Source organism: Stenotrophomonas sp. PAMC25021, assembly GCF_004795795.1.
In the GTDB taxonomy this organism is placed as follows: domain Bacteria; phylum Pseudomonadota; class Gammaproteobacteria; order Xanthomonadales; family Xanthomonadaceae; genus Stenotrophomonas; species Stenotrophomonas muris.
In genome coordinates this window covers 4,476,812-4,534,482 of sequence record NZ_CP039255.1, presented here as the reverse complement: position 1 = coordinate 4,534,482, position 57,671 = coordinate 4,476,812, and the positions used below count along the sequence as shown (strand labels likewise).

The 57,671-nt window shown below is 60.8% G+C and carries 48 protein-coding genes and 2 pseudogenes (2 of these 50 running past the window's edge); 7 read left to right on the top strand and 43 right to left on the bottom strand.

The window, feature by feature from the left end; all coding sequences use genetic code 11:
* The 3 genes in view from E5790_RS21050 to E5790_RS21040 are tightly spaced (each overlapping or abutting the next) and all read right to left on the bottom strand, a layout consistent with a single transcriptional unit that may run on beyond the window.
* Window positions 1–1,120, bottom strand: the 5' portion of a protein-coding gene (locus E5790_RS21050; protein ID WP_111206854.1) for a response regulator. 1,280 nt of this gene lie to the left of the window's left edge; 1,120 of the gene's 2,400 nt are visible here — the first part of the coding sequence; it begins with the start codon at window positions 1,118–1,120; its stop codon lies beyond the left edge, outside the window.
* Complete coding sequence (locus E5790_RS21045) at window positions 1,113–1,580, bottom strand: response regulator (RefSeq protein WP_014647135.1); 468 nt, start codon at window positions 1,578–1,580, stop codon at window positions 1,113–1,115. The genes E5790_RS21050 and E5790_RS21045 overlap by 8 nt, the downstream gene beginning before the upstream one ends.
* Entirely contained in the window at window positions 1,577–3,814 is a 2,238-nt protein-coding gene (locus E5790_RS21040; RefSeq protein ID WP_111206853.1) for an ATP-binding protein, read from the bottom strand. The genes E5790_RS21045 and E5790_RS21040 overlap by 4 nt, the downstream gene beginning before the upstream one ends.
* Before the next feature lie 263 nt (window positions 3,815–4,077).
* Here E5790_RS21040 and E5790_RS21035 point away from each other — a divergent pair, with 263 nt between their 5' ends.
* The gene (locus tag E5790_RS21035; RefSeq protein WP_111206852.1) at window positions 4,078–4,371 is read left to right on the top strand and encodes a hypothetical protein; all 294 of its coding nucleotides are present in this window, start codon (window positions 4,078–4,080) and stop codon (window positions 4,369–4,371) included.
* A 16-nt stretch (window positions 4,372–4,387) separates the two neighbouring features.
* On the opposite strand, the gene E5790_RS21030 is transcribed toward E5790_RS21035, so the two are convergent.
* Entirely contained in the window at window positions 4,388–4,873 is a 486-nt protein-coding gene (locus E5790_RS21030; RefSeq protein WP_049439841.1) for a TspO/MBR family protein, read from the bottom strand.
* A 71-nt stretch (window positions 4,874–4,944) separates the two neighbouring features.
* Window positions 4,945–7,140, bottom strand: a complete 2,196-nt coding sequence (locus E5790_RS21025; RefSeq protein WP_111206851.1) for a hypothetical protein — start codon at window positions 7,138–7,140, stop codon at window positions 4,945–4,947.
* A gap of 133 nt (window positions 7,141–7,273) precedes the next feature.
* Here E5790_RS21025 and E5790_RS21020 point away from each other — a divergent pair, with 133 nt between their 5' ends.
* A complete protein-coding gene (locus E5790_RS21020) occupies window positions 7,274–7,753 on the top strand; it encodes a GNAT family N-acetyltransferase (protein ID WP_014647140.1) in 480 nt (159 codons plus the stop codon).
* A gap of 22 nt (window positions 7,754–7,775) precedes the next feature.
* Here E5790_RS21020 and E5790_RS21015 read toward each other — a convergent pair whose 3' ends face one another.
* Window positions 7,776–8,894, bottom strand: a complete 1,119-nt coding sequence (locus E5790_RS21015; protein WP_111206850.1) for a sensor histidine kinase — start codon at window positions 8,892–8,894, stop codon at window positions 7,776–7,778.
* A 787-nt stretch (window positions 8,895–9,681) separates the two neighbouring features.
* Window positions 9,682–9,963, bottom strand: a complete 282-nt coding sequence (locus tag E5790_RS21010) for a hypothetical protein (protein ID WP_032966721.1) — start codon at window positions 9,961–9,963, stop codon at window positions 9,682–9,684.
* Window positions 9,964–10,119: 156 nt separating this feature from the next.
* Here E5790_RS21010 and E5790_RS21005 point away from each other — a divergent pair, with 156 nt between their 5' ends.
* Entirely contained in the window at window positions 10,120–11,214 is a 1,095-nt protein-coding gene (locus E5790_RS21005) for a site-specific integrase (protein WP_050557867.1), read from the top strand.
* 205 nt (window positions 11,215–11,419) lie between these two features.
* On the opposite strand, the gene E5790_RS21000 is transcribed toward E5790_RS21005, so the two are convergent.
* From E5790_RS21000 to E5790_RS20975, 5 genes and pseudogenes are all read right to left on the bottom strand, one after another.
* Window positions 11,420–12,550, bottom strand: coding sequence for a hypothetical protein (locus E5790_RS21000; RefSeq protein ID WP_032966722.1), 1,131 nt, complete (start codon window positions 12,548–12,550; stop codon window positions 11,420–11,422).
* Window positions 12,547–13,179, bottom strand: a complete 633-nt coding sequence (locus E5790_RS20995; protein WP_032966723.1) for a hypothetical protein — start codon at window positions 13,177–13,179, stop codon at window positions 12,547–12,549. Before E5790_RS20995 ends, E5790_RS21000 begins: the two co-directional genes overlap by 4 nt.
* A 245-nt stretch (window positions 13,180–13,424) precedes the next feature.
* Window positions 13,425–14,141, bottom strand: coding sequence for a hypothetical protein (locus E5790_RS20990; RefSeq protein WP_032966726.1), 717 nt, complete (start codon window positions 14,139–14,141; stop codon window positions 13,425–13,427).
* Window positions 14,142–14,424: 283 nt separating this feature from the next.
* The gene (locus E5790_RS20985) at window positions 14,425–15,039 is read right to left on the bottom strand and encodes a hypothetical protein (protein ID WP_032966728.1); all 615 of its coding nucleotides are present in this window, start codon (window positions 15,037–15,039) and stop codon (window positions 14,425–14,427) included.
* 438 nt (window positions 15,040–15,477) lie between these two features.
* Window positions 15,478–16,005, bottom strand: a pseudogene (locus E5790_RS20975) (cation transporter).
* A 100-nt stretch (window positions 16,006–16,105) separates the two neighbouring features.
* Here E5790_RS20975 and E5790_RS20970 point away from each other — a divergent pair.
* Window positions 16,106–16,597 carry a helix-turn-helix domain-containing protein gene (locus E5790_RS20970; protein ID WP_232418982.1) on the top strand — a complete coding sequence of 164 codons (492 nt, stop codon included), beginning with the start codon at window positions 16,106–16,108 and terminating at the stop codon, window positions 16,595–16,597.
* 19 nt (window positions 16,598–16,616) lie between these two features.
* Here the strand turns inward: E5790_RS20970 and E5790_RS20965 are convergent, their stop codons facing one another.
* Both E5790_RS20965 and E5790_RS20960 read right to left on the bottom strand, forming a co-directional pair.
* On the bottom strand, window positions 16,617–18,098 hold the full coding sequence (locus tag E5790_RS20965; protein WP_005413324.1) for a porin: 1,482 nt from the start codon (window positions 18,096–18,098) through the stop codon (window positions 16,617–16,619).
* A 32-nt stretch (window positions 18,099–18,130) separates the two neighbouring features.
* Window positions 18,131–19,159: an alpha/beta hydrolase gene (locus E5790_RS20960; RefSeq protein ID WP_005413325.1), complete on the bottom strand. Its 1,029-nt coding sequence runs from the start codon at window positions 19,157–19,159 to the stop codon at window positions 18,131–18,133.
* A gap of 506 nt (window positions 19,160–19,665) precedes the next feature.
* Between E5790_RS20960 and E5790_RS20955 the strand changes: the two genes are divergently transcribed.
* Window positions 19,666–21,153 carry an EAL domain-containing protein gene (locus tag E5790_RS20955; RefSeq protein ID WP_232418984.1) on the top strand — a complete coding sequence of 496 codons (1,488 nt, stop codon included), beginning with the start codon at window positions 19,666–19,668 and terminating at the stop codon, window positions 21,151–21,153.
* A gap of 172 nt (window positions 21,154–21,325) precedes the next feature.
* On the opposite strand, the gene E5790_RS20950 is transcribed toward E5790_RS20955, so the two are convergent.
* From E5790_RS20950 to E5790_RS20920, 5 genes are all read right to left on the bottom strand, one after another.
* The gene (locus E5790_RS20950; RefSeq protein ID WP_032966734.1) at window positions 21,326–21,757 is read right to left on the bottom strand and encodes a BLUF domain-containing protein; all 432 of its coding nucleotides are present in this window, start codon (window positions 21,755–21,757) and stop codon (window positions 21,326–21,328) included.
* Between the two features lie 1,205 nt (window positions 21,758–22,962).
* Window positions 22,963–24,540 (bottom strand): PepSY-associated TM helix domain-containing protein, encoded by a 1,578-nt coding sequence (locus E5790_RS20935; RefSeq protein WP_005413328.1) that lies wholly within the window; start codon window positions 24,538–24,540, stop codon window positions 22,963–22,965.
* 8 nt (window positions 24,541–24,548) lie between these two features.
* Window positions 24,549–24,848 carry a hypothetical protein gene (locus E5790_RS20930; RefSeq protein ID WP_005413329.1) on the bottom strand — a complete coding sequence of 100 codons (300 nt, stop codon included), beginning with the start codon at window positions 24,846–24,848 and terminating at the stop codon, window positions 24,549–24,551.
* Entirely contained in the window at window positions 24,835–24,990 is a 156-nt protein-coding gene (locus tag E5790_RS22010; protein WP_005413330.1) for a hypothetical protein, read from the bottom strand. Before E5790_RS22010 ends, E5790_RS20930 begins: the two co-directional genes overlap by 14 nt.
* Window positions 24,991–25,186: 196 nt before the next feature.
* On the bottom strand, window positions 25,187–27,382 hold the full coding sequence (locus E5790_RS20920) for a TonB-dependent siderophore receptor (RefSeq protein WP_005413331.1): 2,196 nt from the start codon (window positions 27,380–27,382) through the stop codon (window positions 25,187–25,189).
* 1,013 nt (window positions 27,383–28,395) lie between these two features.
* On the opposite strand from E5790_RS20920, the gene E5790_RS20915 reads away from it, so the two are divergent.
* Complete coding sequence (locus E5790_RS20915) at window positions 28,396–28,698, top strand: helix-turn-helix transcriptional regulator (RefSeq protein ID WP_080101810.1); 303 nt, start codon at window positions 28,396–28,398, stop codon at window positions 28,696–28,698.
* Window positions 28,699–29,654: 956 nt separating this feature from the next.
* On the opposite strand, the gene E5790_RS20905 is transcribed toward E5790_RS20915, so the two are convergent.
* The 8 genes from E5790_RS20905 to E5790_RS20870 form a co-directional block, all read right to left on the bottom strand.
* On the bottom strand, window positions 29,655–30,695 hold the full coding sequence (locus E5790_RS20905; RefSeq protein ID WP_162292552.1) for a lipid A deacylase LpxR family protein: 1,041 nt from the start codon (window positions 30,693–30,695) through the stop codon (window positions 29,655–29,657).
* 543 nt (window positions 30,696–31,238) lie between these two features.
* Window positions 31,239–31,982 (bottom strand): cation diffusion facilitator family transporter, encoded by a 744-nt coding sequence (locus E5790_RS20900; protein ID WP_050557869.1) that lies wholly within the window; start codon window positions 31,980–31,982, stop codon window positions 31,239–31,241.
* 97 nt (window positions 31,983–32,079) lie between these two features.
* Complete coding sequence (gene gfa, locus E5790_RS20895) at window positions 32,080–32,655, bottom strand: S-(hydroxymethyl)glutathione synthase (protein ID WP_005413334.1); 576 nt, start codon at window positions 32,653–32,655, stop codon at window positions 32,080–32,082.
* 56 nt (window positions 32,656–32,711) lie between these two features.
* Window positions 32,712–33,821: an S-(hydroxymethyl)glutathione dehydrogenase/class III alcohol dehydrogenase gene (locus E5790_RS20890; RefSeq protein ID WP_005413335.1), complete on the bottom strand. Its 1,110-nt coding sequence runs from the start codon at window positions 33,819–33,821 to the stop codon at window positions 32,712–32,714.
* A gap of 265 nt (window positions 33,822–34,086) precedes the next feature.
* Complete coding sequence (locus E5790_RS20885; RefSeq protein ID WP_032966740.1) at window positions 34,087–35,376, bottom strand: NAD(P)/FAD-dependent oxidoreductase; 1,290 nt, start codon at window positions 35,374–35,376, stop codon at window positions 34,087–34,089.
* Between the two features lie 72 nt (window positions 35,377–35,448).
* Entirely contained in the window at window positions 35,449–36,321 is an 873-nt protein-coding gene (locus tag E5790_RS20880; RefSeq protein ID WP_005413337.1) for a carbon-nitrogen hydrolase family protein, read from the bottom strand.
* Complete coding sequence (locus E5790_RS20875; protein WP_017354477.1) at window positions 36,318–36,923, bottom strand: GNAT family N-acetyltransferase; 606 nt, start codon at window positions 36,921–36,923, stop codon at window positions 36,318–36,320. Before E5790_RS20875 ends, E5790_RS20880 begins: the two co-directional genes overlap by 4 nt.
* Before the next feature lies 1 nt (window position 36,924).
* A complete protein-coding gene (locus E5790_RS20870) occupies window positions 36,925–37,332 on the bottom strand; it encodes a ketosteroid isomerase-related protein (RefSeq protein WP_005413338.1) in 408 nt (135 codons plus the stop codon).
* A gap of 131 nt (window positions 37,333–37,463) precedes the next feature.
* On the opposite strand from E5790_RS20870, the gene E5790_RS20865 reads away from it, so the two are divergent.
* On the top strand, window positions 37,464–38,423 hold the full coding sequence (locus E5790_RS20865; RefSeq protein WP_032966742.1) for a LysR family transcriptional regulator: 960 nt from the start codon (window positions 37,464–37,466) through the stop codon (window positions 38,421–38,423).
* Between the two features lie 85 nt (window positions 38,424–38,508).
* Here the strand turns inward: E5790_RS20865 and E5790_RS20860 are convergent, their stop codons facing one another.
* The 16 genes and pseudogenes from E5790_RS20860 to E5790_RS20785 form a co-directional block, all read right to left on the bottom strand.
* Complete coding sequence (locus E5790_RS20860) at window positions 38,509–41,160, bottom strand: excinuclease ABC subunit UvrA (RefSeq protein ID WP_032967168.1); 2,652 nt, start codon at window positions 41,158–41,160, stop codon at window positions 38,509–38,511.
* A gap of 41 nt (window positions 41,161–41,201) precedes the next feature.
* Window positions 41,202–42,530, bottom strand: coding sequence for a replication-associated recombination protein A (locus tag E5790_RS20855; RefSeq protein WP_005413341.1), 1,329 nt, complete (start codon window positions 42,528–42,530; stop codon window positions 41,202–41,204).
* A 54-nt stretch (window positions 42,531–42,584) separates the two neighbouring features.
* Window positions 42,585–43,889, bottom strand: coding sequence for an NAD(P)/FAD-dependent oxidoreductase (locus tag E5790_RS20850; protein WP_032966743.1), 1,305 nt, complete (start codon window positions 43,887–43,889; stop codon window positions 42,585–42,587).
* A gap of 15 nt (window positions 43,890–43,904) precedes the next feature.
* A complete protein-coding gene (gene fghA, locus E5790_RS20845; RefSeq protein ID WP_005413342.1) occupies window positions 43,905–44,735 on the bottom strand; it encodes an S-formylglutathione hydrolase in 831 nt (276 codons plus the stop codon).
* A gap of 68 nt (window positions 44,736–44,803) precedes the next feature.
* A complete protein-coding gene (locus tag E5790_RS20840) occupies window positions 44,804–46,132 on the bottom strand; it encodes a DUF3422 family protein (RefSeq protein WP_005413343.1) in 1,329 nt (442 codons plus the stop codon).
* 504 nt (window positions 46,133–46,636) lie between these two features.
* Complete coding sequence (gene frmR, locus E5790_RS20835) at window positions 46,637–46,912, bottom strand: formaldehyde-responsive transcriptional repressor FrmR (RefSeq protein ID WP_017354484.1); 276 nt, start codon at window positions 46,910–46,912, stop codon at window positions 46,637–46,639.
* Between the two features lie 212 nt (window positions 46,913–47,124).
* A complete protein-coding gene (gene uvrB / locus E5790_RS20830; RefSeq protein WP_005413344.1) occupies window positions 47,125–49,104 on the bottom strand; it encodes an excinuclease ABC subunit UvrB in 1,980 nt (659 codons plus the stop codon).
* A gap of 234 nt (window positions 49,105–49,338) precedes the next feature.
* The gene (locus E5790_RS20825) at window positions 49,339–50,274 is read right to left on the bottom strand and encodes a bestrophin family protein (RefSeq protein ID WP_238380115.1); all 936 of its coding nucleotides are present in this window, start codon (window positions 50,272–50,274) and stop codon (window positions 49,339–49,341) included.
* 120 nt (window positions 50,275–50,394) lie between these two features.
* Entirely contained in the window at window positions 50,395–52,416 is a 2,022-nt protein-coding gene (locus E5790_RS20820; RefSeq protein ID WP_005413345.1) for a cache domain-containing protein, read from the bottom strand.
* A 9-nt stretch (window positions 52,417–52,425) separates the two neighbouring features.
* Window positions 52,426–53,823 (bottom strand): sigma-54 dependent transcriptional regulator, encoded by a 1,398-nt coding sequence (locus tag E5790_RS20815; protein ID WP_100468442.1) that lies wholly within the window; start codon window positions 53,821–53,823, stop codon window positions 52,426–52,428.
* Window positions 53,824–54,511: 688 nt separating this feature from the next.
* Window positions 54,512–55,168 (bottom strand): annotated as a pseudogene (locus E5790_RS20810) (ATP-binding cassette domain-containing protein); the annotation flags it as partial.
* Window positions 55,158–55,841: a molybdate ABC transporter permease subunit gene (gene modB, locus E5790_RS20805; RefSeq protein ID WP_005413347.1), complete on the bottom strand. Its 684-nt coding sequence runs from the start codon at window positions 55,839–55,841 to the stop codon at window positions 55,158–55,160. The gene modB and the pseudogene E5790_RS20810, both read right to left, overlap by 11 nt.
* A gap of 3 nt (window positions 55,842–55,844) precedes the next feature.
* A complete protein-coding gene (modA, locus tag E5790_RS20800) occupies window positions 55,845–56,588 on the bottom strand; it encodes a molybdate ABC transporter substrate-binding protein (RefSeq protein WP_032966745.1) in 744 nt (247 codons plus the stop codon).
* Window positions 56,589–56,675: 87 nt separating this feature from the next.
* On the bottom strand, window positions 56,676–57,035 hold the full coding sequence (locus tag E5790_RS20795) for a hypothetical protein (protein WP_032966746.1): 360 nt from the start codon (window positions 57,033–57,035) through the stop codon (window positions 56,676–56,678).
* On the bottom strand, window positions 57,032–57,598 hold the full coding sequence (locus tag E5790_RS20790) for a molybdenum cofactor guanylyltransferase (RefSeq protein WP_005413350.1): 567 nt from the start codon (window positions 57,596–57,598) through the stop codon (window positions 57,032–57,034). Before E5790_RS20790 ends, E5790_RS20795 begins: the two co-directional genes overlap by 4 nt.
* Window positions 57,564–57,671, bottom strand: partial view of a molybdenum cofactor biosynthesis protein MoaE gene (locus tag E5790_RS20785; RefSeq protein ID WP_005413351.1) — the end only. Its footprint extends 411 nt past the window's final position; only the last 108 of its 519 coding nucleotides appear in the window; its start codon lies beyond the right edge, outside the window; its stop codon occupies window positions 57,564–57,566. The genes E5790_RS20790 and E5790_RS20785 overlap by 35 nt, the downstream gene beginning before the upstream one ends.

The following is a 57,671-nucleotide window of genomic DNA, read 5'->3' as shown; positions in this document are numbered from 1 at the left end:
GCAGTTCCAGCTCGAGGGAATGCAGCGAGTTGCGACCCTGCGCCGCCGCGGCGACGGCCTGGTCAACCACCGCGCCGACGCCGTCGGTGTTGGCGAACCACAGGGATTCGCCGAAGCGCTGGCCGACAATGTCCTTCTTGTCCGCCAGCACGGCGGCCAATGAAGCGTCATTGGCATCGACCACGCGCCCGGACAGATCCAGCAGCACCTGATGCTGGAAGCTGGATTCAAAGATTGCCTGCAGCCGCCGTTTGCTGGCCCGCAGTTCGGCGGTGCGCGCCTGCACCTGCTGCTCCAGGGCCTGGTTGTCCTCACGCAGGGCCAGTTCGGCCTGCTTCAACACCGATACGTCGCTGCCCATGCAGATGTAGCCGGCCACGCTGCCATCGGCGGCATGCTCCGGCACGCAGTCCATCTGCACGAATCGTGACTGGCCGCTGCGATGCACGAGCTCGACCTGGAAGCTGGTGCGCTCGCCCTGCAGCACGCGTTCCAGGCTGGGGAGGGCACGTTCGAAGGCGCTGATGCCGCTGACATCGCGGGCAAGGCGTCCCAGCAATTCGGCCTGGCTCACGCCATGCCAATCCAGGAACGCCTTGTTCGCGAAGCGGTAGCGGTGGTCCTTGTCGAGCCGGGCGATCAGCGCCGGAACGGCGTCGGTCACCTGCTGCAGCTGCGCCTGGCTCTCATTGAGCGCAGCCTGCGCCTGCACCAGCTGGTTGCGCTCGTGGGCTTCCTGCCGCGCGCGACGGATGGCATCCGGCAAGCGCTGCAGGCGCTGCTTCACCACATAGTCGCGTGCGCCGCGGGTCAAGGCCTGCACGGCCAGCTCTTCGGTCAGGGTGCCGGAGACGAAGATGAAAGGCGTGTGCGGGATGCGCTCGCGCGCCAGCGCAAGGGCGGCATCGCCATCGAATCCGGGCAGTACGTGGTCGGCCAGGATGATGTCGAAGGGGCGATTGTCGATCGCCTCGATGAACGCATTGCGGGTCCACAGCCGCTCGGCCTCGAAGTCGAGGCCTGCGCGCTGCAGCTGTGCGCTGATCAGCTCCGCGTCAAGCGCGCTGTCCTCCAGCATGAGGATGCGCAGGCGCTCACTGCGGCGCGATCCATCACGCATGGTGCTGCCCCGAACCGTTGGGCCGGTGCGGCGGTGGCTGGTTGGTGATGCCCCAGAACATGCCCAGCCCCTGGATGGCATCGAAGAATTCCTTGAAATCGACCGGCTTGACCACGAATGCATTGACGCCCAGTTCGTAGCTCCGCACCAGGTCCTGTTCCTCGCGCGAGGAGGTCAGCATCACGATCGGGGTGCTGCTCAGCTGCGCGTCGCCACGGACCTGTTCGAGCACTTCCAGGCCATTGACCTTGGGCAGCTTCAGGTCCAGCAGCACCACGACCGGGCCGCCGTGCATGGCGCCGGCGAACTTGCCTTCGCAGCGCAGGTAGTCCAGCGCCTCGGCGCCATCGCGCACGTGGATGACGTCGTTCAGCAGCTGGCAGCGTGACAACGCGGCCATCGTCAGCTCGGCGTCTTTGGGGCTGTCCTCGACCAGGAGGATCGGCCGCAGGTCCCTCATGGGTGATCTCCTGTGGAACGGGGTAGGGTGAAATGGATCGTGGCGCCCTTGCCGGGTTCGCCCTCGGCCCAGGTGCGGCCGCCGTGGCGGCCGATGATGCGGCGCACATTGGCCAGGCCGATGCCGGTGCCTTCGAATTCCTCGACGTGATGCAGGCGCTGGAACACGCCGAACAGCTTGTCCACGTAGCGCATGTCGAAGCCGCAGCCGTTGTCGCGCACGAAGAAATGGTCTTCGTCGTCGTTGCGTTCGTGGCCGACCTCGATAACCGCCTGCTCGCGCTCGCGGGTGAACTTGATCGCGTTGCCCAGCAGGTTCTGCCAGACCAGGCGCAGCATGGTCGGATCGGCCTCGACTTCCGGCAGCGGCGCCAGCGTCCACTGCACCTCGCGGCCGGCATAGTCCAGGGCCAACGTCCTGCGTACGTCCTCGGCCAGCGCAGCCATGTCCAGCCGCACCCTGCCCACCGTCGAGCGGCCCATCTGCGAGAAGCTGAGCAGGTCATCCACCAACGTGCCGGCAGATTTCGCCGATTCCACGATGGTGTCGAGGAAGCGGCGTTCGGTGTCGTTGAGGCGCTCGCCCGCAGAGCTGCCCAGCAGCTCCGAGTAGCCGACGATGTGGCGGAAGGGAGCGCGCAGGTCGTGGCTGACCGAATAGGAGAACGCTTCCAGTTCCTTGTTGCTGCGCACCAGCTGTTCGTTCAGCTCCGCCATTTCCTCGGCCTTGCGCAGCACGATGTCGACAATGGCGGTGCGCATTTCGTGCGCGGCATCGCAGTCGGCATCACTCCAGGGCAGGCTGCGCTGCTGCACGGTCTCCTTCCACGCCTCGAACGAGTTCCGCGGCGACAGGGCCACGCCGGGTGCCTCGGTCTTGCGCGGGTCGCCCCCCCAGCGCACGGTGCGCACGACCTCCGGCCGGAACCACATCAGGTAGCTGTGATGGAGCTGCGAGATCGACACCGCCAGCAGGCCACTGGCCACGTCGGTCAGGTGCGCGGCAGGCGACCAGTCGCCGGCGAGATGATCGGTGCAGTACATTTCCTGCCCGGCGTGCTGGTTGGCCAGCCAGTCGGCCAGGGCCAGCACCTCGCTGGGGGGCGGGCACTGCCCCACGCGCATGCAGTCCCCCTTGTGCACGATGGCCGCGCCGGCCGCGCCGGTCAGGGACAGCAGGCTGGCCTCATCGTGGCGCAGCGCCGCCATGAACTCTTCGTCCCCGGCCATGCGTGCCAGCAGCTTGACCAGCACCGAGCGACGGGCCACGCGTTCCTCGATCGCGCGCGCGCGCTCCTTCAGCGCGATCTGCAGCGACAGGATCTGGCCCATGAACTCACAGGCCGTACGCACGTGGTACGGCAGGCGGCGCGGCTGCACCGCGTGGCAGGACACCAGGCCCCACAGCTGCCCTTCGTGCACCAGCGACACCGACATTGATGCCCCGGTGCCCATGTTGCGCATGTACTGCAGGTGCACCGGCGAGACGCTGCGCAGCACGGCCAGGCTCAGGTCGGTGGGAGGCGCGTCGCGATGCGCTTCCGCGCGCAACAGCGGCGCAGGGGTGTAATCGCTGTCCGCAATCAGGCGCACCCGGTTGCGGCGGTACAGCTCACGCGCCTGGGCGGGGATGTCCGATTCGGGGAAGCGCAGGTCCAGATAGGATGGCAGCAGGCCGTTGCCGTCCTCGGCCACCACCGTGCCATTCCAGCCTGCATCGAACTGGTAGACCAGGGTGCGGTCGAAGCCGGTGAGGCGTCGCACATGCGCGGCGGCCAGCCTGCACAGGTCTTCCACCGTCGTGGCGGTCTCGATGCCGGACATCAGCTCGCGGATCGCCGGGTACAGCTCTTCCAGCGAACCGGGCTGGCCCGGAACCGGCGCCTCCAGTTCAACCAGAAGGTCGGTTGCAGACCGGTGCACGAGCAGCTGGTGGCGGCCATGGCCATCCAGATGCACCGCGCCCACGTGTGCGCTGCTGCCGACCGTGGCCTGCTGCAACACCGCCTGGAACGGCGCCAGCACGCCACCCAGCACCTCGGCGACGTGTTGCATCAATGGCTCGCCGAACTGCTGCAGCAGGGCGGGGTGGCTGATGGCGCGCTCACGCACCTGCAGCGAGTGCGGTTCCACCACCAGAAGCACACCGTACGGCTGGATCGCGCCGGGGGTATGGATCGGTTCGCGCGCGCAACGCGACAGGGCAGCGTCGTGCGTGGGCTCAGCAGAAGGCATCAAGGGCGGGACTCATGATTCGTGAAGGGCAGGAACGACCCAGCGGTGTATCCGGTAACCATGGATGGTGAAGCAAAAGAGCGTATCCGCCTACCTCCCTGTGCATGTGGCGTGTCCTCCATCTGAAACTGAATTCTTCATACAAGCAGCGATGCGCATTCGGCAGGCGTCTCTGCCGGCTTCGCGGCCAGTGCATCTGCGCTGCACGCCGGCTCGACAGCGGCTGCCCTAGGGTGGCTCGACTTCCGTCGGATACCACGCCCGTGAACCTGCAGACCCTGCCTTCTACGCCGTACCGCATGCTGGCTGACAGTTGCCAGTTCGAACTGCTGGATGTGGATGCACTGCAGGACCCCGCCAGTGGCCGGTTGCTGCACCTGTATTCGCTGGTGGCCCGTTGCCTGTCCTGCGAGACGGTGTTCAAGGCCGAAGAAGGACAAGGCCTGGTCAGCCATTCGTCGGCGCGTGTGGTGCGTTGCCCCGCCGGCTGCGGGCAGCAGGCGTTCAAGCCGGCACTGTTGAGGAACTGGCGCCCACAGGTCGTGGCCCAGGCGTAAGCGATGCGGCGCGCTATCACAGCAGCCCGGGGTTGGCACGCCAGACTGCGAAGTTGAGCGCCGAGGCGAAGCAAATCCAGGCCAGATAGGGCAGCAGCAGTACGGCTGCCATCGTGCGGACGCGCACGAACGCGAGCATCGTCGCGCACACCAGCGCCACCAGCACCAGGATGTCGGCGAAGGCGAGGGCGCCCAGCTTCCAGCCGAAGAACAGCCAGCTCCACAGTGCATTGATGGCCAGCTGCACCAGATAGAGCCACAGCGCAGGCCGCGCGCCGCGCCAGCCGCGCTCCCGCCAGACCAGCCACGCCGCAATCGCCATCATGGCGTACAGCAGGGTCCATGCCGGGCCAAACACACCGGCAGGCGGCGCCCATGCAGGCAGGACGAGGGTGGCATAGAAGCTGGCGGCGGACGTCGAGGCCCACGCGCCCAGTGCGGCGGCAGCGAAGGTGATCGCCACCCATCCCAGAAGGCCATAGGCCTGTGTGCGCTTGTTCATTGCGTGCAACTCGTCAATTGGGGCGTCGGTGTATACGCACCGGGGCCGGCAATGGATGCAGACGGTTGCCTTCAGTGCGACGAGCCTGCAGCACCCGTGCCCTGGCCCGCTGGCAGCAGCGAAGGCTGCTGGTCAAACCACTCGCGTGCCTTGGCCAGATGCCATTGGCGCTGGTCGCCGTCCAGCTCGATGCCCGCACCCAGCAGCCCCCACCGTAGATAGAGATCACCGCGCTTGCGCTGTTCCAGCAGATCCAGCCGCGCGCGTACCGACAGGCGGTCGTTCTCGGCCTGCAGGCCATCGATGACCAGATGGCCAGGGCGCCAGCGCAGCGTCGCCTGCGCCTGTACCTGTCCGGAATCCAGCAGGGACAAGGTCCAGCGCGGGTAGTCGGTGCGCTCTGCGAACAGCGCCAGCAACGGTCGCGCATCGCTGAGATCGAGGTCCGTGGTGGCATCCACCTGGAACGGCGACTGCGCATCGATGCGCCCACGCCTGAAGTCCACGCGGCCTTTCCATGCCGTCGAGCCCTGCGTGCCCGCCACCTGCACGTTGCGTAGCTCGACCGTGGTGCCGGACAGATCGAAATGACGCTGGTTGAAGTCTCCCCGGCGCAGTGTTGCGTTCACGTCGATATCGCCGCCCATGTCCAGCCCTGCCACCTTTGCACTGGCGTTGCGCCCCAACAGCCGGGCCGTGCCATGGCCGACGCGCCCGTCGGTATCGAGGGTCGCATCACCACTCACGGTGCCGGTGCCACGGAGCAGTCGCACCTGGGGCGAACCCAGGTAGCGGTTGTAGGCGGTCAGATCAGGGATGGTGGCTTCACTGAAGCGCAGCTGCGCGCGGACGCCTTTGCGCAGTTCCTGCAGGCGGCCATCGCCGGTCAGGTCCAGGGCCAGATCCCGGCCGTCGAACAGGCGTACGTCCTTGGCATCGCCTGGCCGCGCGGTGAAGCGGGGCAACCGGACGGCCAGCCGCGCCTGGCTGGGCGTGCCGGCCTTCAGTTCGCCGTGGGCACTGGCCGTGCCCGCCAAGCGCACACCCGCCACCTCGGCCACGGCTTCGGCTGCAGGAATGTCCACGGTGCTGCCTTCGGTCAGCTCGCCGTTGCGAAGGCGCAGGTCCGCCTTCAGCGTGCCGCCGCCATCCAGCTGCAGCCACGGCTTGCGCACGAACAGGGCAGGGATCCAGTTGAGCGAGGTGAACGTCCATTCGCCGCGCACTGTGCCAGAACTGCGTTCCAGCAGCTGTGCGGGCTGTTGGAAGGGAATGTCCCGGCCACTGATATGCAGATCGGCATCCACCTCGCTGCCTGAACCGGACTTTGGCGGCAAGCGGGCCTGCAGGCGCAGGTCCTTGGCCACATTGAGTTGCAGCGCCAGCATGCCGCGATCGGGGGCGCCGTCGCCCAGGTAGAGCGGCACCTGCCACAGCGCTTGGTCGCCGGGCTGCAGTTGGCCATCGATCAGGTGGAGTGCGGCCTGCAGCCGTCCGGGCACTGGTGCGCTGGAGATCTTCGGCGTTGTGGCATTGGTGTCCATGCGCAGGCCCTGGCTGCGGGCATCGACCTCGAGCTGGGCATGCAGCAGCTTCAACTTGGCCAGGCCGGGCGCCTGGTCCCGATAATGGCGCGGATAGCTGAAGCGCGCGGTGAGATCCATGTCGCCCAACAGCTGCACGCCGTCAAAACTGGTGTCCGCATCGCTGAATGCAACCTCGGATTCGAACAGTTCCGACGGCCCGCCGCGCAGCTGCTTGAGGAAGCCCACCGTGCCCTGGCCCTGGCCGATGATCAGCAGCCTGCCGAAACGTGCGCTGCGGATACTATCGCTGTGGATGGCGTCGAAGCGCAGGGTCCAGCCGCGGTCGCTGCGCGGCGGTGGCGGGATGGCCTCTTCCACGCGGCTGATCTCGGCCGAAACCCCGGTGGCCTGCAGCCGGGGCACCCGCACCTCGCGCTGGAACAGGGGCAGCACCGCCAGACGAGCGCTGGCGCGGTCGGCGTGCAGCACGTAGACCGTGTGGTTCACATGGCCGCGCATGTGCACGTTCCAGGCGATGACATGGCCTGGCAGCACGGTAATGGCCGGCCCAGTGGTCATCACGAACTTGTGCGGCTTGCGGTTGGTGACCTGGTCAAACAGCGGTGTGTTGAGGAAGATGTTGCCGGCCAGCAGGTACAGCAGGTAGATGCCCAGCAGGACGCAGGCAGGAACACGCCACCGTCGAAGCCGGTGCGGGATATGCGCGGAAACAGGGGACATCTACTGCTCTGAAGGCCGGAATATCTGCAACTATTGCCGAGCCGATGGCGGTGGCGCGTGAAGCAGCTACGGAGCAGGCGTTGGATTCTGGTAGTGTCCGGCCTAGTCACCACCACAGATCTGCAGGAGTCGCATGGATATCCGGCCCGCCCGTGCAGGCGATTTCGACGTGATGTGGGGCATGTTCGAGCAAGCCATTGCGACGCAGGATGCGCTGCCCTTTGCTGGCTCTTTCGCCGTCGAGACGTTTCGCGCGCATTGGTTCCAGGCCCAGGCACCTCATGTAGCTGTGCTGGAGGGCCGGGTTGTGGGCATGTACAAGATGGGCCCGAATTTCCCTGACCTTGGGGCGCATGTGGCCAGCGCCACGTATGTGGTCGACGCCGCGACACAGGGGCGGGGCGTGGGCCGAGCCCTGGTGGAACACAGCCTGGAGCGGGCGAGGGCGGAAGGGTTCCTGGCCATGCAGTTCAATTACGTGGTCAGCACCAACGGCCCGGCGGTGGCGCTGTACCGGAAGCTGGGGTTTGCGGTGGTTGGAACGCTGCCAGAGGCCTTCCGGCATGGCAGGCGCGGGTTGGTCGATGTCTTCGTAATGCACAGGTTCCTGTAGTGCCGTCGCCAGGTCGGCCGCATCAATCAGCATTCTTCGGGAGCGTGATGACGAATGAGGTGCGGCCATCACGCCATCGTCCACGAACAGTGCCGCGGTGCGCGTGGCAGATTTCCCGCACCAGGAACAGGCCGAGGCCAAGGCTCGCGTGTTCTCCCTGTGACGCGTTGTGCGAGCCTCGGCGCAAGGGATCGAACAGGCTGTTGAACGCTTCGTCCGACAGTTCGGCCCCCGCGTTGCTCACCGTGATCAGGGTCTGGTCGGCGAGGCTCTCAAGGCTGATCCGCACATCGGTGCCGTGTTCGCCGTACTTTGCGGCGTTGGTCGTGAGGTTGTGAACCGCCTCGCGCAACGAAGAGGCATCGAAGCAACCGCGGGCATCGCCTTCAACCTCATACGTGATAGGGACGTGGGGCAGGGCAGCGCGAAGCAATTCGACTTCCTCGCCAAGCGATTGGGCAAGATCGCAGTCCACCGGATGAATGGCCATCCCATCGCCCAGCTTGCTGCGGCTGTAAGCCAGCAGGTCGTCCAGCAGCTTTTTCATGCGCATGCTGCCGTTGATGATCCGCTCGGCCTGCTTGGCCAAAGCTGGGTCCTGCAGCCCACTGTCCAGGGTGTCTGCCGAGAAGATGATCGCTGCCAAGGGGCCTCGGAGATCATGCCCGAGCGCCGCGAGGAAGATCTGCCGCCAGGATTCGACCTCGGCAGAGAACTGAGCAAGGGATTCGGCCACCGCCTGGTCGATGGCCTCATTGAAACGAAGGATGTCATCGATCGATGAAGTGACCAGCCGCTGGTCGGATGCCCATCGCCGAAGTACCGAAGCCCGAAGCGCTCGATACTCAGCCACCATCTGGTTGAGGCCAAAGCCGGCGATGGCGCGGGTTCGGCCATGATAGGACGCGGCGGACTCGGGGCCGGGTTTCAACGGTGCAAGCCCGTGGGACTTTGCGAGCTGCTGGGAGTCTGTCTGCGGCGATCTGAGATCGTCTATGACCGCCTGAAGAATCTGGGGAAGATGATTCCGAAGTTGCTTTGCGCTGAACTCGACGGTATCGGGTGCCTGCGTTTCGGCGAATGCCACCGCGTCGTCGAGGATTTCCCGCGCATTCTGTTCGATAAAATCAGCCAGGCGCATCGCCAAACCCGTCCTTAAGTGGTGCGCCGAGCCTACACGAGGGCGTTTGGATACGGGGTGAGAAAGGCTCGGCCTGTGGGGCGCGGTTCTGCCGGTGTTGGGGCGGCCATATGAAGGGGGAGCCTGCAGCGCGGGTCGGGCCCGGGCGACGGTCGCCCGGGCCAGTCTGGCTAGAACATAATATACATTATGCGAAATGTCGTATCCGTCAAATCTGGGCCTTTGTTGGCTCTGCATGGCAATGGTGATTGACGGGGAGAAGTCGCCCCACCTACTACGAAAAGTCGCCCCATTTTCTACGGAAAGTCGCCCCACATTTGACGGAACTCCCATCAAGGCGCCCCTAATTCGACGAAGCTACGAAACTGATGCCCCAGATTTGATCGAACGGCAGACAAGTTGCCCCAAGAGTCTCGGTTGGTGGTTGCTCAATTTAACCTGCGAGTGAACCCTTGTGCCACCGGCGAAGATCGCGGTCTGCGTATCGGTGATTCTGGGCGCTGGGGGAGCAAGCCTTGGCAAATCGCGCGCCGCTCCGCGTGCGGCTAATCTGGGCCTGCAGGCCCGCGCTTCCTGCCCTGATTAAACCGAGATCTGCAGGGGCGCGCTCTTTGATTTTGAGTTTGTCCGATGGCGGGCTCGGGGCTGCATGACTGATGGCAGATGTACGTCACGCTACGGCAGTCTCCAAGGCCAGCATCTTCTTTTGCCGGGATCGCGATAGTTCCAGCTGTGGCGAGGACCATAGTGGTGCCTTGGGAGGCGCCACTGAATACGTCCCTCAGGGTCACAGCCGCTGATTGATCCATGCCCAGGTCGTGTTGGATAGGTAGCCTTGGTGGCTGCCTGTGTAGACATGGGTGACAAAGATCCGGTCGTTCCCATCAAGACGCTGCCTGAGATCGGTGCATAGAGCGTCGGCGGATAGGCTCGTTGAGATCCATCGCACGGTCTCAAGGCCGGGATCGGCGACGTTTTCGTGCCGATTCAGGTGGTTCAGAAACGCTGTCCGCTTTGCTTCGTAGTTCGCTTCGCGGTTCAAGTTCCAGGTCACTACATAGACGGCCATTTCGATCCTTCGAGTGTGACACTCAGTGTGTCGGCGCGATCATAGCAAGTGTGATACACGTCGCGAAAATGGCTGCCCCGCCCTATTCTTTGATGGTTCCGATAAGATATATTTATCGGAACTCGGGAGATTTTTGCGCTATATTTTCAATCACTTATGAGCGACCTCCTGCCAACTCTGACCACCGCGGCTCCTGCCAAACCGACCGTGGCGCAGCTCTCGCAGTCCTCGGCGGACGCGGTACGCGAAGTCTTCGCCGAAGCGGCCTCGGCCAACACCACGCGCAGTTACGCCACCGCATTGCGCTACTGGGCGGCCTGGTACCAAGGCCGCTACGGAGTGGTCATCGCCATGCCGGTCGACGCGTCTTGCGTGATCCAGTTCATCATCGATCATCTGGCCCGGCGCTCAGGCGACGCCCTGACCTGGGAGCTGCCGCCGACACTGGATGCGCTTTTGGTAGAAGGCAAATTCAAGCAGCGCCAAGGACCGCTCAAGCTGTCGACCATCGTCCACCGCGTTGCGGTGCTCTCCAGCGCCCATCAATTGCTCAAGCTGGCCAATCCCTGCGAAAGCAGCGAGGTTCGGCAGCTGTTGGCCAAGGGCCGTCGCGCCGCACATAAGCGCGGCGAGCGGCCGAGCAAGAAGACGGCGATCACTGCGACCGAATTGATGGCGATGATTGCGACCTGTGAGGACGATCTTGTTGGGAAACGTGATCGTGCCCTGCTCTACTTTGCCTTCGCCAGTGGTGGGCGCCGGCGGAGCGAGACGGCCCATGCCGCCTTGAGCAAGCTTGCGCCGATCGACGGCGGGTACCTCTACCACCTGGATGTCGGTAAAACGCTTCAGGAGGGCGTCAAAGCAGGCGGCTCGCCGGACAAGCCCTTGTTAGGTCCACCGGCCGAAGCGCTTCGCACCTGGATCGAAGCGGCTGGACTGCAGGAGGGTGCCCTCTTCCGCCAATTAACACGCGGGAAAGTTGGGGCCGGCTTGTCACCGAAGTCGGTGGCCACCATCATCCAGAATCGCGCACGCGCTGCCGGGTTGGTGGGGAGCTTTGGCGGTCACAGCCTACGATCGGGTTTCGTGACGGAAGGTGCTAGGCAAGGAATTGCCCTGCCAGCCATCATGGCAATGACCGATCACCGATCGGTGGTGAGTGTAATTGGCTACTATCAAGCCGGTGCAGCCGAAACGAATCCGGCGGCCCGAATGCTGGAACGCTCAATAAAGTCAACTTCGGATTGACTGCCTTGGCAGTCGCGGCGAAAGCCGCCCTGCCCGTCAGGGCATCGTCCCGCCCGCCTTGATGACCATGACCGACCATGGGCTGCGGTCAGCGGTCGACCACCTCCGGGCCGGCGCCGTCAACACCAACGCGGCCGCGGGCCTGCTTGATAGTCGCGGGCCGGCCCTTGGTCCTCGATGCCACTACGACTGGGGCGCGCAATTCCTATTGGACGATCACATGCTCCACCGCGCGTCGACTGTTCTCCAGGCTGGGGGATTCCTGCATGTACAGGGTCGAATCCTGTTCCCGCGCCACCTGCCGCAACAGCTTGTCCATCTCCATTGATAGTCGCCACAGCGCGGCAGCTTTCTCGGGCGTATCCAGGATGCGCCGCGAACCATCGGGCGTCATCAGCGCTTGAGCCTCGGTGGGATTGTGATAGCACCAATCCAAGTGCCGTTGCGCCTCCGTCAGGATTGCCAGCTCCCATTGCGCGCCGGCGCGCAGTGCGGCCAGGTCCGCGTGATAGAGCAAGCCGGCGATCTCAAAGCTGGATAAGCCGATCATCGTGCCCTCCTCTTCTGCGTCGGCTTTGACGTTCTTGCATAGCCGGATCGCTTTGCGGAGGCCGCCGAACGCCACAATATCTCGGTCTGACACCCGCTTAATATGGAGAAATGGCAAGTTGTCGATCGTAACGTGGTCGAACTTGTGGTAGATAGAGACGCCACGATCGTATTCCAGTCCACTAAGCTGGTACTGCAACGTATCCCACCACACCGCAGGGACGACATCGACAGGACGAGCTAGCGAGCCGCCGCTGAGCTTGACGGCCTTTGCATTGGTCGCATCTACGTCGACTGCCGGAAAGGCGGCGCGCAAGGCAGACTCGCTCGTGCGACGTAGATCGCGCAGCAACAGCAGGGTGTCGCGAACCGGCGGGGAGTAAGCTCCGCGCTGGGCCCGAACACCGCCTGGCGCGTAATACAACGAACCCAGCCCAATCGTCAGCAGATCCACATCGCTGACGCCCCGAATATGCACATTTAATGGCACCGAACCCTGCAAACGATAGGTGGTGCCGAGTCCTTCGGCCGCCAACCGCTGTCGCAGTTGGTTCTCGACCCGGCTGGCGGTCTCGACGCTGATGCGCGTGTAGTCGGGATCGACCTCCTGCATGGCGCCCAAGGCGTAGCGGGTGGATGGTTTGCCCCCGGCCCGCCGCTCATAGGCCTCCCCCAAGAGCTGCTTGCGGAGGATCTCGACCTGTTGATCCGCGGCAACTGCGGCGGAGCGGTCAGCACCCGATCGCCGGGCGCGCAGCTTCTGGAGCCGATGATCGATTGCGGTCATGATTGGCGCCTCCAGCGCATTCGACCGTAGGTCGCACGCCCTCGACCATTGAAATAGTCACCTTCGGCCTGCTGTTGGTCCGCGCTGACAGTCATGTCGCAGAAGCCTACGTGATTGGCAAGATTAGGTTGATCGATACGCGCATCATTGCGATAGTTATAAAACAACCGGTAGCCACCAGCTTCATCGTGCATCAGTGCCGCGACCACGCTATCGGACCCGGATTGCTCGGTGGTCAAGCGAATTCGTAATCGATCCCAGCTCTGGGCAATAGACACCGTACCGGTCCAGTCTCGCGCCGACGCATCGTCCGCCCCGCCATACGAAGTCCCCTCGCAGCGCCACTGCCCCTGCAGATCGGGGACTTTCAGCAGCCGTGACAGCCAAGGAATTCGCCAGAGGTGGCGGTCGAATAGCCAATAGAGGATCAGGTACACGGCCCCCGCACCGATGAGCGCCATTACCGAGGGCGTCAGGTGCGCAGGTAGGCCGTACCTTGCGGCCAGATCGATCACCCGCAGGACCAAGTAGACAATGCCCGCTGAAATGGCGGCTGCCGCAGTCCCCAAGTAACGGCCGATCTTCGCTCGACTGATCCCGTCCAGCAGGACGTACTCATGACTCCTCATGCCTTCTGCCCCATTGCTTGAGTCACTAATGTGCCGCGCCATATCGGGCGCCCCTAGCGTCATTCACTATAGCCCCGGTCAGTCGCACTGACTGAGACAGGCACCAAGGCTATGGCTTCGGCATCGAATTGCCTATGCGATCTTACGGACATGACTGCTCGCCACCTCTAGAGCAACGCCGTCACGCCCGCACTTCTGGCGTGCAATAATCGTGAAGCGGAACTTGCGCCCAGTTGAGCATTTTGTCATTCATTCTTGTTGATATGAGTGATGTATGCATCAACTTTTCTTATAAGGCCATGAAGGTTTATGGTCGCACGATGAATGAAGTCGTCAATTGAATTCGGGCTGAGCGACAATTCGTCGCCATCGGGCCTAAATAACCTGCCAATTCTTTCGCGGTGCGCCGGCTTTTTCACCATCCCGCCGAAATGGACTATGGTGTGCCGAATCGTAAACATCTCGTCCAACATGCGTGGGCACTGCGTAGTTTCCCAGTTGGACGTTTCAAACTTTAGTGCCAGCTTGAGATGCTTGTAGATGTAATAGATCTTCCTGAGCACCTTGTTGCCGTTTTGCACATCAACATTAAATTCCTTTGCGAACTCGCCATACCTTTCTCCATCTGACTCTTCTAGCCCCATGATTGGGAACAGCGAGCTTACGAAAGCCTCTGTGCATGCGCAGATGCTTACAACGCACTGCCTGCGTACCATCTCGCCATACTCTCCGCCTCGAAGATACGCACTGAGGTCATCAGCGCTTATGATGGTTGTGTAGCCATCAGGAAAATCGTCGCTTAGCCTAGCGAACCCGCTGAGTTCGACCAGCGACAAAAGTTCTTGCGTGTATGTGCTGCCAATTGCAACTTTGGCTACCTGGTCGAGGCTTCTATAGAAATCTTCGCACAGAGAGAGCAAGTCATTGTTTTCGATGTGGATCGAAGTTGCGATGTTTGCCATTGCTGTTTTGCCCGATTTTTCGGCCGAATAGGCGGCCCCGTGAGTCTGACTGCTGATGGTCGATACGATTAAGGGGTTTTACCTAGACTCATGCCTGGGTGAGGCCTGCCACTGCGGCCAAATGCCCTTAGCGTCACGACTTAACTTGGAACGCATTCCCGGCCGCACATCGGTCGCGCCAGGAGTTACCTCAACTATTTCATTGGAGGTCAGTTCCACGATTCCGGCAGAGATGGGGTGAGGCAGGACCGGATCGCAGCCCGAGCCAGTGCGGTGCCACTACCTAAATCCCTCCCAAATCCTTGAGTACGGCCTGCCCTTTCTGCAGGAATCCAACGAGCAGCCGCCCTCCTGCCACCTGCCTCCCCAACTGCTCGTTGAGGTAGCTGGCCTGCAAACGCGCATGGGCCAGGAGATCCGTCTGGGCCATGCTGGGCGTTACGGCTCGGAGCGGTTCGCCTGGCGACGCCAGCTGCCCCCCGATCGACTGGACCACGCAAGGTCGCTGGCTGTCATTTTTGGCATATGCCGTTGCCATCATCCGACGGTTCTTCGGCGACCAGCCACCAAGCACCAACTCGGTTCCGAGCTGCTCGATCGGTAATCCCGCCTCGACGGCCGCCCTCTCGTAGTTCGGCCACAGCTGGTCCACCACCAGCCCCAACTCAGCAGATAGCTGTTCCATTGTGAAATCTGCCCGGAAGCTGGCCTGGAGTACCAGTTCATAAATTCGGAGGAAGAATTGCGTAGAACCTCGCGTAGCAAGCATTAGGTTGTGCTGAGGGATCAGCAGCAGCTTTGCCCCTGCGGAATGTGCCCCTGTGATCGCGTCCTCTGCAAGGGTATCCACTGCGACGACAAGGTGGTCACGAGTGAGCAGAAGGTTGAGGATGCTCATAGCGGGCTCGCTTAGATGTTCGCAGACTATCGCCTTCCACTCCCCTTCCTGTCCAGACTGCCATGACCTCCGAAATCACAGAAATCCTTGATCGCCTCCGTGCATGCGAGGCCGTGCTTGAGATGCACCGCGGCTACCTAAAGGCAATGGAGTATGCGCTGCGGGTTTCGTTTCTAACACACCAAGATCCGGGGGTTCTGCTCGACACGTGGACCAGATTGCTCCCCTCGATCGCTCAAAGTCACGAGAGAGACGGCGGCCAGGAATTTGCGGCCGCATTTCAGCAATCCCTTACAGTTCTCACTGAGCAGATCGGCGCCGAGTGCAATATGCCCTAGGCACCCAAAGCGTAGGGCTCAACGAGGCCGGCAACGTCCGCTCTCGCTCAGCGGCGAGCATTAAAATGGCGCGAGGGCTTCAACCTTTACTACCCTCGCGTCACTCCTTCGTCGTTGTACGACACGCGGGCCATGCTTCTCCAATCACTTCCAGTGCAGATTTGATGAATAGCAGGGCGATCACCGCGCCAGCTACGATGTCCGGCCAGCCGCGTCCGGTCAGCGCAACGACAACGGCAGCCACTAGTACACCGAAGTTGGCTGCGACATCATTGCGGGAGCACTCGAAGGTGCTTTTCATGTTGATGTTGAGCGCGCGGAACCGCCACAGCAATGTCAGGCACACCAGATTGGCCATCAGCGCGATGGCTCCGAACCCCAGCATCAAGCCGCTGGAAGGCGGCACGCCGTGGACCAGCTTGCTGACCACCTCCACCACGATGAAGACAAAAAAGGCCAGGATCAGTAGCCCCTTGGCGAGGACTGCGCCAGCTTCCCAACGCGCCCCCCGGTTCACCGCCCACAGGCTCAGGCCCTATACGATTGCGTCACCCAGCATATCCACCGCATCAGCCTGCAGAGTACTGGAGCGCGCCACGATGCCCGCGCGGAACTCGATGAGGAACATCACCAGATTGATGACGAGCACCGCCACTAGTACGCGTCGCTGCGCACTATGGAGAGCCAAGGCTTCCAGTTCCTGGCGCTTGTGGCCGCAGCAGTGGTCCATGGATGACTCCCGCCAAGCTGTGGCCTGGCTTGAGAAAGGTTCGGACCATCGTTATCAACCCTGTAGCCACTACAAGGTCAAGCCCATGTCCAACCACCTAACCATCGGCCAGCTGGCCCGCGAGACCGGCAGCAAGGCCGAAACCATCCGTTACTACGAAAATATCGGCCTGCTGCAGCCGCCGCTACGGTCCGTGGGCAACTACCGCTACTACGGCGCCCAGGACCAGAGGCGCCTGTCGTTCGTTCGCCGGGCGCGGGAACTGGGCTTCTCCATCGAGCAGATCCGCGAGTTGATTGCCTTTGGTGAACAGCGCGAGCACGAGTGCAGTTCAGTGGATGACGTGGTGAAGGCGCATATCGCCGACATCACACGCCGGATTCGCGACCTGCAGGCGCTGCAGGGCAAACTGAAGCGGATGATCGGCAATTGCCCGGGCGGCCGCGTAGCCGATTGCAGGGTGCTGGAAGCCCTTCAGTCGCAGCCATGACCCTGCTGACCCATCCACATCAGAACGAAACCTGCGCTCGCACGCCCATGGTATTGCCGGAATCAGGCCCCTGGGCGTTGCCGACCTTGTTGTCGGTCTTCCAGTGAACATAGTTCAGCATCAGGCGCGACCAGTTGTTGAGGTACCAGTTCACCCCGAGCGTCCATGCGGTGCCCTCGCCGCCCCGGGCCGCATCGAGAAAGTCGTAGCGGTCATAACGCGCAGCCAGCTCGAAGGCGCCAACGCCACCTTCCTGCACCGGGCGCAATACCCGTGTGGTGCCCCATACCCCGGAGCGGCTGCTGAATCCGGGGCGCTCGCCGGTGATCAGCCAGCCTGCGTAGATCGATGTCGCCCGCTGGTCGACCGAGTCGACCGTACGTGACTCGATGGTGCGGGTGGTTTGTTCGGCGAAGGCCCAGACCGGACCATACACTCCGCCCAGCTCCAGCCCCCAGGCGCGGTTGTCGGTGACGTTGGCGATGGAGCTGGCCGACACGCGCACGTTGCCGTTCCAGCCCAGCGCGATCGGAGAGGTCTTGTTGATGCTGCCCACGTCCTGGCCGAGATTCTCGTACCAGTACCAGCCCCCCAGATGCACGAAGCCTGCCTGCCCGCGTAGTGGGTTCCAGTGTGCGCGCAGCAGATACGCAACGGTGTCGCTGGCCGTGCTGTCATTGCCGATATCGTCGCCGGTCACCGCCACACTGGCGTGCCAGCCATCACCGATCACCTTCGTGGTGACGCCCAGCCCGTAGTACCCGCTCTGCTGGGCTCCGACCGACGCCACCGCATTGCGCTGCATGAAAGGCGTATTGACGCCGCTGGTGCTGCCATCGAGGCCACGGTCCTTGAGCTTGTTGCCCACGTAGATTTCCGTTGGCAGGCCACTCACCCGCGTGTCCCAGGACAGATAGGTGTCCTTCAGCGAGACATCGTTGCCCGCAAAGTCCGCATCGATCTTGTAACCCAGCGGTCCCATCCGGCCTTCGGCACCGAGGCGGCCGCTGGCCAGGTCGGTGCCGGTGATGTTGCGTGCGTCGAACGCGGATCCGTGGGTACTGCTGAAATCGACCATCACCCGGCCGCGGGGGTGGAAGGTGAACTGGCCATCACTGCTGCGGAACTCAGGGCCGCCCTTGCGCCAGCGCACATTGCCACCCCCTCCTCCACCGGTTGCGGCGAGCTGTGCCACCTGTGCCTGCAGAATGGCCATGTCGTCCTGGCGGGTGTCAGCGATGGCCGCAGCCAGCTGCGCATCGACGCCCGCACCGCTGCTGGGTGCCGCGCCGGTACTTTGAGCGGTCCCCTCCAGTGCAGCCAGGCGTGCGCTCAGCTGCTCCAGCAGTGATGCCTGCTCGCGCAGTTGCTTTGCCTGCTGCTGCACCTGCGCACGCAATCCGGCTTCGGTATCGCCAGCCGCGGCCAGCACAGAGGGGGAGGCCAGCAACAGGCAGCCGCCGGCAGCCGCGCCAAGCGCGGCACGATTCAGTGAATTCATGCAGTTCTCCCGAATGAAATACGGTGCGCGGCTCAGTCGCCCGCGCCATCATCGTCAAGCTGAGCTGCAGCGGCGGGTATCGCGCTGGCATCGTGCGGCTGCAGCCGCGCAAGCGGCGGCCCGAGGTAGCCGTGGCTGCGCGCCCAGTTGGCAAAAAGCCGCGGCCACTGCGCCACCAATGTTCCGGGCTTGCCCAGCCCCCAGCTATGGCCTCCGGCTTCGAACAGATGCAGCTCCACCGGAATGCCTGCCGCATGCGTGGCCTGGTACATCGCCACGCTGTGGCCGACATCGACGGTGCGATCGTCCACGGCCTGGGCCAGGAACACCGGCGGCATGTCCTTGCGGACGTGTTGTTCGACCGAATAGGCCTGCTGCGCGTCGCCTTGGCTGGCCAGTTCCCGCTTCGACCGGGTGTGGTCCAGCGGCGCGCGCATTGAAACGACCGGATAGATCATGCCAAGGAAGTCCGGACGCGCGGACAGCTGGTCGGCTGCATCCACCGGCGGATACAACGGCGCATCGAAGCGCGTGGCAACGATCCCGGCGAGATTGCCGCCGGCGGAAAAGCCCAATGCGCCGATGCGCTCCGGATCAACCCGCAGGCTTGCGGCCTGCGCGCGCAGCAGCCGCATGGCGCGCTGGCCATCCTGGAACGGCGAAACCGGTGCCCATCCATCGGCAGGCAGCCGGTAGTACACCACGGCTGCGGTGACACCCAGCGATTGCAGCCACTGCGCGGTCGGCTTGGCGGCGCTGCCGATCTGGATGCGGAAGTAACCCCCGCCGCCGAAGATCACCACGGCTGTTCCGTTCGGTTTCAGCGGTCGGTAGATCTCCATGCGCGCGTCGCTGATTCCCGAGACCGCGCCCTTCGCGCTGCCTTCGACGCCGGTCCGTTCCGGTCCACGCGCGCGTTGCTGCCAGTGGTCCTGCGGCCACAGCGGAACCACCTCGGGTGCCAGTGCAGGCGGCGCCGCTGGCACCGCGCCGGCAAGCAATGGATTCAGCAGGATCAGAAGCACTGCCAGCCCGCGCAGCTTCCCCGCATGCAGACTCATATCACGCCCTCCCGTCGGCCTCTACGGGGGGAAGTGTGCGTCGAGTTGCGCTGGCGACCTATAGCCGGATGGGACTAGCTGGGCCGTGCTCTTCTGTGTGCGCCGCAACATCAAAGTGGACACCTTTGGCTGGAGAGTCGCCATAGGATTTGCCATGACAATACTGTAAGGCTTCCTGGTCTTCTTACCCCTCCCCGCTCCGGCAACTGGCTCTCTACTGCTGATGACAGCGCTGCTGTCCATGGCAAGCGACTCGCGCGATGTTTGGCAGATTATGGCTCGGCTCTACCCGGGCCACTGCGGCGGGATGCCCTCGTAAGCGATACATGCCCCCGCGCTCTTCAAAGCATCTCTGCAGTTCTGTGACAGAGTGCCGATACATCTTAAGCAGCAATGCGATTCTGATTCAGCGCCGGAGGCAGTTCCGTTCAAGGGGGAGCCGATTGACCGCCACCAGCAACCGCACTCGATTCCTGTTGACAATTCTAGGGCCTGTAGCTCTGTCCATGCTAGCGATGCTGATCGTCGCCCAGGCCGTTCTTTACGTGGAGGACAGCGAGTCCACAGAGACCATTGCTGAAGCCGTCGTGGTCCGGGCAGAGACTGTCTCGCAGGCAAGAAGGGTCGCTTCAGACGCGGCGCTAAGGTCTACCTTCGCGTTGTGTTCCGACGCCGACATTCGAGCACTCAAGGAAGTCGCTTTCGATTCCAGTTATATGAGTGACGTGGGCCGGATCCAGGATGATCACCTGCTGTGCAGTGCGCTTTGGGGAAGGATCGTTCCGTTCAAGCTTCCTGCGCCGCACTATTCATCGGGCGATACCAAGCTATGGAATACGTCCGATCTCGTTGGCTCGCCTTACGGAGGCACCAACCTGATCGCCCAGGGCCGGACATTCACGGTGTCATCGCCCTCGTCCTTCGATGGCTTGGACCCGGCGAGAACCAGCACATTCACTGTCGAAACGCGTGATCGCTCCTATGTGTTCCGGAGTGTGGAGCCTGCAGCGGACGCCAGTGAAGCCACATCATCCCGCATACGGCTGAGCCGATGCAGCAACAAGGCAAACGTCTGTGCATTCGTATCACGGCCCCGGCGGGGCATCTGGGACCTTGCCCCCTCTCTGCTCTACACCATCATCGGCATAGGTGCCGCGCTTGGCATTACCTTCTCGTACCTCCTAATTCGTCGAAACAGGACCGCAAGGCAGACGCTCCAGCAGCGCTTCAGCCTTGCCATGCGCCGAAACGAGATCGAGTTGGTGTATCAGCCTCTATACACCGTTGTGGATAGGCACCTTGTCGGGTTCGAAGTGCTAAGCCGCTGGAGCCCAGTTGGCGAAGGCGAAATATCTCCTGGCATCTTCGTACCAATGGCCCGCCAACTTGGCCTGAGTTCAGATCTTTTCCGGTACGTACTGTCGAAGGCGCTGAGAGAGATGGCACCGGCCCTCGCCGGCGAGAATGCACCATACCTGAGCATAAACGCTGAGCCCGTTGACATGGCTTCGGAGGACACTGTTCGTTTCGTCGTAAGCGTCACGCAGCAGGCCGGTGTTCTACCGGATCAGGTCAGGATCGAGATCACCGAACGTGAGGAACTGGTCTGCCCTGGCGTAACCGCACACATGGCAGCGTTGGCAGCATTGGGATTCCGATTCCTCATTGATGACTTCGGAACTGGCAGCTCCAACTTCTCACACTTTGCCCAGTCCCCCTTCATCGGTATCAAGATTGACCGCATGTTCGTATCGGCCATCACCGAGGAATCACCCTTGCGCCCGGTGTTGCCGGGCATATACCAGATCGCTCGCCAGCTCGGCCTGGAGGTGATCGTGGAAGGAGTGGAGACTGCAGAGCAGGATGCATTGCTGCAGCAGATCGCGCCTTCTGCAGTAGGCCAAGGATGGCTATACGGCATGCCTGTCCCGGCTGAAGCCGCCGCTGTCCTGGCCAAATCACACAATGGCGACGAGCCATTCACTGACCCGTGAATGGCTCCTGTTCCACTATGTACCCGCGCCGAGGAATGGCGCAGCAAGACGAAAGACCACTGTTACATGCACGAGCCTTCCCCACTCAGTGCAACCGAACGGTTGATGGTGTTCACACCCATCGCTGTTGACGCCCCGAAAGGGCATCGTCGAGATCGGATCTGAGTCGAACCTATGCGGCCTGCACGTAGGGGGCTACAGCTGCGGCCAGCACATCAATTCCCCACACCGATCCAGCAATTTCCTCAGGCTCACTCTTCTTGAAGCGCGACCAATCGGCCCTTGCCAGCTTGCCCACGAGCAGCTGATCGGCGGGAAGCCGATGCATTGACCAGTAGGGGAACTGCCTCGTAGATACGCGGCCTCTCGCCAGTTCTACGACGCCCGTGTGGCTCGTCGATTGCAGCACGCGCTCATAGACGCTGGCGACCCCATCTTCCGGGCCTTCAAAGTACTGCACGAATCTAGCTCCGTCGTACAGCAGAACTCCCGTCACGCCTGCAACTTTGTTGAACCTCGCAGCATCGGCTACGAGCGCTTCCAGCTGATCAATCGAAAGACCTTCAACTGCTTCGCTTGCGTATACAACGGCCCGAATGGGCATGGTCTTTGCCTTGAAAGAGGGCCACATCGGCACCTATTCACACTCTACCACTCGGCACAAGTAGGGGCCGGGATGCGCATTCTTAACTCTTCAGAATCTGCTGCTCCCATCAACGAACCTAACGCCCGAGCAAGCCGCATTATGGGCGCCCCACGTTCAGGACTTCGTTCATCTTCATGCGCGACATCGGACAGTTCTATGTAACAAGCGTCGAAGGAGTGACCCGTGCAGATGGCACCTTGCTTCAGGTAACCCGCATTGATTGCTCCTGCTTGAAATGCTCACGGCAGTTCAGAGCGACCCCCGGGCATGGACTGGTTGACCTCAATGGTGCTGCAGCTCTCGACTGCCCTGGCTGCGGGAACCACCAGTCGGTCAGTCGTGCCAGGCTTGAGGAATTCAGCTCACAGGGCAGCGAGTAGGCGGCGGCGCTACGGCGCCTCAACATCACGCCCACGTTCCCGATATCTCCTTAGCCGTATCTTTCCGCAATAGACCTACTTCGATGCCCCGATGAGTCACACCGGCATATTCAAGATCACTGATCTCACCTATAGGCTTGGCGCAGAGGGTGGCTTGGCCCGTGCCCTGCAGATTGAAGCCACCTGCACTGCCTGCGGGGCAGCCGGCGTGTGGAACGAGCAAGAGATGGAGCATGTCAAAGGGGGAACCGTGTTGTCCTGCCCCGTCTGCGGTAAGCGCCAAGCAATCAGCAACGCCCGCCTGATTGCCTGTCCATCAGATATCCGTCACCCCCGAAGCTGAACGAGACGTGGTTCACATTTTCCATCGTCTGGCGCGACAATCGTGACAGGGGCCTGTCGGCCCCCGCCACGGGGAGTGGAGCCATGTTCAAGCGAGGGGAAGACGCGTTCCTGGTGCTGGAGCTGCGTGTAAGGGAGTGCGAGCGCCGTATTGCAAAGTCCGATGGCCGAACCAGGGCATTGGAATGCGCCATGCGGGCGGTTGTCTCCAGCGCTTCCAATCCCGCGGCCTTGCGCGCCGCGTGGGCGCAACTGATTCCGATGGTCGTGGAGAGCCATGCCGACGAGCGTAGAGAAGCGACCAACGACTACCTCGATGGACTACGCCAAGGCCTCAAGTTCGTTGCTGAGCAGATTGACGCGGCCGCAGAACGACCCTGCCCTCCTCGGAGATAGTTCCGAAGGCCGATCTAATCCTCGGTCACTTGATCGCGCCCTGCCCTAGGGCGAATTCCCTTCGATGGCCCAAACGCTGTCCTTGTGGCCGACCTTTGCGCGCTTCCTGGATTGCCTCGCCAGTTGCCAGAGAATGGCAGCAGCGACAAACGCGGTCGCGTCCACCGCCACCCCCGCACTTGAATGGTTCCAGGTGCCGGGGACGCCGGCCAAAGCCGCAAGGCTGCCGACCGGGATCAGTGCCGTCACTATCGCGCCAACGTACAGCAGCTCATAAGCGGAGCGCGCGGCCCCACGCAGGAATGCCCAGGCCACTGCCAGCAGGAAGGCCACATAGTAGATGCCTTCGTGCCATGCCGGGACATTGGCAACCAGCCCAGGGAGCCACTTGGTAGCGGCCAGTGTTGCCGAGACGCCGATGACACAGCCTAGGGACACTCCGATGGTCAGAGATCCCAGCACCCGGGTGGATCGCTTCTGCTCCGGCAGGTTGGCATCGCGCTGCTTCTTGCGCCGTGACTCGATCCATAGCAGGTTGCCGGTGTAGAACACGATCGCGCCGCCAAGCCCAAGCAGCAGGTACATCCAGCGCACTGGGTTTCCGCCAAAGCTGCCGAAGTGAAGCATGAAGAAGGCATTGACCGCCGTATCCCAACCGCCCATGTGGCCGGGGAGATCATGCGCATCCACCTCGCCGGTGTAAGGATCCAGATGAGTGCTCATGTAGGTGCGGGCGCGGGTGCCGTAGCGGATATCCAGGCCGGTGACCCGCCCCTCGACCACACTGCCCTTCTGCTGGAAGCCCAGGCTGTAGACCTCGAAACCTGGCAGCTGTGCCTCTACCTTTTCCAGCAGTGCCGGCGCAGGCAGAGGCTGGGCGCCCGGAGCGGGCCCGGCGTCATGCTCCTCGCCCCATTGGATGCCGTTGGGGTAAACCACCTTGTCCTGGATGTCGTAGATCTGATCGTGGAACGCGAATACCACGCAGGTCACAGCCATGATCAGGTGGAACGGCAGGCTGACAATGCCCAGCGCGTTGTGCACATCCAGCCACATGCGCTTGATGTTCCTGCCTACCCTTACGGCGAAGAAGTCTTTCACCAGCGTTGGCAGCAGCACGATGACGCCGGAGATCAATGCCACGGCATACATCAGCGCAATGATGCCCATGATGGGGCGCGAAACCGCATCCGGGAACGGCAGGCCGACAAACTGGTGCAGCGTATCAACAAGCTGCGCCACGGGCGCCTTGCGCAGCTGCTCCACCTGAAGCCGCCCCTTCGCGTCGAAGCTTGCGCCAAATTCGGTGAACTGCCGCGGCTTGTCGCCACGTACTCGCCAGATCACCCGGGCAGGTGCCTCCGGCGAGGTCTGCACCATCACGCTGTAGTTCTTCGCCGCCTCGGGGTGCGCCTTCAGCACGGCCACCAACAGGTCCGGCGCGCGTGCCATCGGCACGGGTGCAGACAGTGTTGAAGGCGGTGTGGCCCATCGCTCCAGCGGCTTCTCGAACATGGTGATCGAGCCGGCATAGAAGGCAACGAACAGCATCAGGCCAGCAAGGATGCCGACCCAGATGTGCACGTCCTTGTAGACCTTGATGATGTCGTTGCGGATTTTCATGTGAGGTCTCAGCCCAGATGGCTTCGCGCCAGCCAGAGCGCGCCAAAGGCCACAGCGTTGGCAGCGCCCAGCCACAGCCAGGCGCGTGCGCTGCTACGGAAAAGGAAAACGAATGACAGGATGGGTGCCCACAGCAGCGCAACCAGCCACATGTTGAACTGGGCTTTGCCACCGCCGCCATCAATGCCGCCGGGCCCGAACCAGGCAAAGAGGCCGGACAAGGCCAGGGAGAGCCCGAAGCCCAGCAGTACGCCGGCGCAGGTCTTTCCGAACCAGTGCCGGCTCTGCAGCTTGTCAGGGCTGGCCATGGGCACCTCCACGCTTTCGTGCGCGCCAGACACCCAGGAAGGGCGCGGCCGACCAGACCAGCATCAGGATCGTCAACCAGGTGAAGAAGGCCGCACCGCTTCCCATCAAAGACAGGAACAACGCCAGCGAGACCAGCGACAAGGTGCTGCCGGGAATCCATTTCCCGCGGACAGGCCAAGGTCCGGCGCGCCGCCACTGCTGCTTCGGTGACGCCAGATAGAACAGCCATGCCCCAGCCACACCCGTGGCTGAAGCCAGCAACGCTATCACGACTGACATTGTGGAAGTCTCATACGAAAGCCCCGTGACCTGGCTGGCCGGTCACGGGGCAGAAGGGTTACCAGGTGAACCGGGCGGTGGCCGTGACGGTACGTCCCGTGCCGAAGAAGCACGAGGAGACACCGCTGCACGTGGTCACGAAACGCTTGTCGGTCAGGTTGCTGACGTTGAGCGCGAACTGCGTGCCGACGCTTCCGATCGCGCCCACGTCGTAACGGATGGCCGCATCCCACATCGTGTAGGACGGAATCAGGTAGACGTTGGCGCTGTCACCGTAGCTTTCGCCGTTATAGCGGACGCCTGCGGCAAGGCTCAGGCCTGCGAGTGCCCCGCCCTGGAAGGTGTAGTCGCCCCACAGCGCGGCAGTCCAGTCCGGGACCATCGCCAACTGCTTGCCCTGATAGCCGTTGTTGCTCTTGGTGACTTCCGAGTCCATCCAGGATGCGGCGCCGATCACGCTGAATCCATCCAGCGGGGTGATGCGGCCTTCCAGTTCAACGCCGCGCACGCGACCTTCGCCATCCTGCACCTGGCACTGGCTGGACCCGGTGGTGCCACAGGTGTTGTGGCTAGGATCCGGATCGTTGGTCAGGATGTTCTGCTGGCGCAGATCGTAGGCCGAAAGCGTGATCAGGCCATCGAATCCAGACGGCTGATATTTCACGCCCACTTCCCACTGCTTGCCGGTGATCGGGTCGAAGGGCGCCCGGTCGAAGGACTGGGTAGCCGTGCTGCCGGCCGGCTGGAACGACTCGGCGTAGCTCAGATACGGGGTCAGGCCGTTGTCAGCCACGAACAGGATGCCCGCGTTGCCGCTGAAGGCTTCGTTCTTGATGCGGCTGGGCGTGCGTGCGCCGTAGCGGTCCGTGGCGACGGTGTACGACTGCGTCCAGGTATCGTCCTTGGTCCAGTCATAACGGCCACCCACGGTGAAGCGCCACTTGTCCAGCGCGATCTGGTCCTGCAGATAGGCGCCGGTCTGGCGGTTCACGCCACCGGAATAACTGATGCTGTTGGTGACCGGAACATAGCCGGTGTAGATGGGATTGAAGATGTCGATCGGCGCCGGATCACGCATCGCACCGCGCGCCGCATCCCAATCGGCCTTCTGCCAGTCCACACCCACCAGCAGCGTGTGTTCGGCCGAGCCGGTCTGGAACTTGCCGGTAATGCGGGTGTCGATCGTGTCGCCTTGGGAGTCGCCCTCGCCCCAGGTGGCGCGCCGCTTCTGGGTGCGTCCGTCCGGGTTCAGGCCGCCATTGGTCACTACGGTGCGGAAGGTCGATTCAACGTTGGTGTGGCGAGCGCCCTGGCTCAGGGTCCAGTTCTCATTGAAGGCATGCTCGAACAGCCAGCCGGCCGTCCAGATCGTGCGGTCGTAGGTGTTCCAGTTCGGTTCGCCAATGAAGGTCCTGTTCTTCATGCGCCCATAGGGGGTGGCCTTGAGCGTTCCGTCCATCGGCAGGAACTGGTAGGTCGAGCCGCCGTCGTCGCGCTGATAGAGGCCCAACACCGTCAGACGGGTGCGCTCGGCGATCTGGAAGGTATAGCTGGGAGCCAGGAACCAATGCTCCTGCTGGGTGTGCTTGATCTGCGTATCACCGTCGCGATACAGGCCCACCAGACGACCCAGATGGCGCTTGTCGTCCGACGCTGCGCCCACATCGAACGCGCTGCTGTACTGACCGTTCCCGTCCAGGCCCAACTGCAGCACCTGCTGCTGGTCGGGGGTCGGGGTCTTGCTGACTTGGTTGACCATGCCACCCGGAGCCACCTGGCCATACATCACGGCCGACGGCCCCTTCAGCACCTCGACGCGCTCCAGGTTCCAGCTGTCCACCATGGTCCGGTTCCACTGGCCACCCTGCGGCGCCCGCATGCCGTCGATGGTGACGTTGTTGCTCCAGCTGCCGGCATCGAAGCCACGGATGCGGAAGTCGTCGACCCGGTTGTCGATGCCGCCGCTTTCCAGGACAACGCCGGCCACGTAGCGCATTGCCTCGTTGAGGTTCTGCACGCCGCGGGCGTCGAGCTCCTCGCGGGCAATGACCGAAACCGATTTGGCCATTTCGGCAACAGGGGTATCGGTCTTGGTCGCGCCGGAGGTGTGGGTGGTCGTTCGATAAGCGTTGACCCGCACGGCATCCAGCGTGGTGGCACTGCCATCGGGTGTCTGCGGTGATGAATCTTCAGCGTGCCCCACCAGCGGCAACGCCAGCATCAGGGCAACGGAAGTGGACAACAGGGTGCGCATGGGCACTCGGGAGGTAAGGGTGATCTTGGACATTGGAGGGCCTACGGTAGGAAGTGCGCCCTAGGCGGCAGCTGCGGCGGCGTTAATTTCGCGTTAAATAATACCAAATGCAAATCGTTCGCACTAGCATCCGGATTCACCTCACCCTTCTCGCGCTCTCCGCTCCTTCGCCCCGGATCGAACCGCGGCGCACCAGCAAGTGCGCGAGGACGCTTCCCAACTACCCCGGCTTAGCTGCGCCCTTCTCCGTACCGGGGTGCCCAATATGTCCACAACGACGGCCACCAACACAACGAAGCTCAGCACTGAACTTGCCGACGGCTGCAATCTGGCCGTGGTCATCAATGTCCGGGCCCTGCAGTTGCGGGGCTGCGCTGTCTCCGAGCAAATGACCGGGAACTGGTACTCGTAGCTTTGCCAACGCCTGGGCCCTCCGTTCGCGACTGCCTGCATTGATTCCCTTTTCGGATCGCGGCGGGCAGGATTGGGGCAATGAGCTTCTCCAGCTTCTGCAGTCCTGCGGATTGGTCCAAAGCATGAGCCGCTTCGCAAATGCTGGCCCAATGCAGTTGCAGAGAGCTTCATGGGCACCCTTAAGACGGAAAAGGCTGCCGATCCGCACTCCCCCGAGAGCGAGCCAGTCAATCCACCGCGGCCTACCCAAGGCCTCTACAATCCACCGGCTGGTCTGTCGGGTGCCAATCCCCCAACACCCATACTTCCGGGCTCATGGTCGTTGCCTTAAGTTGCTTCATGGCGTCCGTTCTGAGGGAGCACGGTCACGTCGCCATGGCGAAGCAACCACCTGTCGCTGCCGCGATCATGCAGCCTACTCAGTACCCGTTGATGTCGAACATCATGGATGCATTTCCAAGTCAGCTACGGTGGAGCAAGCTTGTGTCCTATGTTCCTTAGGGAATTGACTTATGTGGTGCGCCCGGCGGGTAGCTGTCGTGTTGTCTGGTCTAATGCCTTCCTAGGCTAGGACCCTACCCCATCGGAGAAACAGCCCCATGACCACTACGTCCCCTCCTCGCTTGCTGACAGCCACAGAAGTTGGCGTCTGCATCCGCCAGCTCCGTGAGCAGCGCCGCTGGTCACAGGAGCAACTGGCTGTGATAGCAGGACTGAATGTGCGCGCCATTCAGCGGGTTGAACAGGGCAAATCGGCCAGTTTCGACATTCGACGCGCGTTAGCTCACGCCCCTGAACTCAGCGACATCGACGCAATCAGTAAGCCCTTCCGGCTGCCCACGACCGAGGAACTGCAGGCGATGCAGGCACAGGTCGAGGACCGAGTTCGCCACTCTGATTGACTAATATCATGAGTACCGCGACTGCCAAGACTTGTACTCGGAAACCGAGAGGCTCGTTGTCTAACGGACGGCTCGACAATCGCGAATGAAACCACCTCACGAAACTCTCGGGACGGCCCTGGGCAGTTGACGAGCGTGCAGCAAGGGTTGACGCGGCGATTGGCATAGCGCTGGCCAAAGCGAGGGGTGCCGACTAAACGCAGCACTGGCCGGGGGCATTCATGGTTGGTCGGTCACATCAGATCCGTAATTCTGAGATCATCTGGGTCCGATCTTCTGAACCAGGCACGCTTGCGCGCCAAAGGCCGATGCTCGAATGATCGCGCACCTCGTCGAACTATCTCTCGCCCAAGGAGCTCAATAGCTGACTGCTTCCATGATCCTCTGGATGTAGTGACTAGTACGACCTTTTTCCCAGGGAACATGTTGCTCCTAACAAACTCCCAAGCCGGCGGCGCTGGGCAACCACGCCAGATGGGTGTTCCCAAATAGATAGCGTCATAGGGAGCTAGATCCATCCACGCGGGATTTATCCACGCGTCATCAAGCCCCCCATCAGCCATAGCATTCACCCACCCGGCCAAGCCTAATGAGTAGTCAAATGCTTCGACAGCACGCAGATCGGCGTGTAACTGGTCCGCCAGATAACTAGAGGCTAAGGCGGTGTGCCCAGAGCGAGAGTAGTAGACCACCAGGGCATCGGGTAAAGGAGATCTCGATGGGGCCGGCGCCTTTAGCTTCTGAAGTTTCTCCAGCCTTCGTCGCGCTGCCCACACGACACAGCAATCAATCACCTTGATCCCAGCGGCAAGCGCGACGATGACTACGACGAGCTTAGTGATTAGTATCATTCAGTACTCTCCATCATGCACTCCCCCGTTACTTCTGTAGTCGCTCTGCGAGGTACTGCACTCAAGGACATTGCATGGTCGAACACCCGCGATCGTCGCCATCCACTATAGCGAGCGGCTAATAGTGAAGCTTCCGAACACCGGCGACTGGCGCTGGCCATAGAACTCGCGGGTGCTGTGGTAACGCGCCATTGCGAATTTCCAGCGCCCGCGCATCACCGCGATGCCGTAGCCGCCTTGGGCGACCACGTGGCGCTTGTCCACGCTGTGGCTGTTGCGGAAGGTGTTGCCATCCAGGGTGATGTCGCGGATCACCCATGCCGCGTCGGTGGTCGCAAACAGGTGCCAGGACCAGGCGCTGAGGCGGCCGCCACGGGTGGGCGCGGTGTTCTCGCCGGCCGGGCGCAGCGGAGTGCTGCCGAAATCGTCCGGCAGCTTCCAGCCGAAGCGCACTTCGCCACCGGCATTGGCCTTGGTTTCCAGGTTGCCGATCGCACCACCATAGTGGCTGATCGCATCCCAGCCCCAACCACTGGCATTGACGCTGGCATCGGCAGGCCAGCGGCGCATGCGCTCGTGGGTCAGCATGAACACCGGCTCGTTGTGCAGCTGGTTGTCCCAACCCTTGAACTTCTCGTCCCCCAGCGCGTCGTGCACGGCGTTCTGCACCTGCCTGCCCTGGGCCCAGGGCCCGACCACGCCCACGGCCAGCTGGATGGTCTGCAGGCGGTCGCCGCTGCGTGCGTTGAAGCCGAAGCTGGCCAGCAGCACGCCGGCATACGGCCGGTCATCCTCGATCAGGTCGCGGCGGGTCGGGTCGGTGGGGGTGAAGATGGCCTGGCCGATGCTGAAGATCATGTTCTGCTGCTCGAACCTGCCGGGGTGCAGGCCTTCCAGGTACTGGTTCACCCAGCGCGCCATGCGCGGCAGGCACGGGTCGGCGGTGTAGTCGACCAGGTTCGGCGAGACCAGGGTCAGCTGCGCGCCGTTGGTATAGCCCTGGTCTTGGTGGCGGCCACCGAACAGGTCGTTGTCGACGCGGAAGCTGATCTGCGGCGGGTGGTCGCGCATCGCGTCCGGGCCACATTGTTCGGCCGCCTGGGCCACCGGGGCTCGGGCAGCGGCCAGGAACACGAGTGCCGCCATCACAGACAACCGACTAAGCGCCAGTCTTTTCATGGGCTTGCTGCCATTTGACTCAATGTGAGGTTCAATTGAAGATCTAATGCGCTGTCGCAGTAGACCCGGAGGAAGGGGTTTGAGCCATACACCAGGCCATCAGCCGGCCGCACGCCAATTGCTTTCAAAGGCGGCGCATCCCTGCAGCAGTATCTAGCGCTCTTGGGCTCGCCAAGACGTTCGCCTGAGCAAGAGATCGTCCAGGCCCTCCCTAAGTGCCGCAACAGCCGGCGCCCCAGGTGCTGACCTAGACTGAAGGGCACGTCACCTCGCTGCGAAGCAACGTCAGCCGCTCAAGATGGACGTTTCAGAATCACAGTCAGTTTGTTGATCTCTGACTGAGAGAATGGCCACCCCGCCAGCAACTCCGCATCATGTGAGGTGGGGCATATGCGCTCGGCGGGCTCGCCAGATGCGTCCAGGAATGACTCCGGTCGCAGCGAGTTTTGTGGAAGGCTCCCAATCGCAGGGCTAGCCTCCGTGCTGAGCACGGAGGCACCACCGCACTAGCTACTTACGCCGACCTGTCCACGCCGAAATGGAGCTACGAAGCAATCTAATGGCCCAGACTGCGACAACCGACGCGCCGATGAGGCCTGTGATTGAGTCCAGCCATGTCACGTCCCAGATCATTCCCACGACAAGTGCAGTAATTGCGAGTGCCGTTACAGCGGTGTCCGTAGCGACGTGAAGATAGGCCGCACGAAGATTGGGACTCCTGCGCGCACCGGGCCCCTTCTCGTCAGCATGGCGCTCATGCGGAACGTGGCAGTGATCAACCGCAGCACCTTCGCGATGGTAGGCAGAATGTAGCCACCGCGCTGAGAATATATTTGTAATCAAACCCGCAACGGCGATGGCAAGCGCTTCTGAGTACTGAACAGCCTCTGGCGCATGGAGACGCTCCGTCGATTCATAGGCCATCGAAGCGGCAATCCAAAGCATGATCATCGCGCTTACGCTCGCCGCGATGAGCTCAACCGCTAGCACCCGAGCCGCGCGCTCTGGGCGGCTCTGATTCCGCTCAGCGTACCAAGCGATAGAAAGTGCGAACAGGAGCACCAGCACGTGAGAGCTCATGTGCCAGCCATCTGCGAGAAGAGCCATCGAGTTGAAGGCCCATCCTCCAGCAATTTCGACGGACATCATGACCGCAGTGAGAGTCGCGGCCTTCGTAATTGCCCGTGCGTTGCCGGTGCTCTGTACGCCCTGCAGAGTCCGCTCGTGCATTGCGTTGGGGGGAAGCAAGGACATGGTCGAAGACTCCAGGCTCTGAGCGAAAATGTATACGCCGGTGGCGTACTGTCAGGAAGTACCGCCCCTTGCATGCAAGGGGCGGCATTTACACTACTTAGGAGAGAACGCCGCTGAGTCGTGCAGCATGCGCGGACAGCGCATCCATGAGCGGCGGGTTCAACACGTCGTACGGCTCCAGGGACAGAGCCTTCAGGCGGCTACGGACGCCGTCCATCTGTTCCGGCCTTGCGCCGCCGCCTTCGATGATCGAAGACACGAATGCGGCGAAGCGCGGTTCTTCCCAGCCCTTCTGTTCGGACAGTTCAACGTGAATGAAATCCAGGCCGTAGAAGGCATGGGACTTGTTCTCGATGCGGCCAAACATGTGGACACCGCAGTCCTTGCACGCGTGGCGCTGGATGGTCGCAGCCGGATCGACAATCGCCAGCTTGTCGGCGTTCGCCGTGATCGAAACGGTATCGCGGGGAACGACACCGACCACGGAGAAGATGGCGCCTTCCGGCTTCCAGCACTTGGTGCAACCACAGGCGTGGTTGTGGGCCACATTGCTTGCGACGGAGATCTCAACCGGCTTGTCAGAGCACAGGCACTTCAGCGTGCCGCCCTTGAAGCCGGCGGTTCCGGCAACGACGCCGGAATCGACCGAGGGATGGATAGTTTGGTGTTGCATGGACTTAAACTCCTATTGTTGGAAGTGCAGCACCGGTTGCCCGGTGCTGCGGTGCATCAGTAGTTGATGACAGTACGAATGGACTTGCCTTCGTGCATGAGTTCGAAGGCTTCGTTGATTGCTTCCAGGCCCATCGTATGGGTCACGAACGGAGCCAGATCGATCTCACCCCGCATGGCGTCTTCGACCATGCCAGGCAGCTGGCTACGGCCCTTCACACCACCGAAGGCACTGCCAATCCAGCGACGACCGGTCACGAGCTGGAACGGACGGGTGGAGATCTCCTGACCAGCACCGGCCACACCGATGACAACGCTCTGGCCCCAGCCGCGGTGTGCACACTCCAGCGCAGAACGCATCACATTGACGTTGCCGATGCACTCGAAGCTGTGATCGACGCCCCAGCCGGTCATCTCAACGATGACTTCTTGAACCGGACGGTCGTAATCCTTCGGGTTCACGAATTCGGTTGCGCCGAACTGCTTGGCCAACTCGAACTTGGACGGGTTGGTGTCCACTGCGATGATGCGACCAGCCTTCGCCTGACGAGCACCCTGGATCACCGCCAGGCCGATGCCACCGAGGCCGAACACGGCCACGCTGTCACCTTCCTGCACCTTGGCCGTGTTGTGCACCGCACCAATGCCAGTGGTGACACCGCAACCGAGCAGGCAGACGTGCTCCGGATTCGCTTCCGGATTGATCTTGGCCAGAGAGACTTCGGCCACGACGGTGTACTCGCTGAAGGTCGAGCAGCCCATGTAGTGATACAGCGGCTGGCCGTTGTAGCTGAAGCGGCTGGTGCCATCAGGCATCACGCCCTTACCCTGGGTGGCGCGTACGGCAACGCACAGGTTGGTCTTGCCGCTCTTGCAGAACAGACACTCACCGCATTCTGCGGTGTACAGCGGGATGACGTGATCGCCGGGCTTCACACTGGTCACGCCCTCGCCCACTTCGACAACGATGCCGGCGCCTTCATGGCCCAGCACCACCGGGAACAGGCCTTCAGGGTCATTGCCCGACAGGGTGAATGCGTCGGTATGGCAGACACCGGTGCTGGTGATCTTCACCAGTACTTCGCCCTTCTTCGGCGGAGCAACATCGATTTCGACGATCTCGAGCGGTTGACCGGGACCGAATGCAACGGCTGCACGGGATTTCATGTGAGTTCTCCTTGGGTGTAACGAGATAAGTGCGACAACGGTCTTTGGGGCGAGCTTGATCAGTGGAACATCGGGCGCGCCGCCCCTGGCGCCGGCTCTAGAACGCGTTTCAATCAGGTCGAATGCGCCTACAGCATTCTTCTTGGCGAGCTGTTGGGACCAAGTATTGGACTTCGATGGATTGCTGTATATGGAATAGATTGGATTTCATAATTCCTATCCATGGAATTATTAACTCACAGCTCCGCCCCCCAGCTCGCCCGCATCAATGCAACTTGAGGCGAGGCTCCGTACTCCGTCCCAATGCGTCTGCCAGCATGCGAGCAACCACCCGGCGTGTACCGAACAGGCTCCTCTGATGCATGCGATACAGTGAGATGTAGAACATCCTGGCCAGCCAGCCCTCGACCTTGAATGACCCCATGAGGTTGCCCATCAGCGTGCCAACGGCGCCCTCCCTCGACAGGGACACCAGCGATCCATAGTCCCGATAGGTGAAGCTGGGCAGCGGGCGCCCCTCGATACGGCGGGCAATTGCCAGCGCAAGGAAGTGAGCCTGCTGATGAGCGGCCTGTGCCCTTGGAGGCACGTTTGTACCGCTGTGTCCATTCGGGCAGGCTGCACAATCCCCGAATGCGAAGATGTTCGGATCCTGCGTTGTCTGCAGCGTTTCAGATACCTCGAGCTGGTTGATGCGATTGGTCTTGAGGTTCCCGAGGGATGCAAGGAAGACGGGAGCACGGATGCCCGCCGCCCATACCTTCAGCCTCGCAGCAACCTTGATGCCATTGGCGAGTTGCAGGCCCTCTTCATCCACCAGGGTGACAGCCGAGCCACACATGACACGAACGCCTTCATGTACAAGTCGCTCGGCTACCGGCAGGCTCACGCGCTCTGGCAGAGCTGGCAGCACTCGCGGACCAGCCTCGATAAGCGTGATCTTCAGATTCTCGGGAGAGATCTTGTCCAGCCCATAAGCGCTAAATTGCCTCGCAGCATCACGCAACTCGGCAGCCAGCTCGACACCGGTGGCACCGGCGCCGACGATCGCAACCTCCAGTGTTTCTGACTTGCCACGCGCTTGCGCGCCCATGTACTCGCTCAGCAGCCGCTTCTGGAAAGCAATGGCGGCATCGGGATCGTCCAGGAACAGGCAATGATCCGCTGCACCGGGAGTTCCAAAGTCGTTCGTTCCGCTACCCACGCTGATCACCAGGGTGTCGTAGGAGATCGAGCGACGGGGCGCAATAACGTTGCCCTCCTCATCGTACAGTGGGGCAAGCTCGATCTTTCTGGACTTCTGATCCAAACCCGTCATCCGCCCCAACTGAAACTGGAAGTGATTCCAGCTAGCCTGGGCGAGATAGTTGAGCTCACTTTCTGCGGCATCCAACGCGCCTGAGGCAACCTCGTGAAGAAGTGGCTTCCACAGATGCGTCATCCGAGCATCGACAAGAGTGACTTTTGCTCGCCCTGAGCGCCCGAGCTTCCGGCCCAGCTGCGTAGCCAGCTCCAGCCCTCCGGCCCCACCACCAACAATGACAATACGATGCATTTTGATTCCCCAGGTATTTGAGTTGCCAGCGACGCCCACGAGCACTTCATGGCTCAGGCATCTAGACGTTGGTTAGTTCAGGACCTCAACGGAATGGAAGCGGAGCTGACCATCCCAATCCTTGTCGACGGCTACCTGCGCTCGTGCACGGCTTGCTTCGAGCGCTGCGAAGTCAATGTCAGCAATCGCCCACTCCTGATCGTCGGAGGTCGCTGCGAGCACGCCGTCACTGGGGAAGCCATGGTCCATCGGTGAGAGGATCATTGCTTCACCGGTGTTGATATCAAGCGCTTCACTCCAGTCGGCGACGCCGGCGGTGACCGCCTTTGCCACAAACATCCGATTCTCAAGCGCTCGCGCTCGGCACCCAACATCGACACGGGTGGCACCGGCGTCGGTGTCGGTGCAACTTGGCACCAACAGCAAGCGCACCCCTGCCTCCTGCTGGAGGCGAACAGGAAGCGGAAATTCGCTGTCATAGCAAACCGCAATCCCGACACGCTTTCCGTCCTGCTCAAACGCCGCGATGCGATCGCCAGGCTCGATGACAACTGCCTGCTTCTCGAAGCCAGTAAGCTGAAGCTTGTCCTGCCATCCGCTGCGACCATCAGCTGTGAACCACCAGGCACGGTTGCGATACATCCCATGGGATGTTGCGGTGAGGAACGTTCCTGCCTGGATGGTCATTCCCAGTTCGACAGCCAAGGTGCTATAGAGCTCACACCATGCGCTCTGATAGATCTGGAGCGACTCCAGGGTGGACCTCAGGCTAAGCTGAAGAGCTTCTGGAAGAGTCGAACCCAGTTCCAGCGACAGGTATTCCGGAAGTACTGCAAGCTCAACTCCTTGTTCCCTTGCGTCATTCAGAATTCGGCGCTGGCGCGCAGCGAACTCGGCAAAGGTCTTCGGACGACCGATCACGTACTTAGCTGCTGCAATCTTCATGTAACGTCCTCCAAGGAACGGAGCCAAAGTGAAAGTGTCTGCTCGGTTTCGTGCGTGGCCCCATGCTGCCGCCAGGGAAGAGCGACCTTCATCGCGCTCTGTTGTGCATACCCACGGCGAGTCCAGAAGCCTTCATTGCTTCGATATCCAGGTGGCCTAAGCGGATCAGTCTCCGACCGAACCACCGACGCGAAAGAAGACCACTTGAAGCCCTTTCGTCGGGCTTGCTCCTCTCTTCGATCAAAGAAGACGTGGCCCAAGCCAGCTCCTCTGTACTCCGGCCTCAGTACGGACTCCCCGCAGTAGAAGACTTCTTCTGGCCGGGGACCGTGCTCCTGGAAGGGACGAATGAAAGCGGCATCGGCGCTCAACAAAGGAAGGCCAGTCGATGCACCTACAACGTCCCTTCCATCCCTGGCCAGGACAACGATGCCCCCGTCAGACGTCGCATAGTTGCGGAGGTAGTGACGCTCATAGTCCATGTCTCCTTCGTACAGGTAGGGATAGCTACTGAATATCTCGATCCGCAGCTGAGCGACGCGATCGAGCCAGTCCTCGATTTCGGTGCCGACCAGTACCTCTACTCGCACGTTGGTAGCCATTTCAGGGCGCCTTGTGGACCTGGGAAATCCAGTCCTCCAGGTTGTAGTAGTTGGTAACGCGCGCAATCTTTCCATCACGGATGTCAAAGAACGCGCCACCGGGAAGAACATAGATCTGCCCTGCCGCTGCAGGGAGACCTTCGTCCGTGTGGTGGTAGAGTCCGTGCACCACGTACTCCGCGCCGGCACGCGCACCATCGCTGCTGTACATCACCACGATGTCGTGAAGCTGCTCGCTGTAGCAGGAATCCATGCGGCTCAGGAACGCGCGGAATGCGTCGATCCCTACTTCGCGATTCCCCTGATTTAGATCGTGCACAACGTCATCAGTGAGCATCGAGAGCATCGCGTCGCGATCACCGCGGTTGAATGCCTGGTAGTACTCTTCGATGTAGTTGAACTTGCTCATCAGGTTCTCCGGTCAGGTGAGGGTGTGGAGGAATTCTGGAGACCTGAAGAATTGTTGTATATGGAATTGATAGGATTTCATAATTCCCTAAAATGGAATAATATGAGCCCAACGACCACGGGGGCCTTGAGATGAACAGCGAGCTGGATCTTCTAAAGACGTTTAGGGCCGCGGCTGAGGCGCCGAGCTTTCGTGAGGCCGCTGTTCGACTGGGAAGCTCTCCTCAGGCCATCACCCGAGCGATACAGGCCCTTGAAAGTCATTACGGGGAGCTGTTGTTCCACCGAAGCACACGCCAGGTTCGCATCACGGCCTTTGGGGAGGATCTCTTACATCAGCTGCGGCCGGCGCTTGAGGGCTTAGACAAGCTGTGGCGCCCGCGAACCAAGGCGACGGCCTCACAGATTGTGGGCACAGTCCGAATTAGTGCCCCTCACAGCATGGGCTCCAGGGCAGTTCTTGCCGCCTTGGATACAGTGACCCAAAGTCACCCGGGAATTGTCTTGGACGTTCGCTTAAGCGATCGGGTTGCAGACGCTGTCGATGAAGGGATCGATGTCGGAATCCGCGTCGGCTTCATGCGTGATAGCAGATTCATTGCGAAGAAGGCAGGAGAGATGCGACTGCACATCGTTGGCTCCCCCGCACTTGTAGAGAGAATCGGAGCACCAGCGGAGACTAGCGAGCTCTCGCGGTTTCCACTGGTTGCGTCGGTGGACATCAATACAGGCAGGCCCTGGCCCTGGTACCTGGCTGGAGGCGTACAGGTGGCGCCGACAGCACCGGCCTTCATTGCAGACAATGCCGACATGGAGATGGCAGGGGTCATTGCGGGCTTGGGGTTTGCCCAACTTGCTGATTACATGGCTGCCCCACTCATTCAGTCAGGTGTTCTGCAGCGTGTGATGGAAGAATTCGATCCTGCCCCGTGGGGCTTGTACGTCTATCGGCCACAACGCGGCCCAGTCTCACCTCGCGTCAGAGTAGTTTTCGATGCACTCCATTCCGCCGTCGGAGCACTACCGAGCCTTATGCAGATGACGCCCTCCCCCACCTCGGCCCTAACGCCATCCAAAGCAGGGAAGCGCTAACGCCGAGTCGCTTGGCCGCTCTCTGATACGGGATCTGGCCACCATGAGCGCCAGGGACGCTCATGGTGGCCAAAAGAGCGTCGGGTCAACCCGCGCGGGCGAGTTCCTCAGCCAAGAAGGGGGCGGTACGGCTTCTCTTCACGCGAGCGACCTGTTTTGGAGTTCCTGCCGCCACGATCTGCCCGCCCGCGTCACCGGCACCTGGACCCACGTCGATTACCCAATCCGCCTGAGCAACGGCACGCATGTCGTGCTCGATCATGACCACCGTATTGCCGGAATCAACGAGCCGCTGGAGCTGCACAAGCAGCCTATCCGCGTCCGAGGCATGGAGGCCCGTAGTAGGTTCATCCAGGACATACAGTGTCCGCCCGCGCTGGCTCCGTTGAAGCTCTGTGGCCAGCTTGATTCGCTGCGCTTCACCACCCGATAGCTCGGTAGCCGGCTGGCCCAGTCGAAGGTATCCAAGGCCGATCTCCTTCAGCAACTGAAGTGGGCGAGCGATCGCGTCCTCATCGCCAAAGAATTCACGTGCATCCTCCACAGTCATCCGCAGAACGTCTGCAATGTTCTTACCGTTCCAAAGCACCTTCAGCGTAGCCTCGTTGTATCGCGCACCGTGGCACGTTGGGCACGGTGCATAGACGCTAGGCATAAACAGCAGCTCGACGCTCACGAATCCCTCCCCTTCGCACGTCTCACAACGTCCCTTGGCCACGTTGAAGGAGAATCGACCTGCGTCGTAACGTCGACGCCGCGCATCTGGTGTTGCGGCAAAAAGCTTTCGAACATGATCGAAAAGGCCGGTGTAAGTCGCGAGATTCGATCGCGGCGTCCGTCCGATTGGCTTCTGATCAACCTGGACGAGACGCTGAATAGCATCGACATCTCCGCCGAGGTGTCCCCCTGTCGTCTCGATGACGGTTGGCCCGTCTGCTGCCCCCGTTTCCACCGCGTCGTCCTCAGGCTCGTGCCCAAGTTGAAGCATCATCAGCTCCGGCAACGCCTGGGCGACGAGGCTGGACTTGCCCGATCCCGAAATCCCGGTCACCGCGGTGAGGATGCCCAAAGGTATCTTTGCATCAATGCGCTTCAGGTTGTGACGCTGGATGCCCTGAAGTTCCAGCCAACCACTCGCTTGACGCTCTTGGCCACTAGGGGGCGGGACCTTGTCAAAGAGGTACAACGCGGTACGTGACTCGTCGATGTCACGAAGACCATCCGGCTCTCCACTGTAGAGCACTTTGCCGCCCCGCTCTCCCGCCTCAGGCCCAACATCCACCAACCACTGGGCACGGCGCATCAGCTCCAGATCGTGCTCCACAACAAATACGGAATTACCACCGTCGCGGAGGCGGTCCAAGGCGTCATAGAGAGCCTGGCTGTCGGAGGGATGAAGGCCTGCCGACGGCTCGTCCAACACGTACACCACGCCAAAGAGCAGCGAGCTCAACTGCGTGGCGAGTCTCAATCGCTGCAACTCGCCAGCGGACAATGTCGGCGTAGCGCGATCCAAAGTTAGATAACCAAGCCCAAGGCCACGCAACTGACTGATTCGGCTCATCACTCCACTAGCGAGGCGCTGCGCGGCCAGGCGCTTCTCCTCCGACAGCGCTGAGGTGCGGCGGACGTCAGGAGACACCGCGTGGACCGCCCGCCCACTGGCCGCCCTATCGGCGCGATCACGACGGGTGGCCTCCTTGTTCGCCTTCCCCCCGCCAGCATGAGCACTGAAGTCTCCTCGAGAAATGGGCTCGAGCAGGGACGCCAGTTGGTCAAGAGGCATCTGCATGAATTGACCAATGTCCACACCCGCAAATGTCACTGACAGCGACTCTGCCTTAAGGCGCTTGCCATGGCAGGTGGGACAAAGCTTTCCCTCCATGTATCGCGATACGCGGCGCCTCATCAGGGCACTTTGCGTGTTAGCAAACGTGTGCAGGACATACCTACGGGCGCCAGTGAAGGTTCCCATGTAGCTTGGCTCAGTCTTACGCTTCAGGGCCGCACGCGTCTCCGCTGGCGTGAACCCAGCATAGACCGGCACAGTGGGCGACTCCTCGGTAAACAGAATCCAATCGCGGTCCTTCTTGGGAAGGTCCTTCCAAGGTCTATCAATGTCGTAGCCCAGCGTCACCAGAATGTCGCGAAGGTTCTGCCCGTGCCATGCAGGTGGCCACGAAGCAATGGCACGCTCACGGATGCTCAGCTTTGGATCCGGCACCATGAGGGCCTCTGTCACCTCGTACACATGGCCAAGGCCATGGCAGGTCGCGCATGCGCCCTGGGGAGTATTGGGTGAGAAGTCCTCGGCATAGAGCATAGGCTGATCAGCCGGATATGCTCCCGCGCGGGAATACATCATACGAATGAGGCTGGATAGCGTGGTGACGCTACCCACCGAAGATCGCGCATTGCTGGCACCACGCTGCTGCTGCAGTGCTACCGCTGGCGGGAGTCCATCGATGGAGTCAACATCAGGGACGCCTGCTTGATCGATTAGGCGTCGAGCATAGGGAGCAACGGACTCAAAGTACCTCCTTTGAGCTTCCGCATAGATTGTCCCGAATGCAAGAGATGACTTCCCGGAACCGGATACACCGGAAAAGACGACCAGTGCGTTGCGAGGAATTGAGACATCAACGTCTCTAAGGTTGTTCTCACGCGCACCGCGCACCTCTACAAGGCCGCTTGCTGCGACACTGCAGGAAGCTTCACCGAATGTGGCGTTTGGCATGTGCATGTCTCTGTAGGTTGTAGACGTTAAGTTCAGCTGGATCACTGGCCCGAAGAGGGATCGGCTTCGGTTTGCGATGCCTCTTCATCCAAGGCTCGCTGCCATGCCTGTCTCTCAGCCAAGGCGCGCTCAGCTCCCCGATCAGTGGGCCGATACCAGTTCGGCCTCTCCACACCCTCCGGCAGGTACGTCTGTCCAGCTGCGTAGCCGTCTGGCTCATGATGCGCGTAGCGATATGCTTGTCGATACCCCATCTGCCTCATAAGCTTCGCTGGAGCATTCCGAAGATGCATGGGAACTGGTAATGATCCGTGCTCCTTGACGAAGGCCCTTGCTAGATCCCAAGCCGCATAGGACGCATTCGACTTGGGGGAGAGCGCCAGATAGGTCGCAGCCTGGGCCAAGACAATTTCACCTTCAGGAGAGCCAAGTCGCTCATACGCCTGCGCAGCGTGGATGGCCAAGTGCAGAGCGCCCGGATCAGCATTTCCGATATCTTCGCTTGCCATAACAATCATTCGACGTGTGACCTGGCTCACGTCCCCGCCCCCATCCAGAATGCGCGCTAGCCAGTAGAGGGAGGCGTCGGGATCAGAGCCACGCAGTGATTTGTGAAACGCGGAGAGCTGCCAATAGAACTCGTCCCCACCCTTATCGAATCGACGCAGTGACGGGCTGGTGGAGCGCTTGGCAAACTCAAGATCCACCTCTTCCACCCGCTTCTCAGAGGCCGCAGTTGAGACCTGCTCGAGAAGATTCAGGAATCTGCGGCCATCACCATCAGCGAAGCCCTTCAGCAGCTGCAATGCGGGATCGGAGAGGTCAACGCCTCGCAAGTGAGGTCTGGCGCGTTCGTAGAGCTTCTCAAGATCTGCGTCAGACAGAGGCTCAAGTGTGTACACCTGCGCGCGCGAAAGCAGCGCCGAGTTAACGGCCAGTCCTGGATGCTCTGTGGTGCCGCCCACCAGCGTGAGTAGCCCTGATTCAACGTGAGGTAGCAGCGCATCCTGCTGGGCCTTGTTGAACCGGTGAATTTCGTCGACGAAAAGTACCGTGGAGCGACCGCGTACGTCGAGTTCGGCCCGCGCATCATCAATGGCCTGCCTGATGTCCTTTACCCCGGCGAGTACGGCGGAGATCGCAATGAAGTGACTGTCAGTCACCATCGCTGCGAGGCGCCCCAGGGTGGTCTTACCGACGCCCGGGGGCCCCCACATGATGAAGGAGTGCAGACTTCTTGCTTCAAAGGCAAGACGCAAAGGCTTCCCCGGCCCCAGCAGGTGCTGCTGCCCAACAAACTCGTCGAGAGACTTCGGTCGTAGCAGTTCGGCCAGGGGTGCCCTTGGTTTCGCTGTGAATAGATCTGCCAAGGTGTTCTCCTTCGGGAAGTCAGTTGCGAGTATGCATTCGGAGCTTCTTGGCCCCTATTTCAGCTTCCCATCCAATGAGCCGCTTGTGGCATTGCTTGCTTTATCACGGAGGATGATGCGAGCTCCTCTGTATCCAACGCTATGATTCCATACCCAGCTCATTGCGACGCTCAGGCGATTTCGCACTCCGATAAGGAAGTAGATGTGAGCGAGCTTCCAGATCCACCATGCGATTCCTCCGCTCAGCTTTAGCTTCCCCATATCGATTACTGCAAGGCTGCGTCCAATCGTGGCGAGGTTGCCCTGGTGCCGGTACTTGAATGCAGCGGTCCTCCGCGCCCCTGTTATCAGCCCTTCAATCTGGCCCGCGACGTACTTGCCTTGTTGCTTGGCCGCCGGCGCGATTCCAGGAACGGTCTTTCCGTCCGCAGTGGCTGATGAAGCAGTGTCCCCAATCACGAAGATGTTGGGGGAACCAGGCACCGTTAGATCAGGGCCGACGATTGCGCGCCCCGCCCGATCTGATTCGGTGTCGAGCCAACGTGCGGCTGGAGACGCCTGAACTCCGGCTGCCCAGACGATTGTGGATGCCGCCAGCTTCTTGCCATTGAGCATCACCCCATCAGAGGCGCACTCTGTGACAGGTGCCCCCAACAAAACGGATACCCCAAGCTTCTCGAGGGCGCGCCTCGTGTACTCGGAGAGCTTTTCAGGAAAGACAGGAAGCAGCCGCGGACCCGCTTCAATGAGAAATACCCGGGTTTTGCTGGGATCAACTGACCGAAAGTCATCCTGCAGCGTGCCTCGCGCCAGCTCCGCGATGGTTCCGGCAAGCTCGACACCTGTAGGCCCGCCACCAATGATCACAAAGGTTTGAAGGGCTTCTCGAACCTCGGGATCATTGCAGAGCTCCGCTTGCTCGAACGCGCTCAGGATCCTGCCTCGAATGGTTGTTGCGTCCTCCAGGCTCTTCAGGCCTGGAGCGTACTTCGACCATTCGTCATGCCCAAAGTAGGCATGTGTCGCTCCCGTAGCGAGCACAAGGGTGTCGTAAGGGTATCGAGTGCCGTCCTGAAGGATCACTTGGCGGGCAGCTTTATCCACACCCTCGACCTCCGCCATGAGGGTCCTCACCTCCGGGCGGTCACGGAACAGATAGCGGATCGGCCATGCAATCTCCGACGGTGACAGTGACGCACCAGCTACCTGGTAGAGCAGCGGCTGGAACAAGTGATAGTTCCGCCGGTCAATGATTGTTACATCGACATCCACTCCTTCAAGGTGCGTGGCGGCCTCCAGTCCGCCGAAGCCCGCCCCAACGATCACAACTTGATGACGATTTCTGGAGGTCTTGATCACGGCAGCACTCCCTAATTAGGTGCTCAGTGCCGATGCGTGGTGCTTGAGGTGATCGGCAATGAAGCTGGAGATGAAGTAGTAGCTATGGTCGTAACCATCGCGAAGGTTCAGCGAAAGCGGATGATTCGCCTTGGCGCATGCATCTCGAAGCAGTTCAGGGCGAAGCTGATTCTGCAAGAAGTCATCACTGAGCCCTTGATCCACCAGTAGGGGCAGGCGCTCCTTTGCATCTGCAATCAGCTCCACGGCGTCATACTGCCGCCACTGCTCCTGATCTCCCCCCAGGTAGGCCGAAAACGCCTTCTGGCCCCAAGGAACCTGGGTGGGCGCCACTATCGGAGAGAAGGCGGATACGCTGCGATAGCGACCTGGGTTTCGCAAAGCGATGACCAAGGCACCGTGGCCGCCCATTGAGTGGCCGCTAATTGAGCGAGCCTGGCTAACAGGGAAGTTCTTCTCAACGAGAGCAGGCAGCTCACTTACAACGTAGTCATACATGCGGTAGTGGTCAGACCACGGTGCCTCGGTGGCATTGACGTAGAACCCCGCGCCTTGGCCGAGATCGTAAGCTGGATCATCCGCGACGGACTCTCCGCGCGGACTTGTATCCGGAGCAACGATGGCAATGCCATGCTCAGCAGCGAGCTGCTGCACTGCAGACTTGGTGATGAAGTTCTGCTCTGTGCACGTCAGGCCAGAGAGCCAGTAGAGAACAGGTACCGGGCCGCTGGACGCCTGTGGAGGGAGATAGACTCCAAACTTCATGGTGCAACCAAGGCTGGATGATTCATGCTGGTAGACGTCCTGCCATCCACCGAAGCTTGCGTGACGCTCAATGCGTTCCATTGTTCTTTCCTCTGAATTGAATTTGATAGGCCATCTATCGCGAATCGAATGTGGCCTTAAGCGAGGCTTTAGGCCTTGTCCTCGACTGCCGAGTCACCGTGTGCATGCCTAATCCTTCGGACAATCCACCAAATCAGCAGCAATACAGCGGGAACCAAGATCGCAGTGACGGTTGCTGCGATGTCATGCGTCCCAGGCAAACCCTTGAGCAGGTATGCGAGAAGACTCACGACGTAGTACGAGATGGCGGCCACCGACAAACCTTCCACCGTCTGCTGCAGGCGCAGCTGAACCTTCGCCCGTTCATTCATGGACGCCAGTAGGTCGCGGTTCTGCCGCTCGAGCTCAACATCAATCCACGACCGAAGGAGCGAGATTGAGCGCGTCAACTTGTCTGAGAGCTTCCCCTGTCGCTCCTTCACTGACTGGCAAGTTCGCATGGCCGGTGCAATCCTTCGATACAAGAAGTCCGCCCAGGTGCTATAGCCGGCAACTTGATCCTCCGCCAACGCATCCAGTCGCTCTTCAACAATTTCGTAGTAAGCCCGACTTGCACCAAACCTATAGAGATTTGCCGCGGCGTCCGCCTCCAACTCTGCAGCCAAGCTGGTCAAATCCGAGAGGAGTACGTCACTGTCACGACGTCCACCGGAGGCCCTGCGCATCTCTTCAGTAATTGCAGCCAGACGCGCCTCCATGCGACGAAGATTCGACGTCATGGAGCGAGTCAGCGGTAGCGCTAGCAGGGCAAGCGTTCGGTATGTCTCGACCTCGAGCAGTCGTTGTGCCAGCGCCCCTGCCCGCGCCGGAGTCAGGCCGCGATCAAGGATGAGCATGTGGGTTAGCCCTTCCTCGTCTTGCCGGAAGTCGGTCACAATGGCCGCGGCACCGTTCTCAACCAGCGAATAGCAGCGGCTGACGGGATCAAAGCAATCTATTTCCTTCTCCGCCTCCGCGGTCCAAGGCAAAAGCCTGACGCTAACAGCCGAGATCACGGGTCCTGGCGGCTTGAACCCCTGTCTAAACGGGTTGTCCCCACAAGGCTCACCTGTTTCTGAGCTCAGTGGTGCGCTCCAGAGGTAGGAAGAGAACTCAGTGTGCTTCTCGCAGTGCAGATCGCCCTCATTCCACGTAAGCGCGTGATGAGGTGTGGTGTGATCCTCGACTGCAGCCCCCATACGACCTGAAAGATCGTCGATCGCGGCACGATCTCGACTCATGTCCCCTTCTGTCATGAAGGAGAGCTGGAGAAGGCTTCGCGGAGACTGGGTGAGCAGGTGCGGTCGCGCATGGACTTCCTCAACGGCGGCGCGGCGGTCCGCGTGCGCCGGCATCCCATATACGTAGCCTTCTGCTGGCGTGCCTGCAGCTTGGCTCAGGCCGGATGGGTCATTCATACATAGCCTCAAGAATGGATGATCTTCTAAACACCGCTCACGGGAGGTCTATCACTTGCTTGTGCGATAGCTCAGCGAAAGGTCGCGTGGTGGAACCGGCTCTGGTGTAGGGCGGTAGTGGGAACCACAACAAGCTGGGAGGACGGCACCGCATAGATCGCAGGCCCTTGCTCTCCCACCTTCCAAGCCAGGCGCGGACCACATGGGAGTCGCAACGAGGCTGGAAGCTCACTTCAAAGGGCCTGCCATGACTCAGTCAGATGCGGAAAGCAACGATGCCGACAGAGATTGCCCGCTCCAAGAAATACAGACAGGCGCAACTCGACTGACATCATCCAGCATGCCTTGGAGCCTCCTGGAAAGGCCTCAACGTCCTAGTCGTGACGCCCTAACCCACGAAGGGGTTAGGAATGGCGGGTTCTACTTGGAAATGAAGTAGTTCGGACACCCATAGATTGCCTCCTCTACTTAGTACTAGCGCCATCAAGCAATGTCGCGAACTGACTAACGGAGATAGGAGCGGACAATAGAGATGGTCTCGTCAATCGACTTCCTTTGAGAGTCGGTGTGGGTGTCGCTATGCGGGAACTCTTCACGCAGATAGCTCTCCAGAACCGTCGCCATCAAACCATTGACCGCCCCGCGCACAGCAGCAAGCTGCTGAAGTACTGCAGCACATTCCGCCCCGCTCTCCAGAGCCTGCTCCAATGCAGCCACCTGTCCGCTGATCCGACGTACGCGGGTAAGGGCCTGCTTTTTCTCCCGAGGGCTGTGAGGCATTGCGCACCTGTCCGTATCACATGAGGGGACGATACTATACTCCCCGATAGTATGCAAGCTAGCAATCTGGGAGGGTCTTTAGCTCCGTCAACTGAGTCTGCGCCTGATTTCGAGCAGCCGCCAGAGGCCAGTGAAAGGCCCCTCTCGCCCCACCCGCACACCAGAAAAGGCGGGCTCCTGCAGGAGCCACGCCCCACCACTCGGGAGAGTGGTTACATGTAGATGAATTGGCGGTATAGCTTGTCTAGCTCCAGCCGGACGAACTCGATCTCCTCCTCGTCCCCGGCATCAGAGAGATCCAGAAGCTGTCGCTCCTTTGATGTAATTCGATCACAGAGATCTTCTAGGCTGGCGCAGAACTCCGCTGAATGGGCTTGCGACCGGTCAGGGCGAGCCTCTGTTGATCCCAACATTCCGCGAGACGTTGACGGGGTGATGCCGAACTCCTCATTGAACGCGATCTGATGCTGTCGCCTGTCATCAGTCTCAGAAATGGCCTGCCGCATCGCACTGGTGATCGTATCGGCATACATGATCGCCTTACCGCGCGAGTTTCTTGCAGCTCGTCCAATCATCTGAATGAGGGCCTGGCTCGACCGAAGGAAGCCCGCCTGGTCCGCATCAACGATAGCGACCAGAGAGGCCTCGGGAATATCGAGCCCCTCTCTCAGCAGGCTGATACCCACTAGCACATCGAACTCGCCGGCCCTCAGCCCATTGATGATCTCAACTCGATCCTCTGCCTTGATATCCGAGTGCATGTACTTCGCACGCACCCCTTGATCCTCGAGGAACTCGCACAGCTCCTCAGCAGACACCTTTGTCAGCGTGGTCACCAAGACCCTGTCGCCCTCTCGTACACAACGGGCGATCTCTGACAGAAGATCGCACCTGTAGCCCTCCCTAGGCCTCACCTCTACCAGCGGATCGAGCAAGCCAGTGGGCCTGATGAGCTGGTCAATCAATCTTCCCTTGGATCTCCCAATCTCATAGGCGCCAGGCGTAGCCGAAACGAAGATCGTCTGGGGCTTGATGGCTTCAAACTCAGAGAAGCTAAGCGGTCTGTTGTTCATTGCCGAAGGTAGACGGAACCCGTACTCGATTAGAGTCTCCTTCCTGCTCTGATCGCTCCTGAACATTGCCGCGATCTGAGGAACCATGACGTGCGACTCGTCAACAAATAGCAGGCCATCCTTCGGGAGGTAGTCCATGAGCGTCGTCGGCCTAGCTCCTGACGGCTTTGAGTTCAGGTAACTGGAGTAGTTCTCCATGCCAGAGCAATATCCCAGCTCCCTCATCATCTCCACGTCGTTCGTGATCTTCTCGTAAAGCCTATTTGCCTCAACGATTCGACCAGATGCGTTGAGCTCCGCCACCCTGGCCTCCAAATCCTTGAGGATGGCCTTCGTAGCCTCATTGATTTCTGTTTTGGGGCTTGCGAAGAGTGTCTTTGGAGAAACGAGGTAGCGCGTCTCATCGCCAAGCTTCTTCCCTGTAACCGCATCAATCCAGATGAGCGACTGCACTCTCCCCTCGTCCGTGAGCTCTACTCTAATTGCCTTGTACTCAGAGTCGGCGGGAAAAATATCGACCACATCGCCAGACACACGGAACGTGCCACGCTTCAGGGTCCGCTCAGTCCTGTCGTACTGAAGCGATGCAAGCCGACGCAGGAAGTCCCTCTGATCCAGCTCGATTCCAAGCGCAAGCTCAACCTGCAGATCCCGGTAGCTCTGTGGGTCTCCCAGTCCATAGATTGAGGACACCGAAGCGACAACAATCACGTCTCTACGCTCAATCAGAGACTTCGTAGTCGATAGTCGAAGCCTCTCAAGGTGATCATTGATGGCTGAGTCTTTCTGGATGTAACGATCGCTACCTGGGATATAGACCTCTGGCTGGAAGAAGTCGTAGTAGGAAACGAAATACTCCACGGCGTTCTCGGGGAACAGCGCCTTCATCTCCCCGTAGAGCTGAGCAGTCAACGTCTTGTTTGGCGCAAGAATGAGCGTGGGTCGCTTCAGCCGATGGATCACATTGGCCATCGTGAAGGTCTTCCCTGACCCTGTAATTCCCTTCAAGGTCTGATGTGTTGCTCCCTCCTCGATGCCAGCAATCAGCCTGGCAATCGCCTCGGGCTGATCCCCCGCCGGCGTATGATCCGAATGCATCACGAACATATCTGTTGACATCACTCTTGCTCCTGCTAGCTCAATTTTTGATCGTTATGGAAGTTAAAGCCGTCTAGAATATTCCGCCGCATACGTGCGGACAGAATCGGATGAGCGACACGAATGCTACCTTTGGGCAAGTTCTTTCCAGGTGAGCCTCGTAATCCATGGCTGACTGACGCTAGGGCATGAGCTTGCCTGCTGGAAAATGCCGGAGCGGCCTCACAAGTGCACCGACCTTCCTCCGCTCACACCTCACTCCTCCCTACGTGGCTGCTGCACTGGCTGCTGTACCGACTCCTGATCGACCACAGTCAGGGCCAGCGTAGACATTAGCTCTGTCTCGATCGTCCTCTGCATTGAGTAGATCGGGAGCGCGTTCGGCGCGGAACTGAATGGCTCCTCCAGCTGACGGCCCAGCGCATCGAGACCAAAAAACGTGTACGCCACAATGAGCACCGGTAGAAAGGTCCACCACCCCAATGTTCCTGCCAGCGCAAAAGGAAGCGTTGTGCAGAATACGATCGCAGTCCGGTGAAGCAGCAGCGAATACGAGAATGGAATCGGAGTATTGAGTATCCTCTCGCACCCACCTTGGATACGAGCCAAGTTGGCAAGCTGCTTATCCAGCACCGAGTACTGAATCGAGTCGATCCTTCCCTCATGAGCCAGATGGGCAAGCTTCAAGCCAATGCCCTGGAGCACAGCGTCCGTCGGATTCGGGCCTTGTGATGCCTTGCCAATATCCCACCAAGGTGCGATCGCATGGGCTTCGTCGGCTCGGCGCAGTCGAGAATAGAGGCCCGCACTGAAGCCACACAGGCCTCGCAGGATCTGTGCTCGGCTGTTTGGATCCAGCAGGGACGTCTGCCTGGCTATCGAGCGACACGCTATGACCAGGTCACCCCAAAGGTGCCTCGCCTCCCACCATCTGGAGTAGCAAGCGTTGTTTCGAAAGCTCATGAATACGGAAAGTGCGATACCAATGAGCGTGAACGGAACGCCACTGAAGCGAGCAAAGATTCCTGGATGCTCCGTTGATGCGAGCACCGCTCCTGCGGTCACAATGCTAATCAGTAGTAGATGCAATGCGATCCTGGGCAGGATGGTACCCCTGACGGCAAACGCAACGTCCCACAACGTCGGCTGCCTTCGCATTCTCGTTTCAACATCTGGGAGACGGTGTGTCATGCCAACCTCTGATTCATTGATCGACTGCTGGCGTCGATACGCCCAGGCAACAAATTCCTTCCACTTGAGTTCGAAATGCGAATGACATCACGCCGTTCGCATGACACTGCTACAGCAGGTCTAATGCAGTTCATCGTCGGCAGCCTCGGGCATCCATAGTTCAATGACCGTCCCTGTCAGGCCGGTTCTCTCCACAGACAGGCTGCCACCGTAGCGGTTGGCAAGCATCTGACTGATGGAAAGACCCAGCCCGGTACCTTGACGATGTTTGGTCGTAAAGAATGGCTCAAAAATTCGGACCAGAATATCCTGAGGAATGCCGCTTCCAGTATCTGAGACTCGCAAAGCGACGCCAGGGTGACCATGAACGTCGTCAACGTCCAACGTCGCCAATCCCAGCGTTCCGCCCTTCTGCATCACATAGATTGCATTGATCATGAGGTTCACAAGAATTTGCTGCAGCTCGCCCCGATTGCCCGTTACGAGCCGTGTGGACAGGAAGTTCTCCTCTATCTTCACGGGATGGCGCTTGATGAGGTGTTGAATCAGGGGCAGCGTCTCCAACATCAGCGTGGCAGGCTCTAGCAGCTCACTATGACCGGAGTACTCACTGGGCTTGGAGAACTGCAGCAACTTGGAAACAATGGTGCTGATACGCCCAATCTGATCCTCAATGAGGTCAATCTCTTCTCCAAACCGCTGACCCTCGGGCTCCCTGATCGAGTCACGCAGAAGCTCGAGGTTCCCCTGCATGACGGCAAGCGGATTGTTGATCTCGTGCGCTATTCCTGCTGCGATCTCGCCAATTGTTGCCAGCTTCTCAGTGACAATCAGGTGCTGGGTCGTCTCTTCCAACCGTCTATTGGCTAGTGCGAGACCAGCAGTTCGCTCCTCTACCCTGGAATTGAGCTCCTCGTTCCAGGCGACCAGCTGTCGTTCCTTCTCTTCCAGCTGACAGAGCAGCTGGTCCAAGTGCGAAGCGACACGTCCGATTTCATCATTGGATGCCCCTGCTCCGGAGCGAGCACTGCGGTCACCCGCCTTGACCCGTCCAATTGCCTGATCCATCCGCTCAAGTGGCTTGAACACGCCGCGAGCGATGTACAGAAAAAGGGGTACGGTGATGACTGCAACAAGCAGGCAACCGAACACGATCGCTCCGATGGAATTTCGACGGGCGGTGGTGAATGGCTCCTCCAGAAAGCCCACGAAGAGCATACCAATGGGTACGCCCCGGCCATTGAGAATGGGCATATAGCCGGCAATGTACCAATCATTGACTACGTAGGCTCTTGCCTGCCAGGTCTTTCCCTGGCCCAGCACGGCCTCGGCCACTTCAGAAGACACCCGTGTCCCCGACGCTGGGTTCCCTCCCGCCAACAACGCGTTGGTGCTGATGCGGGTATCACCAAGGAAGATGGAGGCTATCCCTGTTGCGCCAGTACGCAGGGCCTTATCTCGGTAGACAAGATCAGTGATCTGCTTGATGAATTCGGTGTTGTGGTTCAGCAGGGTACCCGCAATCAAGACGCCGACCTGATTGTTTGGCAGTGCAACCGGCGTTGCAGCTTGAATCATTAGGCCCCGCTTCTCACTCTGGGCCGAATCGACAGGATTCCTTGCGTTATGCGGACGAATGACCTCGGCCCGTGCAGCGAGCTTTGGGGAGATCTCCATCAGATCGTCCCGGCTTACCACCCCCACCTCCACGCTGGACGCCCCCTTCAGGGCCTTTTCGATGACTGACCAGTCCAAGTCAAGCTCAGCTGGCGAGGCCGGCTCGCTACTAGCCAACAAGCGACCGTTTGAATCCAACAGTGCGATGAAGTCTAGTGAACCACCTTGGGCTTTCGACGCTAGTAGGCTGCCAAGCTCTGCATTCTTGTTGACCCCCTGGCTAATGACGCCATGGAAGCTCTGCGAATCAGCAATCGCAGCCAGCGTCGCGCGGTCGTTGACGAGCAGCTGGTTCATGTACTGTCCCGCAACTTTCAGGTCCCCGCCAACCTTCGAGGCGAGCAGTCGGTCGAAGCGCAAATCCCATTGGTAGATGAGTCCGCCGACGATAGCCGGCAGGATCACAAACATTGGAAGGATCGCGATTAGAAGCAGGCGGAAGCGAACTGATCGCGCTCGGTTCATTGCAGATTCCTAGGCTGATACATTCCAACTGGAGCACTTACGATCAATCGTCTTTCGCGATATGCCCAAGATCGTGGCCGCTCTTTCGCGATCTCCGCCAGTCTCTCGAAGCACTGCAAGGATGTGCCTGCGCTCGACCTCCGAGAGCAGCCGGCTTCGTGGGTCAGAGAGTGACTCCAACCGCTCAAGCTGAGTCGGAAAGTGTCCGAGTATCAGGCTACGCTCAACGTAGTTGTGAAGCTCGCGGACGTTCCCGGGCCACGAGTAGCTCTGAAGATATGCCCGGGTCCTTTCGTCGATCGGAATCGGTTGAAGGCCAAGCTGCAGCCCCAGCTCACGCATGAAGCCCGCCGCCAGCTCCAACACATCAGCGCCGCGGTCATGAAGGCGAGGAAGCGACACCTCGAGAACGTTGATGCGATAGTAGAGATCCGACCGGAATGTTCCATTCTTCACTTCCGCAACCAAATTCTTGTTGGTTGAGAAGATGAATCTGACATCGATCGGAATCTCCCGATCTGCGCCAACTGGTCGTATCCGTCTATCTTCAAGCATCCTTAGCAGCTTTCCTTGGAGAGCCAAGGGAAGATCAGCGACTTCGTCAAACAGCAATGTTCCGCCTTCTGCATAGGCGACCAGTCCTTGGCGAGGCGAGTTCGCTCCACTGAACGTTCCTTTGAGACTCCCGAACAGTTCAACGTCAATCAACTCGCTGGGAACAGCTGCACAATTTATTGGAATGAAAGGATGAGATGCCCGTGCGGACAACGCGTGCAGCGATCTTGCGGCAACCTCCTTTCCAGAGCCGGATTCTCCAGTGAACAGCACGCTACTGGGCAGTGGTGCGACCTTCGCGATCAGATCCTTGGTGGCCTGAATCGCACGCGAGCTACCTGTGAGCCTGTCTCGAAGCGCAGCTGGTGCACCGGAGCCATGTAGCTCGTGACGGAGAATGGCATTCTCCCGCCGTAGGCGACCGCGTTCCAGGCAGCGCGATATAGCGGCCAGCAACTGATTGGTTCTGAAAGGCTTGAGAAGAAAATCAGCCGCTCCCGCGCGGATAGCGCCGATAGCGGAATCCAAGTCTGCGTACGCAGTAATCAGAATGAAGTCGGCCAAGACCCCTCCCCTGCGCTGGTCCTCCAGCCACGCGATGCCACTCTTCCCTGGCAACACGTTGTCCACAATCACGATGTCAAAGTGGCGCTCCGTCAGATGCTGCTCCGCTTCAATGGTGTCAGCTGCAGCTTCCACAGCTTTGCATCGCGGTCGCAAGGCACGAACCAAGAAGCTACGCATGCCAGGTTCGTCGTCAACGATCAGTATCGATGAGCGCGCAAGGTCCGGCCATGCAAGATCGCCGTTTGCGCGCTCTTCGGAAGATTGGTTGGCGCTCTTTGGCGTCATGTTTCCCTCAGTACAATTGAAGCGTGGCTAGTTCCGTCGATTCGTGGTCGAGTTCATTTCGATCTTTCGACCGCTAGATGACGGGTGACATATCGAACAAAACACCCCCTCTCACGACGTAGGACGTTGTGCACCAAAGGCCAGTCTGAGACGTTCAATGCTGTCGACCTCAGTCATATGCCAATCCGGAATTCTTGCCCTATGAGCCTCGTATCGACCTCTTGGTGGCCAAACGGACCGGGGGCTCCTCGCCATATTGCCCAGAGCGCCAATGGCCTCCGTGCCCCTCCAAGCCCCTTGGCGGTCGGCCGCCACGGGAGGCTGGAGAAGTCTCGCTCCCTTCGAGCGGATCATTACGCCAATTCGGCCATATGGGAAGCGCTGGGTGCGCGTTGTCCCCGCCTCGGCCGGAGCCACGCAGCGCGGCCAAGCGCGGGCGAGTCGATTCGCCTTGCAAGAAGGTTCAGGCCCTACCGCTCGCCTACCGGCATAGAGATGCCTATGCACCAGGGTCGTCTCCCATTTGCGCGGCTCGCGGGCAGATGTATCGTGGCTTTGGGCTCTCTGAGTCTCCGACCGACTGATAGTTGCTCTTCCCCTCAAGACCCGGGCTTGTTGGGGAGCTGACTAAGGATGGTAGAAGGCGGGGCTGACGGGTCGGCCTCTGACGCGAGCCGGGAGGAGAGGTCAGTCGCCCATTTTCGATGCAGGCGATCTGGCCCCCAAATATCTCAATGTCGTTGGGATCATGGCTGATCAGCAGCAGTGGAATACCGGCCCCGTCCAGCACGGCCTCCAGCTCCTGCCGCAGGTGCTGGCGAAGATCATGGTCCAGCGCGGAGAACGGTTCATCCAGCAGCAGCGCCTGCGGCTGCGTCACCAGGGCGCGTGCCAAGGCGGTACGCTGGCGTTGGCCACCGGAGACCTGCGAGGGCAGCAGATCGCCCACCGTGTCGATGCGGAATGCGTGCAACCACTGCTCCACCGCATCGAAGCGCTGGCCGATCCGCGGATTCAACCACCCCTTCTCCAGACCGAACGCCACGTTCTGGCGCACGCTCAGATGCGGGAACAACGCGTAATCCTGGAACACGTAGCCCAGCCGGCGGCGTTGCGGCGGCAGATCCACGCCGGTGGCCGCATCAAACAGGGTCTGCCCCTGCAGCCGTACATGACCCTGGCCCGGCCGTAGCAGCCCAGCCACCGCCTTCAAAGTCAGGCTCTTGCCGGCGCCTGAAGGCCCGAACAGCACCACCTGCCGCTGCGTGCACTGCAGCGATACGTCCAACACAAAATCCTGGCCGGCCCCCTGCAGGCCGCGCTGCACCTGCAGGTCAAGCCACATCGCGCAGCTCCCGGCGACGCCCGCCCACCAGCCGCGCGGCCAGCAACAGGATCACGATACAGACCACCGAAGTCAGGATCACCAGCGCATTTGCCTTGCCATCCTGGCCGGCCTGCACCGCCTCGTAGATGGCGATCGACAACGTCTGCGTGCGGCCCGGAATGCTGCCCGCCACCATCAGTGTCGCGCCGAACTCGCCCATCGCGCGTGCAAACGCCAGCAACAGGCCAGCGAGTATGCCGCGCCAGGCCAGTGGCAGCGTGATGCGGAAAAACACCGCCGCTTCGGACACACCCAGCGTGCGTGCGGCCTGTTCCAGCTGACCGTCCACTTCCTCGAACGCCGCGCGTGCCGGCTTGAACACCAGCGGCAGCGAGGCCACCGCCGCAGCAATCACTGCAGCCTGCCAGGTGAATACCAGGTTGATGCCGAACCACGACTGCAACCACGCGCCGATCGGGCCGTTGCGACCGATCAGCACCAGCAGGTAATAACCCAGCACGGTCGGTGGCAGCACCATCGGAAGGGTGAGCAGTGAATCCAGCAGCTCACGGCCGGGAAATCGCCGACGCGCCAGCAGCGCGCCCAGTGCCACGCCCAGCACCAGATTGATCGCAGTGGCCCAGCCGGCCACCTTCAGCGACAACCACAGTGCGCTCCAGTCGAGATCCATGCCTCAGGGCTTGCCGAACCCGTGCTTGGCCAGGATCGCCTGGCCCTGTGCCGAACGCACGAAGGCGGTGAAGCGCTTTGCTTCAGCCGGTTGCGCGCTGGCCTTGGTCACCGCCAACGGATAGGCAATGCGCCCCGCCACCGGCACCGCGAAGGCACAGCGCACCCGGTCGGGCATCGCCTGTGCGTCGGTGGCATAGACGAAGCCGGCATCCACTTCACCGCGCGCCACGTAATCCAGCGACTGGCGTACGTTCTGCGTGGTGATGGTCTTGCCCTGCACTGACGGCCACAGGCCTGCCGCTTCCAGCGCGCCCTTGGCATAGCGTCCGACCGGCACGCTGTCCGGGTTGCCCAGCGCGATGCGCTGCACGCCGGCACCGGCCAGATCCTTCAGGGTACGCGGCGAGGCCTTGGCCTGCGGCGGCACCACCACCCACAGCGCATTCACCGCGAACACCTCGCGGGTACCGGCCGCCAGCAGGTCCTGCTGCTGGGCCTGGTCCATCGTGGTTTCGTCGGCCGACGCGAACACATCCACCGGTGCGCCGCGGCTGATCTGCTGCAGCAGTACGCCAGACGCGGCGAAGTTGAAGTCGACCTTGGTCCCCGGGTGCGCCTTCTCATAGGCGGCGCCCAGCTCGCGGAAGCTCTCGGTCAGGCTCGATGCCGCCGACACCGTCAGCTCGGCCGCCCAGGCCGGCACCGTGGCCAGCAGTCCCAGCAACAACAGTCCAGCTCGTTTCATCATTGGTTTCCCCGTTTGGTTGGGTTTAGATCGGTTTCACCGCCTATCCTTGGCATCGCAGGCGCTACATAGGTGGCCCGCCCAGAGCTAGGCAGAGGGTGCACGACGGTGCGGACCTCGTTGGCGCAGGCTGTCTCGTACATCCACATCGAATTGAAGCTGCAGCGAGATGTCATCACCCAGCGCGATGCCAAAACCAAGACCATCACGACAGGGCAAACGTGATGCCAAGGACTGAACCGCTTCGCGAGGAAGCATCAACCGGCAGTACTCGCTCCCCTCCAGAAGCACCGCCTGTTGCCCTGCATGCAGTGATAGCACCATGCCCCAGCCGCGATCGCCGCCGAACCGCGTCAGGTTCTCCACCGATTCGCCGGCCAGCAACTGCGCTAGCTCCTCTTCATCAACGCGCAGACGAACTGCCTGCCGCTGTAGCTGGACTTTCATGATGCAATGAACTCGAGCTCGGTTGAGGTGTTGCAGTTGAGTAGCTGGTCGTATTCGCTATCCGCCAGTGGCAGCTCGATTGCGCCCAAGCGTTCTCGCAGGGCGCGTAGCGAGCGGTGCGCCGCCGGATTCTCGATCAATTCCCGCAACACATGCCGGCAATGGTCATCAATCTGCAACCGCATCGGCAGGGGTTCTTCCGCAAACAGCACACAGGCAGCCGAAGGCGCATCACGTAACCGTTGTAGTAACGCCGGGGTCACATTGGGCGTATCCACCGGAAGCACCAGAGCGGCAGCGTCCGGCATGCACATGGCCACACTGTAGAGCCCGCCCAACGGGCCGCAGCGTGCCACGCGATCAGGAATGCCACCGAAGGCCGGGTAGTTGCCACTCACCCATACCCTTTCCGCACCTGCCTGTCGCAGCAGGCCACGCATGTGCTCTAGCAGGGTTCGCCCGTGCCACGGTAGCAGCGCCTTGTCACGGCCCATCCTGCTGGAAAGACCACCGGCCAGCACGATGCCGTCAGTGGGAATGTTCGTGATCGTGTGCACATTCATGGGCATTGTCATGAGCTTGCGTGGGTTCGTTATCCGCATGGCAGAGACTGCAGCCTTCGGTCCACTCGCTGTC

Excerpts from the sequence above, each read along its gene's own strand:
- E5790_RS21045 (WP_014647135.1), bottom strand. The coding sequence starts at position 1,580 with ATGAGGGACCTGCGGCCGATCCTCCTGGTCGAGGACAGCCCCAAAGAC.
- E5790_RS21040 (WP_111206853.1), bottom strand. The coding sequence starts at position 3,814 with ATGCCTTCTGCTGAGCCCACGCACGACGCTGCCCTGTCGCGTTGCGCG.
- E5790_RS21030 (WP_049439841.1), bottom strand. The coding sequence starts at position 4,873 with ATGAACAAGCGCACACAGGCCTATGGCCTTCTGGGATGGGTGGCGATC.
- E5790_RS21025 (WP_111206851.1), bottom strand. The coding sequence starts at position 7,140 with ATGTCCCCTGTTTCCGCGCATATCCCGCACCGGCTTCGACGGTGGCGT.
- E5790_RS21020 (WP_014647140.1), top strand. The coding sequence starts at position 7,274 with ATGGATATCCGGCCCGCCCGTGCAGGCGATTTCGACGTGATGTGGGGC.
- E5790_RS21015 (WP_111206850.1), bottom strand. The coding sequence starts at position 8,894 with ATGCGCCTGGCTGATTTTATCGAACAGAATGCGCGGGAAATCCTCGAC.
- E5790_RS21010 (WP_032966721.1), bottom strand. The coding sequence starts at position 9,963 with ATGGCCGTCTATGTAGTGACCTGGAACTTGAACCGCGAAGCGAACTAC.
- E5790_RS21005 (WP_050557867.1), top strand. The coding sequence starts at position 10,120 with ATGAGCGACCTCCTGCCAACTCTGACCACCGCGGCTCCTGCCAAACCG.
- E5790_RS21000 (WP_032966722.1), bottom strand. The coding sequence starts at position 12,550 with ATGACCGCAATCGATCATCGGCTCCAGAAGCTGCGCGCCCGGCGATCG.
- E5790_RS20995 (WP_032966723.1), bottom strand. The coding sequence starts at position 13,179 with ATGAGGAGTCATGAGTACGTCCTGCTGGACGGGATCAGTCGAGCGAAG.
- E5790_RS20990 (WP_032966726.1), bottom strand. The coding sequence starts at position 14,141 with ATGGCAAACATCGCAACTTCGATCCACATCGAAAACAATGACTTGCTC.
- E5790_RS20985 (WP_032966728.1), bottom strand. The coding sequence starts at position 15,039 with ATGAGCATCCTCAACCTTCTGCTCACTCGTGACCACCTTGTCGTCGCA.
- E5790_RS20970 (WP_232418982.1), top strand. The coding sequence starts at position 16,106 with ATGGATGACTCCCGCCAAGCTGTGGCCTGGCTTGAGAAAGGTTCGGAC.
- E5790_RS20965 (WP_005413324.1), bottom strand. The coding sequence starts at position 18,098 with ATGAATTCACTGAATCGTGCCGCGCTTGGCGCGGCTGCCGGCGGCTGC.
- E5790_RS20960 (WP_005413325.1), bottom strand. The coding sequence starts at position 19,159 with ATGAGTCTGCATGCGGGGAAGCTGCGCGGGCTGGCAGTGCTTCTGATC.
- E5790_RS20955 (WP_232418984.1), top strand. The coding sequence starts at position 19,666 with ATGCTAGCGATGCTGATCGTCGCCCAGGCCGTTCTTTACGTGGAGGAC.
- E5790_RS20950 (WP_032966734.1), bottom strand. The coding sequence starts at position 21,757 with ATGCCCATTCGGGCCGTTGTATACGCAAGCGAAGCAGTTGAAGGTCTT.
- E5790_RS20935 (WP_005413328.1), bottom strand. The coding sequence starts at position 24,540 with ATGAAAATCCGCAACGACATCATCAAGGTCTACAAGGACGTGCACATC.
- E5790_RS20930 (WP_005413329.1), bottom strand. The coding sequence starts at position 24,848 with ATGGCCAGCCCTGACAAGCTGCAGAGCCGGCACTGGTTCGGAAAGACC.
- E5790_RS20920 (WP_005413331.1), bottom strand. The coding sequence starts at position 27,382 with ATGCGCACCCTGTTGTCCACTTCCGTTGCCCTGATGCTGGCGTTGCCG.
- E5790_RS20915 (WP_080101810.1), top strand. The coding sequence starts at position 28,396 with ATGACCACTACGTCCCCTCCTCGCTTGCTGACAGCCACAGAAGTTGGC.
- E5790_RS20905 (WP_162292552.1), bottom strand. The coding sequence starts at position 30,695 with ATGGCGGCACTCGTGTTCCTGGCCGCTGCCCGAGCCCCGGTGGCCCAG.
- E5790_RS20900 (WP_050557869.1), bottom strand. The coding sequence starts at position 31,982 with ATGTCCTTGCTTCCCCCCAACGCAATGCACGAGCGGACTCTGCAGGGC.
- gfa (WP_005413334.1), bottom strand. The coding sequence starts at position 32,655 with ATGCAACACCAAACTATCCATCCCTCGGTCGATTCCGGCGTCGTTGCC.
- E5790_RS20890 (WP_005413335.1), bottom strand. The coding sequence starts at position 33,821 with ATGAAATCCCGTGCAGCCGTTGCATTCGGTCCCGGTCAACCGCTCGAG.
- E5790_RS20885 (WP_032966740.1), bottom strand. The coding sequence starts at position 35,376 with ATGCATCGTATTGTCATTGTTGGTGGTGGGGCCGGAGGGCTGGAGCTG.
- E5790_RS20880 (WP_005413337.1), bottom strand. The coding sequence starts at position 36,321 with ATGAAGATTGCAGCAGCTAAGTACGTGATCGGTCGTCCGAAGACCTTT.
- E5790_RS20875 (WP_017354477.1), bottom strand. The coding sequence starts at position 36,923 with ATGGCTACCAACGTGCGAGTAGAGGTACTGGTCGGCACCGAAATCGAG.
- E5790_RS20870 (WP_005413338.1), bottom strand. The coding sequence starts at position 37,332 with ATGAGCAAGTTCAACTACATCGAAGAGTACTACCAGGCATTCAACCGC.
- E5790_RS20865 (WP_032966742.1), top strand. The coding sequence starts at position 37,464 with ATGAACAGCGAGCTGGATCTTCTAAAGACGTTTAGGGCCGCGGCTGAG.
- E5790_RS20860 (WP_032967168.1), bottom strand. The coding sequence starts at position 41,160 with ATGCCAAACGCCACATTCGGTGAAGCTTCCTGCAGTGTCGCAGCAAGC.
- fghA (WP_005413342.1), bottom strand. The coding sequence starts at position 44,735 with ATGGAACGCATTGAGCGTCACGCAAGCTTCGGTGGATGGCAGGACGTC.
- E5790_RS20840 (WP_005413343.1), bottom strand. The coding sequence starts at position 46,132 with ATGAATGACCCATCCGGCCTGAGCCAAGCTGCAGGCACGCCAGCAGAA.
- frmR (WP_017354484.1), bottom strand. The coding sequence starts at position 46,912 with ATGCCTCACAGCCCTCGGGAGAAAAAGCAGGCCCTTACCCGCGTACGT.
- uvrB (WP_005413344.1), bottom strand. The coding sequence starts at position 49,104 with ATGTCAACAGATATGTTCGTGATGCATTCGGATCATACGCCGGCGGGG.
- E5790_RS20825 (WP_238380115.1), bottom strand. The coding sequence starts at position 50,274 with ATGACACACCGTCTCCCAGATGTTGAAACGAGAATGCGAAGGCAGCCG.
- E5790_RS20820 (WP_005413345.1), bottom strand. The coding sequence starts at position 52,416 with ATGAACCGAGCGCGATCAGTTCGCTTCCGCCTGCTTCTAATCGCGATC.
- E5790_RS20815 (WP_100468442.1), bottom strand. The coding sequence starts at position 53,823 with ATGACGCCAAAGAGCGCCAACCAATCTTCCGAAGAGCGCGCAAACGGC.
- modB (WP_005413347.1), bottom strand. The coding sequence starts at position 55,841 with ATGGATCTCGACTGGAGCGCACTGTGGTTGTCGCTGAAGGTGGCCGGC.
- modA (WP_032966745.1), bottom strand. The coding sequence starts at position 56,588 with ATGAAACGAGCTGGACTGTTGTTGCTGGGACTGCTGGCCACGGTGCCG.
- E5790_RS20795 (WP_032966746.1), bottom strand. The coding sequence starts at position 57,035 with ATGAAAGTCCAGCTACAGCGGCAGGCAGTTCGTCTGCGCGTTGATGAA.
- E5790_RS20790 (WP_005413350.1), bottom strand. The coding sequence starts at position 57,598 with ATGAATGTGCACACGATCACGAACATTCCCACTGACGGCATCGTGCTG.